This window comes from Pseudomonas sp. NPDC089752, assembly GCF_044748725.1.
Lineage (GTDB): Bacteria > Pseudomonadota > Gammaproteobacteria > Pseudomonadales > Pseudomonadaceae > Aquipseudomonas.
On the sequence record NZ_JBIVGP010000002.1, the window covers coordinates 286,601 to 341,483 of the forward strand.

The 54,883-nt window shown below is 62.5% G+C and carries 57 protein-coding genes (2 of these 57 cut by a window edge); 27 read left to right on the forward strand and 30 right to left on the reverse strand.

Annotation, left to right across the window (positions count from 1 at the left end; all coding sequences use genetic code 11):
* Together ACIPZF_RS04130 and ACIPZF_RS04135 are read left to right on the forward strand one after the other, a co-directional pair.
* On the forward strand, window positions 1-92 hold the final stretch of the coding sequence (locus tag ACIPZF_RS04130) for a crotonase/enoyl-CoA hydratase family protein (protein WP_400795517.1). The gene continues 598 nt to the left of window position 1, outside the view; only the last 92 of its 690 coding nucleotides appear in the window; the start codon falls outside the window, past its left edge; its stop codon occupies window positions 90-92.
* A 101-nt stretch (window positions 93-193) separates the two neighbouring features.
* Window positions 194-1,165 carry a magnesium and cobalt transport protein CorA gene (locus ACIPZF_RS04135; RefSeq protein WP_400795519.1) on the forward strand — a complete coding sequence of 324 codons (972 nt, stop codon included), beginning with the start codon at window positions 194-196 and terminating at the stop codon, window positions 1,163-1,165.
* Window positions 1,166-1,195: 30 nt separating this feature from the next.
* Here the strand turns inward: ACIPZF_RS04135 and ACIPZF_RS04140 are convergent, their stop codons facing one another.
* Window positions 1,196-1,915 (reverse strand): amidotransferase, encoded by a 720-nt coding sequence (locus tag ACIPZF_RS04140; RefSeq protein WP_400795522.1) that lies wholly within the window; start codon window positions 1,913-1,915, stop codon window positions 1,196-1,198.
* A 219-nt stretch (window positions 1,916-2,134) separates the two neighbouring features.
* On the opposite strand from ACIPZF_RS04140, the gene ACIPZF_RS04145 reads away from it, so the two are divergent.
* Entirely contained in the window at window positions 2,135-2,374 is a 240-nt protein-coding gene (locus ACIPZF_RS04145; protein WP_400796115.1) for a hypothetical protein, read from the forward strand.
* A 66-nt stretch (window positions 2,375-2,440) separates the two neighbouring features.
* Window positions 2,441-3,241 carry a c-type cytochrome gene (locus ACIPZF_RS04150; RefSeq protein ID WP_400795524.1) on the forward strand — a complete coding sequence of 267 codons (801 nt, stop codon included), beginning with the start codon at window positions 2,441-2,443 and terminating at the stop codon, window positions 3,239-3,241.
* Between the two features lie 25 nt (window positions 3,242-3,266).
* Here the strand turns inward: ACIPZF_RS04150 and ACIPZF_RS04155 are convergent, their stop codons facing one another.
* The 4 genes from ACIPZF_RS04155 to ACIPZF_RS04170 all read right to left on the reverse strand — a co-directional run bounded on the left by ACIPZF_RS04155 (window position 3,267) and on the right by ACIPZF_RS04170 (window position 6,519).
* Window positions 3,267-3,596 (reverse strand): ribonuclease E inhibitor RraB, encoded by a 330-nt coding sequence (locus ACIPZF_RS04155; RefSeq protein WP_400795527.1) that lies wholly within the window; start codon window positions 3,594-3,596, stop codon window positions 3,267-3,269.
* Window positions 3,597-3,771: 175 nt separating this feature from the next.
* Window positions 3,772-4,011 (reverse strand): hypothetical protein, encoded by a 240-nt coding sequence (locus ACIPZF_RS04160; RefSeq protein WP_400795530.1) that lies wholly within the window; start codon window positions 4,009-4,011, stop codon window positions 3,772-3,774.
* 106 nt (window positions 4,012-4,117) lie between these two features.
* The gene (locus ACIPZF_RS04165; RefSeq protein ID WP_400795532.1) at window positions 4,118-6,175 is read right to left on the reverse strand and encodes an LTA synthase family protein; all 2,058 of its coding nucleotides are present in this window, start codon (window positions 6,173-6,175) and stop codon (window positions 4,118-4,120) included.
* A gap of 149 nt (window positions 6,176-6,324) precedes the next feature.
* Window positions 6,325-6,519: a PLDc N-terminal domain-containing protein gene (locus ACIPZF_RS04170; RefSeq protein WP_400795535.1), complete on the reverse strand. Its 195-nt coding sequence runs from the start codon at window positions 6,517-6,519 to the stop codon at window positions 6,325-6,327.
* 127 nt (window positions 6,520-6,646) lie between these two features.
* On the opposite strand from ACIPZF_RS04170, the gene ACIPZF_RS04175 reads away from it, so the two are divergent.
* A complete protein-coding gene (locus ACIPZF_RS04175; protein WP_400795538.1) occupies window positions 6,647-7,585 on the forward strand; it encodes a ZIP family metal transporter in 939 nt (312 codons plus the stop codon).
* Between the two features lie 104 nt (window positions 7,586-7,689).
* On the opposite strand, the gene ACIPZF_RS04180 is transcribed toward ACIPZF_RS04175, so the two are convergent.
* Together ACIPZF_RS04180 and ACIPZF_RS04185 are read right to left on the reverse strand one after the other, a co-directional pair.
* Complete coding sequence (locus ACIPZF_RS04180) at window positions 7,690-8,220, reverse strand: hypothetical protein (protein ID WP_400795541.1); 531 nt, start codon at window positions 8,218-8,220, stop codon at window positions 7,690-7,692.
* A 60-nt stretch (window positions 8,221-8,280) separates the two neighbouring features.
* Window positions 8,281-8,805, reverse strand: a complete 525-nt coding sequence (locus tag ACIPZF_RS04185) for an ankyrin repeat domain-containing protein (RefSeq protein WP_400795543.1) — start codon at window positions 8,803-8,805, stop codon at window positions 8,281-8,283.
* Between the two features lie 266 nt (window positions 8,806-9,071).
* Here ACIPZF_RS04185 and ACIPZF_RS04190 point away from each other — a divergent pair, with 266 nt between their 5' ends.
* Entirely contained in the window at window positions 9,072-9,344 is a 273-nt protein-coding gene (locus ACIPZF_RS04190; RefSeq protein WP_317659155.1) for a DUF3509 domain-containing protein, read from the forward strand.
* Window positions 9,345-9,434: 90 nt separating this feature from the next.
* On the opposite strand, the gene ACIPZF_RS04195 is transcribed toward ACIPZF_RS04190, so the two are convergent.
* The 3 genes from ACIPZF_RS04195 to aroC form a co-directional block, all read right to left on the reverse strand.
* A complete protein-coding gene (locus ACIPZF_RS04195) occupies window positions 9,435-9,971 on the reverse strand; it encodes an oxidase (protein WP_400795546.1) in 537 nt (178 codons plus the stop codon).
* Window positions 9,971-11,125 carry an MFS transporter gene (locus ACIPZF_RS04200; protein WP_400795548.1) on the reverse strand — a complete coding sequence of 385 codons (1,155 nt, stop codon included), beginning with the start codon at window positions 11,123-11,125 and terminating at the stop codon, window positions 9,971-9,973. The genes ACIPZF_RS04195 and ACIPZF_RS04200 overlap by 1 nt, the downstream gene beginning before the upstream one ends.
* Window positions 11,126-11,212: 87 nt before the next feature.
* Complete coding sequence (aroC, locus tag ACIPZF_RS04205) at window positions 11,213-12,304, reverse strand: chorismate synthase (RefSeq protein ID WP_400795549.1); 1,092 nt, start codon at window positions 12,302-12,304, stop codon at window positions 11,213-11,215.
* Window positions 12,305-12,447: 143 nt separating this feature from the next.
* On the opposite strand from aroC, the gene ACIPZF_RS04210 reads away from it, so the two are divergent.
* Both ACIPZF_RS04210 and ACIPZF_RS04215 read left to right on the forward strand, forming a co-directional pair.
* Entirely contained in the window at window positions 12,448-13,410 is a 963-nt protein-coding gene (locus tag ACIPZF_RS04210) for an alpha/beta hydrolase (RefSeq protein WP_400796097.1), read from the forward strand.
* A gap of 81 nt (window positions 13,411-13,491) precedes the next feature.
* On the forward strand, window positions 13,492-14,280 hold the full coding sequence (locus ACIPZF_RS04215) for a hypothetical protein (protein ID WP_400795551.1): 789 nt from the start codon (window positions 13,492-13,494) through the stop codon (window positions 14,278-14,280).
* Window positions 14,281-14,313: 33 nt separating this feature from the next.
* Here ACIPZF_RS04215 and prmB read toward each other — a convergent pair whose 3' ends face one another.
* The gene (gene prmB / locus ACIPZF_RS04220; protein ID WP_400795554.1) at window positions 14,314-15,222 is read right to left on the reverse strand and encodes a 50S ribosomal protein L3 N(5)-glutamine methyltransferase; all 909 of its coding nucleotides are present in this window, start codon (window positions 15,220-15,222) and stop codon (window positions 14,314-14,316) included.
* Between the two features lie 179 nt (window positions 15,223-15,401).
* Between prmB and ACIPZF_RS04225 the strand changes: the two genes are divergently transcribed.
* The 5 genes from ACIPZF_RS04225 (at window position 15,402) to ACIPZF_RS04245 (ending at window position 18,174) form a co-directional block, all read left to right on the forward strand.
* On the forward strand, window positions 15,402-15,992 hold the full coding sequence (locus ACIPZF_RS04225) for a cysteine hydrolase family protein (protein WP_400795557.1): 591 nt from the start codon (window positions 15,402-15,404) through the stop codon (window positions 15,990-15,992).
* An 89-nt stretch (window positions 15,993-16,081) separates the two neighbouring features.
* On the forward strand, window positions 16,082-16,402 hold the full coding sequence (locus tag ACIPZF_RS04230) for a hypothetical protein (RefSeq protein ID WP_400795560.1): 321 nt from the start codon (window positions 16,082-16,084) through the stop codon (window positions 16,400-16,402).
* A 171-nt stretch (window positions 16,403-16,573) separates the two neighbouring features.
* Window positions 16,574-17,134 carry a Smr/MutS family protein gene (locus ACIPZF_RS04235; protein WP_400795563.1) on the forward strand — a complete coding sequence of 187 codons (561 nt, stop codon included), beginning with the start codon at window positions 16,574-16,576 and terminating at the stop codon, window positions 17,132-17,134.
* Window positions 17,135-17,204: 70 nt separating this feature from the next.
* A complete protein-coding gene (folE, locus tag ACIPZF_RS04240) occupies window positions 17,205-17,750 on the forward strand; it encodes a GTP cyclohydrolase I FolE (protein WP_400795566.1) in 546 nt (181 codons plus the stop codon).
* Between the two features lie 58 nt (window positions 17,751-17,808).
* Window positions 17,809-18,174 carry a glutaredoxin family protein gene (locus ACIPZF_RS04245; protein ID WP_400795569.1) on the forward strand — a complete coding sequence of 122 codons (366 nt, stop codon included), beginning with the start codon at window positions 17,809-17,811 and terminating at the stop codon, window positions 18,172-18,174.
* A 99-nt stretch (window positions 18,175-18,273) separates the two neighbouring features.
* Here the strand turns inward: ACIPZF_RS04245 and ACIPZF_RS04250 are convergent, their stop codons facing one another.
* Complete coding sequence (locus ACIPZF_RS04250) at window positions 18,274-18,876, reverse strand: glutathione S-transferase family protein (RefSeq protein WP_400795571.1); 603 nt, start codon at window positions 18,874-18,876, stop codon at window positions 18,274-18,276.
* Window positions 18,877-19,020: 144 nt separating this feature from the next.
* On the opposite strand from ACIPZF_RS04250, the gene ACIPZF_RS04255 reads away from it, so the two are divergent.
* Window positions 19,021-20,211 carry a benzoate/H(+) symporter BenE family transporter gene (locus ACIPZF_RS04255; protein ID WP_400795574.1) on the forward strand — a complete coding sequence of 397 codons (1,191 nt, stop codon included), beginning with the start codon at window positions 19,021-19,023 and terminating at the stop codon, window positions 20,209-20,211.
* A gap of 8 nt (window positions 20,212-20,219) precedes the next feature.
* Here the strand turns inward: ACIPZF_RS04255 and ACIPZF_RS04260 are convergent, their stop codons facing one another.
* On the reverse strand, window positions 20,220-21,347 hold the full coding sequence (locus ACIPZF_RS04260) for a GNAT family N-acetyltransferase (RefSeq protein ID WP_400795576.1): 1,128 nt from the start codon (window positions 21,345-21,347) through the stop codon (window positions 20,220-20,222).
* Window positions 21,348-21,608: 261 nt separating this feature from the next.
* On the opposite strand from ACIPZF_RS04260, the gene ACIPZF_RS04265 reads away from it, so the two are divergent.
* Window positions 21,609-22,853 carry a putative porin gene (locus ACIPZF_RS04265; protein WP_400795578.1) on the forward strand — a complete coding sequence of 415 codons (1,245 nt, stop codon included), beginning with the start codon at window positions 21,609-21,611 and terminating at the stop codon, window positions 22,851-22,853.
* Window positions 22,854-23,053: 200 nt separating this feature from the next.
* Here ACIPZF_RS04265 and ACIPZF_RS04270 read toward each other — a convergent pair whose 3' ends face one another.
* Window positions 23,054-24,175 (reverse strand): beta-ketoacyl-ACP synthase III, encoded by a 1,122-nt coding sequence (locus ACIPZF_RS04270; RefSeq protein ID WP_400795580.1) that lies wholly within the window; start codon window positions 24,173-24,175, stop codon window positions 23,054-23,056.
* Window positions 24,176-24,381: 206 nt separating this feature from the next.
* Window positions 24,382-28,287 (reverse strand): ATP-dependent RNA helicase HrpA, encoded by a 3,906-nt coding sequence (hrpA, locus tag ACIPZF_RS04275; RefSeq protein ID WP_400795582.1) that lies wholly within the window; start codon window positions 28,285-28,287, stop codon window positions 24,382-24,384.
* A 475-nt stretch (window positions 28,288-28,762) separates the two neighbouring features.
* On the opposite strand from hrpA, the gene ACIPZF_RS04280 reads away from it, so the two are divergent.
* Both ACIPZF_RS04280 and ACIPZF_RS04285 read left to right on the forward strand, forming a co-directional pair.
* The gene (locus ACIPZF_RS04280; RefSeq protein WP_400795584.1) at window positions 28,763-30,127 is read left to right on the forward strand and encodes a glutamine synthetase family protein; all 1,365 of its coding nucleotides are present in this window, start codon (window positions 28,763-28,765) and stop codon (window positions 30,125-30,127) included.
* 29 nt (window positions 30,128-30,156) lie between these two features.
* A complete protein-coding gene (locus ACIPZF_RS04285; protein ID WP_400795586.1) occupies window positions 30,157-31,464 on the forward strand; it encodes an NAD(P)/FAD-dependent oxidoreductase in 1,308 nt (435 codons plus the stop codon).
* Window positions 31,465-31,567: 103 nt separating this feature from the next.
* Here ACIPZF_RS04285 and fadD1 read toward each other — a convergent pair whose 3' ends face one another.
* On the reverse strand, window positions 31,568-33,265 hold the full coding sequence (gene fadD1, locus ACIPZF_RS04290) for a long-chain-fatty-acid--CoA ligase FadD1 (RefSeq protein WP_400795588.1): 1,698 nt from the start codon (window positions 33,263-33,265) through the stop codon (window positions 31,568-31,570).
* A 367-nt stretch (window positions 33,266-33,632) separates the two neighbouring features.
* Window positions 33,633-35,321, reverse strand: a complete 1,689-nt coding sequence (gene fadD2, locus ACIPZF_RS04295; RefSeq protein WP_400795591.1) for a long-chain-fatty-acid--CoA ligase FadD2 — start codon at window positions 35,319-35,321, stop codon at window positions 33,633-33,635.
* A 209-nt stretch (window positions 35,322-35,530) separates the two neighbouring features.
* Here fadD2 and ACIPZF_RS04300 point away from each other — a divergent pair, with 209 nt between their 5' ends.
* Together ACIPZF_RS04300 and ACIPZF_RS04305 are read left to right on the forward strand one after the other, a co-directional pair.
* Window positions 35,531-36,475 (forward strand): lysophospholipase, encoded by a 945-nt coding sequence (locus ACIPZF_RS04300; protein ID WP_400795594.1) that lies wholly within the window; start codon window positions 35,531-35,533, stop codon window positions 36,473-36,475.
* A 33-nt stretch (window positions 36,476-36,508) separates the two neighbouring features.
* Window positions 36,509-36,979 (forward strand): MaoC family dehydratase, encoded by a 471-nt coding sequence (locus ACIPZF_RS04305; RefSeq protein ID WP_213657844.1) that lies wholly within the window; start codon window positions 36,509-36,511, stop codon window positions 36,977-36,979.
* A 99-nt stretch (window positions 36,980-37,078) separates the two neighbouring features.
* Here the strand turns inward: ACIPZF_RS04305 and ACIPZF_RS04310 are convergent, their stop codons facing one another.
* From ACIPZF_RS04310 to ACIPZF_RS04340, 7 genes are all read right to left on the reverse strand, one after another.
* Complete coding sequence (locus ACIPZF_RS04310; RefSeq protein WP_400795597.1) at window positions 37,079-38,317, reverse strand: RNA polymerase sigma factor; 1,239 nt, start codon at window positions 38,315-38,317, stop codon at window positions 37,079-37,081.
* Window positions 38,317-38,802: an SRPBCC family protein gene (locus ACIPZF_RS04315; RefSeq protein WP_400795600.1), complete on the reverse strand. Its 486-nt coding sequence runs from the start codon at window positions 38,800-38,802 to the stop codon at window positions 38,317-38,319. The genes ACIPZF_RS04310 and ACIPZF_RS04315 overlap by 1 nt, the downstream gene beginning before the upstream one ends.
* Before the next feature lie 21 nt (window positions 38,803-38,823).
* Window positions 38,824-39,168, reverse strand: a complete 345-nt coding sequence (locus ACIPZF_RS04320) for a YciI family protein (RefSeq protein ID WP_400795603.1) — start codon at window positions 39,166-39,168, stop codon at window positions 38,824-38,826.
* Between the two features lie 44 nt (window positions 39,169-39,212).
* On the reverse strand, window positions 39,213-39,638 hold the full coding sequence (locus tag ACIPZF_RS04325) for a YybH family protein (RefSeq protein ID WP_400795605.1): 426 nt from the start codon (window positions 39,636-39,638) through the stop codon (window positions 39,213-39,215).
* A 112-nt stretch (window positions 39,639-39,750) separates the two neighbouring features.
* Window positions 39,751-40,398, reverse strand: a complete 648-nt coding sequence (locus ACIPZF_RS04330; RefSeq protein ID WP_400795607.1) for a LysE family translocator — start codon at window positions 40,396-40,398, stop codon at window positions 39,751-39,753.
* A gap of 79 nt (window positions 40,399-40,477) precedes the next feature.
* Entirely contained in the window at window positions 40,478-40,810 is a 333-nt protein-coding gene (locus ACIPZF_RS04335) for a type II toxin-antitoxin system HicB family antitoxin (protein WP_400795609.1), read from the reverse strand.
* A 298-nt stretch (window positions 40,811-41,108) separates the two neighbouring features.
* Window positions 41,109-42,074 (reverse strand): threonine dehydratase, encoded by a 966-nt coding sequence (locus ACIPZF_RS04340; RefSeq protein ID WP_400795612.1) that lies wholly within the window; start codon window positions 42,072-42,074, stop codon window positions 41,109-41,111.
* Between the two features lie 76 nt (window positions 42,075-42,150).
* On the opposite strand from ACIPZF_RS04340, the gene ACIPZF_RS04345 reads away from it, so the two are divergent.
* Window positions 42,151-43,509, forward strand: coding sequence for a PLP-dependent aminotransferase family protein (locus ACIPZF_RS04345; protein WP_400796099.1), 1,359 nt, complete (start codon window positions 42,151-42,153; stop codon window positions 43,507-43,509).
* A 59-nt stretch (window positions 43,510-43,568) separates the two neighbouring features.
* On the opposite strand, the gene ACIPZF_RS04350 is transcribed toward ACIPZF_RS04345, so the two are convergent.
* Entirely contained in the window at window positions 43,569-43,826 is a 258-nt protein-coding gene (locus ACIPZF_RS04350; protein ID WP_400795615.1) for a DUF2790 domain-containing protein, read from the reverse strand.
* A 275-nt stretch (window positions 43,827-44,101) separates the two neighbouring features.
* Between ACIPZF_RS04350 and ACIPZF_RS04355 the strand changes: the two genes are divergently transcribed.
* Window positions 44,102-44,551 carry a GNAT family N-acetyltransferase gene (locus tag ACIPZF_RS04355; RefSeq protein WP_400795618.1) on the forward strand — a complete coding sequence of 150 codons (450 nt, stop codon included), beginning with the start codon at window positions 44,102-44,104 and terminating at the stop codon, window positions 44,549-44,551.
* On the opposite strand, the gene def is transcribed toward ACIPZF_RS04355, so the two are convergent.
* The 3 genes from def to ACIPZF_RS04370 all read right to left on the reverse strand — a co-directional run bounded on the left by def (window position 44,506) and on the right by ACIPZF_RS04370 (window position 46,309).
* Window positions 44,506-45,042: a peptide deformylase gene (gene def / locus ACIPZF_RS04360; RefSeq protein WP_400795620.1), complete on the reverse strand. Its 537-nt coding sequence runs from the start codon at window positions 45,040-45,042 to the stop codon at window positions 44,506-44,508. The genes ACIPZF_RS04355 and def overlap by 46 nt on opposite strands.
* Window positions 45,039-45,992, reverse strand: coding sequence for a YihY/virulence factor BrkB family protein (locus ACIPZF_RS04365; RefSeq protein ID WP_400795623.1), 954 nt, complete (start codon window positions 45,990-45,992; stop codon window positions 45,039-45,041). The genes def and ACIPZF_RS04365 overlap by 4 nt, the downstream gene beginning before the upstream one ends.
* 137 nt (window positions 45,993-46,129) lie before the next feature.
* Complete coding sequence (locus ACIPZF_RS04370) at window positions 46,130-46,309, reverse strand: CsbD family protein (protein WP_016498416.1); 180 nt, start codon at window positions 46,307-46,309, stop codon at window positions 46,130-46,132.
* Between the two features lie 245 nt (window positions 46,310-46,554).
* Between ACIPZF_RS04370 and ACIPZF_RS04375 the strand changes: the two genes are divergently transcribed.
* Together ACIPZF_RS04375 and ACIPZF_RS04380 are read left to right on the forward strand one after the other, a co-directional pair.
* A complete protein-coding gene (locus ACIPZF_RS04375; RefSeq protein WP_400795625.1) occupies window positions 46,555-48,012 on the forward strand; it encodes a nitrous oxide reductase family maturation protein NosD in 1,458 nt (485 codons plus the stop codon).
* A gap of 178 nt (window positions 48,013-48,190) precedes the next feature.
* Entirely contained in the window at window positions 48,191-48,571 is a 381-nt protein-coding gene (locus ACIPZF_RS04380; RefSeq protein ID WP_400795628.1) for a hypothetical protein, read from the forward strand.
* A 2-nt stretch (window positions 48,572-48,573) separates the two neighbouring features.
* Here the strand turns inward: ACIPZF_RS04380 and ACIPZF_RS04385 are convergent, their stop codons facing one another.
* Entirely contained in the window at window positions 48,574-49,410 is an 837-nt protein-coding gene (locus tag ACIPZF_RS04385) for a S1-like domain-containing RNA-binding protein (RefSeq protein ID WP_346611625.1), read from the reverse strand.
* A gap of 132 nt (window positions 49,411-49,542) precedes the next feature.
* Here ACIPZF_RS04385 and ACIPZF_RS04390 point away from each other — a divergent pair, with 132 nt between their 5' ends.
* On the forward strand, window positions 49,543-50,403 hold the full coding sequence (locus ACIPZF_RS04390) for a DUF6279 family lipoprotein (RefSeq protein ID WP_400795631.1): 861 nt from the start codon (window positions 49,543-49,545) through the stop codon (window positions 50,401-50,403).
* A gap of 99 nt (window positions 50,404-50,502) precedes the next feature.
* On the opposite strand, the gene aceK is transcribed toward ACIPZF_RS04390, so the two are convergent.
* Window positions 50,503-52,212 carry a bifunctional isocitrate dehydrogenase kinase/phosphatase gene (aceK, locus tag ACIPZF_RS04395; protein ID WP_400795634.1) on the reverse strand — a complete coding sequence of 570 codons (1,710 nt, stop codon included), beginning with the start codon at window positions 52,210-52,212 and terminating at the stop codon, window positions 50,503-50,505.
* Window positions 52,213-52,454: 242 nt separating this feature from the next.
* On the opposite strand from aceK, the gene ACIPZF_RS04400 reads away from it, so the two are divergent.
* The 3 genes from ACIPZF_RS04400 to ACIPZF_RS04410 form a co-directional block, all read left to right on the forward strand.
* On the forward strand, window positions 52,455-53,345 hold the full coding sequence (locus tag ACIPZF_RS04400; protein ID WP_400795636.1) for a DMT family transporter: 891 nt from the start codon (window positions 52,455-52,457) through the stop codon (window positions 53,343-53,345).
* 358 nt (window positions 53,346-53,703) lie between these two features.
* Window positions 53,704-54,534, forward strand: coding sequence for an ABC transporter ATP-binding protein (locus tag ACIPZF_RS04405; protein WP_400796100.1), 831 nt, complete (start codon window positions 53,704-53,706; stop codon window positions 54,532-54,534).
* Window positions 54,535-54,619: 85 nt separating this feature from the next.
* Window positions 54,620-54,883, forward strand: the start of a protein-coding gene (locus ACIPZF_RS04410; RefSeq protein WP_400796102.1) for an ABC transporter substrate-binding protein. It continues 678 nt past the right edge of the window; the window shows 264 of its 942 coding nt (coding positions 1-264); its start codon is at window positions 54,620-54,622; its stop codon lies beyond the right edge, outside the window.

The following is a 54,883-nucleotide window of genomic DNA, read 5'->3' on the forward strand; positions in this document are numbered from 1 at the left end:
TGGCGCACAAGAACACCAAGTTGAAGGTGCGCAAGGAGCTGCTGGACGCCCTGGATGAAGCCATTGAGCTGGATCAGGGGCATATGGGCTGAATCTTGCGCCCCAGGGACGGTAAGTTGGCACCCGCCAGGTTGCCGTCCTGCTCCAGACAGCCCAAGCTGTCACCCGTGTGCAACCGAACAAGTGGATAACCATGGGTCGAGTCGTGGCATCGGCGGTATACAGCGCCGGCAGAAAGGTCACCAATATCAGCATCGACGAGGGCAGCGAGTGGGCGCGCAAGCCTGGGCATTTCGTCTGGATCGGCCTGGAAGAACCCAACGCCGAGGAGCTGGCCAACCTGCAATGCCAGTTCAACCTGCACGAACTGGCCATCGAAGACGCCCTGGAGAAACACAGCCGGCCCAAGCTTGAAACCTTCGGCGACGCGCTGTTCATCGTCACCTATTCGCCGGTGCGCCATGAAGGCAAGCTGGAGTTCATCGAAACCCACATCTTCGCCGGCAACGGCTACATCATCACCTGCCGCAACGGCCACTCCAAATCCTACGCCCTGGTGCGGCAACGCTGCGAAGCGCGCCCGCTGCTGCTGGAGCATGGCGAGGACTTCGTGCTCTATGCCCTGCTCGACTTCGTCACCGAAAACTACCAGCCGGTCAGCGAAGCCATCCATGGCGAAATCGAAGAGCTGGAGCAGAGTGTGCTCAGTGGCTCATTGCTCGAAGACGACATCCGCCGCCTGCACAGCCTGCGCCGCGATATCCTGCGCCTGCGCCGCTATGTGGCGCCGATGGTGGAAGTCAGCGAGGAACTGCAGCGCCTGAGCTTCCCGTTCATTGACAAGAACATGCGCCCGTACTTTCGCGACGTGCAGATCCATGTGACGCGACAGATGGAAGACCTGGCCGGGATCCGTGACATCGCCAGCCAGACCATCGAGATCGGCATGCTGCTGGAGTCGTCCAGGCAAAGCATCGTGCAGCGCAAGTTCGCGGCGTGGGCGGCGATTTTGGCCTTCCCCACGGCGATTGCCGGGATCTACGGGATGAACTTCCAGAACATGCCGGAGCTGAGTTGGCAGTATGGGTACTTTGGGGTGCTGGGAGTGATAGGGTTGGGCTGTGCGGGACTGTTTGCCAGTTTCAAGAAGTCGGGCTGGCTGTAAATTGTGGGGCTGCTTTGCAGCCCCACATACTCACGCTTTGGTCGGCTGCTGAATGAAGCGCATCATCCACTCGCCGACCAGATCGCCCTGGTGCTCACTGGCCAGGCTGGCGATCGCCTTGTGGTAGACCTCATCGCCCAGGTACTCCTGGCGCGCATCGAGCAGCGCCCGCGAGTAGTCGTGGACGAACTCCGGATGGCCCTGGAAGCACAGTACCTGATCGCGGATGTGATACGCCGCATTCGGGCAGAAATCGCTCGACGCGATCACCGTGGCGCCTTCGGGCAGCGCAGTCACCTGGTCCTGGTGGCTGATCAGCAAGGTCAGCTCGGAAACCTCCGGGTCCATCCACGGCGCATGCGCCGCCAGCGAATAGCGGTGAATGCCCACGCCCCAGCCCTTGTCGGCACGCTCGGCCTTGCCGCCCAGCGTCAACGCCAGCAGCTGGTGACCAAAACACACGCCAAGCAGTTTCTCGCCGCGCTCGTAGAGTTTGAGCAGGTAGGCCTTGAGTTTCTGGATCCAGGCATCTGAACCGAACGAATCGGCCTTGCTGCCGGTCACCAGATAGGCATCGAAACGTTCGTCCTCGGCGGGATAGTCGCCGTTCATCACGTTGTACACAAAAAACTCGGCTGCAATCGGCTGCCGCGAGAAGAGCTGCTCGAACATCCTTCCGTAGCCCTGGTACTGCGCGGTCAACTCCGGTCGCAGGACATCGGTTTCAAGGATGCAGATGCGTAACGACATAGGGATAGTCCTGAACGACATGGGTGGGAATCTGCTGTAGAGACTGCCGCGAAAGGCACGTACAAGCAAGTAGGCTGCACTGACGAACGGTCACATTCTGTCGGGTTGTGACCACGGGATGCGCAACTGTCTAACCAGAGCATGTCAGCCGGATGGCCAATGGCCTCATAGCCAATCGCGATCACAAAGGTATTTCAATAGAAAAAAGGGTTCTGAAACATGCGCAACGTTCGCCCTACTGTTGGTTTATATCGGATCAAAGAGGTAAAGGTGCCAGCGTGGATCCACGCTGCGGTGATCGACCCGAAATGCGACAAGGAAGCCAACGGGTATTCAGGAATAACAACAAGAAGGCGGTCCGCCATGTTCAGACAATCGAAGCTTCGCCAAGCTGGGCTCATTTTATTTGCCACGACTTTACTGCTGATCCTGCCGAACCTCACACGTTTGTTCGGATGATGGTGGCTGTGGCCTTTGCAGGCAATGCACAGGTAACCTGCCGGCCATGACGGTCGGAGATTGCCCATGCGCCATTGCGTTGCCCTGTTAGCCCTATTCTTCAGCCTGCCGCTGTCGGCGGCGCAACTGCAGCTGGAACTTGGCGGCGCCCCGCGTCATTGGGACAGCGCCGAGCTGCTGAGCCTGCCCCAGGCCCGCGAAATCAGTGTTGACCAAGACGTTTCCTACAAGCGCCCCATGCGCTATCGCGCTGTGCCGCTCGCCTCGCTGTTGCAGGGCATCGAAACGGATGACCACCTGCAAGCCGTGGCCCTGGATGGATTCGCCGCCGAAATGCCTGCCGCCCCCCTGTTGCAGGACGGCCCGGCGCGCGCCTGGCTGGCGGTTGAGGACCCTGCCAAACCGTGGCCGGCACTGGGCAAGGGCAAGCCGAGTGCGGGGCCGTTCTACCTGGTGTGGACGAATCCCCAGGCGAGCGGCATCCGCCCCGAGCAATGGCCGTTCCAGATCGCCGCGATCCGTCGCCTGGCAGGGGTAGAACAGCGCTTTCCGGCGCTGCTGCCCGACCCGAAACTGCCGGCCAATGATCCTGTGCGCCAGGGCTTTGCGCTGTTCCAGCAGAACTGCCTGGCCTGTCACCGGCTCAATGGCGCAGGCGATGCGCAATTCGGCCCGGACCTGAATGTGCCGCATAATCCGACCGAGTATTTTCAGCCAACCTTCCTGCGCCAGTACATCCGCGATCCGCAAAGCCTGAGGCAATGGCCGCAGGCGCGGATGCCCGGTTTTGGCGAAAGCGTATTGAATGAGCAGGAGCTGGATGCATTGCTGGCTTATCTGGGCCATATGGCCAAGCGCAAGCCTTAGGGGCGCACTGCGCCCCGAGGATAGTTCAGGCCATCGGCCGTTCTTGCTTGACACCCCACCCCTCGACCTCACCGCCATAGGGGGAGACGACCTGCTCGAACGCTTCTTCGAAGTCTCCGATGCCGCCATGGGTGGCATACATGACCTTGCTCAGCTCCAGGTGCCATGCGCCATCGTCGCGTTCATGCACTTGGGCATTGAGCGACTCGCCGCGAAACTGCCCGGCCGCTCGCCGCGCGCCGGCTTCATCTGGAAATACCGCGTAGAACTCAATGGGGTGGATACGGCTGAAGTCGAAACCGCCAGCTTTCATCTGGCGCAGGACAGTGCTGCTGATATCGTCGTGACTGCTCATGAATCGTCCTCCTGAATAACGCTATGGATAGACTTTCCGTGCACTACGCACCCGCCGGCAGGGCCGGGCGGATCGAGCTGATGCAAGACGCGAATGGAACAGGTGCAGCCCCGCAGAACAGGCCAACACCTCCCACCAGCGTAGTGCCTGCAAGGGCACCACGCCAACCTGCGGGTCAGGAAGCTGCTTCTTGGATACGAGTGATGATCACGCCGTTCTGCTCTTTGAGCCAGCGTGCAGTGGGGGATGAAGCGCGGTCCTGGAAGTCGTTCAGATCAAGCTCATCCATTACCGGGAAAAGATGCGAGCGTATGGCGCGGGCGGCCTCCTCCTCGCTGGGGCATTGCTCACCGTGCAGCAGTAGCGTGGTCGGCTCGCCTTTCTGGTTGGCAAAGATGACTTCCCACTCTTTCATCGAATAGCCCTCTCAAGCAGAGAACATCGGGTGTGATGCCTGTTATTGCTTGACCGTGGGCCGGTGGATTTGTTCAGTCCGATCCGGCCCAGGGCGGGCTGCCGCTTCAGTCCTTCGGTGTGCCGTGGACGACGCCGGCGGTGTTGTCCAGCAGGCTCTTGGTCGCCGTCTGGATGTAGGCCTCGAGCTTTTTGAGCATCTCAGGCTGATCCGGGCTTTCGATCAGCTCGGCCTTGAACTCGCTGCCCAACTGGTAGCGGTACAGGCGCGGGGTCATATCCTTGGACTCGATGAGGATCCGATCACCCTCCACCAGGCCAACGATCTGCTCGCTGCCCGACGGTTTGATCATGCCCACGCCCTGGTCACCCTCAGGCAGGTTGAGCAGGTCGCGGCCCCAGCACTGATGACGCGCCTGGCCACCGAGACGGCCCATGATGGTCGGCACGATGTCGACCTGGGTACCAACGGTGTGGTCGACGGCGCCGAACTTCTCCTGAATGCCCGGTGCGATCAGCAGCAGCGGCACGTTGAAGCGGCCCAGGTCGAGTTCGGTGACTTGCTGGTGGTTGCCGAAGCCGTGGTCGCCGACGATGACGAACAGGGTGTCCTTGAAGTACGGCTCCTTGCGGGCCTTCTCGAAGAACTGGCCCAGCGCCCAGTCGGAGTAGCGCATGGCGGTCAGGTGCTCGTCCAGGCGGCCCTGGCCGGTGACCTTCTCGACCGGCAGATCCTTGGGCAGCGCGTACGGCGTATGGTTGGACAGCGTCTGCAGCAGCGCGTAGATCGGCTTCTTGCCATCGTGCTTGGCCAGCTCTTCGTTACCGCGATCGAACATGTCCTGGTCGGACACGCCCCAGGTGGGGTCGGAGAACACCGGATCGACGAAATCGTTACGGCCAATGAAGGTGGTCATGCCCTGGTTGCCGAAGAAACCCGATTGATTGTCCCAGGCAAAATCGCCGTTGTAGACGTAGACATCGTCGTAGTCGCGGGCGCTGAGCAGCGCAGGCAAGCCGGACAGTTTGTGACCGCCTTCCGGCGTCTGCATCAGGTATTCGAAGCCCGGCAGGTTGGGGAAGCAGGCCATGGTGGCGAACATGCCCTGGTGGGTATGGGTGCCGTTGGAGAAGAAGCGGTCGAACAGCAGCCCTTCTTTTGCCAGCTTGTCGAAGTACGGGGTGATGTTGTTCGGGCTGCCCAGGGCGCCTACCGAGTGGCCGGCGAAGCTCTCCATGAGGATCACCACGACGTTCTTGACCGGCAGGGTACGCTCGGCCGGGGGCACGAAGTCTCGGCGCACGGCAGCCTCGTCGGTGTCCACCAGGGTGTCGTGCGGGGTCAGCAACTGTTCGCGCACGGTCTGGGTAGCCAGGTTCTGCTCAAGTACCGGCTTCCAGATGTTGGCACGGTCTTCGCCGAAACGGCTCTTGGCCGCGTCGATCAGGGTCAGGGTACCGTTCAGGCCCAGCTGGTTGACGAAGTTGGAATCGGTGGTGAAGGCATCACCCCAACGCATCGGCGGGCCCTGGCGCAGGGTGCCACGGGCGGCGACCACGGCCACCAGCAGGATCACCATGAACACCGCCAGGCGGTGGTACCAGGGCGCCACGCGTTGCTGGCCATTGCCGCGGGTCAGGCGGTCGATGCCCTTGAACAGCAGGCTCAGCAGCCAGGTGCCGAACAGCCAGGCCAGCAGGTAGCGAACCACCGGGAAGCCGTACCAGAGCATGCTCATGACGGTCTTCGGGTCTTCCTTGATGTACTGGAAGACCAGGCCATTGAGGCGCTGGTGGAACTCGCGGTAGAAGTCCAGCTCCATCAGGCCGAGGAACATCACGATGCTCGAACTGATGGTCAGCCAGAAGCGGAACAGGCCACGCTGGGCCATGGCCCACGGGCTGAAGATCGCCAGCAGCAGCGGAATGTTCAGGTACACCACCACCCGCAGGTCGAAGCGCAAACCGTTGAGGAAGCCTTCGGCGACCGTCGAATAAGGGGTGTCGCCGATCATGTCGCTGTTGTAGACCAGCAGCGCCAGGCGTACCAGGCTGAGCATCAACATGATCACCAGGCCGCTGAGCAGCGTGTAGGCCAGGTGCGATTTCAAGGTCGGCGTAAAAGCTCGCGCGCCCTGTTGCTTCAAGGCATCCGTGTTAGCCATGAATGGAGAGGTCCTAGGATTGCGTGATTGCGGGGATGGCGCCGGTGCTAGACCAACGCAGCATTGTGCGGGTGCGGATTCTGTTTAAACCAATGTGAAAATTTTGTCACGAGGGTGTTGCTGATTTTGTTTTTGCCAGCAAATTGCCCTTATCCAATGCGCACATTGCCTCTGGGCCCGGCGATCGCCCAGATCACCAGCCCCACCACAGGCAACAAGGCGATCAGCAGAATCCACAGTACTTTGACCCCGACCTCGCTGCCGCTCTTGAGCACATTGAGGATCGCCCAGATATCCAGTGCCAGAATGATCAGGCCAACCAGCCCATTGAATGTGGAACCCATGCCAAAACTCCCGTCGAAGGTGCATGCTGCACAGCATAGCCAGCTATCACGTCGATAGAAGGGAATCCTTGGCCTGCCCTGCAGGTCACTGGATAGACTGCCGGTATTCATCGATTTCGAGGTTCGCATGCCCCCAGCCAACACCCAAAGTGCCGCCCCACCCTCGTTGTTGAGCGCCTGGCGGCAACAGGCAGTGAGCACCCCTTGGCTCAGCGCGGGCTTGGGAGTGAGCCTGCTGGCGGTCATCGTGCTGCTGGCGGCGAGTTTCTGGAACGCCATCAATGGCGACCATGCCGATAACCTGCACCTGGCGCTGCTCGGCGGCCTGTCCGGCTTCGCAGCCACGGCGCTCGGCGCGGTGCTGGCCGTGGTGCTGCGCGATGTCAGCGCGCGCAGCCAGGATGTGATGCTGGGCTTTGCCGCCGGCATGATGCTCGCCGCCAGCTCATTCTCGTTGATTCTGCCGGGGCTGGAGGCGGCCCGCGAGATTACCGGCAATGGCCCGGCCGCCGCTTTCACCGTGGTGCTGGGCATGGGCCTGGGCGTGTTGCTGATGCTAGGCCTCGACCGCTTTACCCCGCACGAACATGAAAGCACCGGGCGCTGCGGGCCCGAAGCCGAGCGCATCAGCCGGGTGTGGCTGTTCGTGCTGGCGATCACTTTGCACAACCTGCCTGAGGGTATGGCCATTGGTGTGAGCTTTGCCAACGGCGACATGAACGTCGGCCTGCCGCTGACCAGCGCGATTGCCATTCAGGATATTCCCGAAGGCCTTGCCGTGGCCCTGGCCTTGCGGGCGACGGGGTTGTCGAACTTCAAGGCGGCGCTGGTGGCGATCGGCTCAGGCCTGATGGAGCCGCTGGGCGCGGTGATCGGCCTGGGGATTTCCACCGGTTTTGCCCTGGCCTATCCGATCAGCATGGGGTTGGCGGCGGGGGCGATGATCTTCGTGGTGTCCCACGAGGTGATTCCCGAGACCCATCGCAATGGCCACCAGACAGCGGCGACATTGGGGTTGATGGGCGGGTTTGCGGTGATGATGTTTCTGGATACCGCGCTGGGTTGAGGTCTTGGTTGCCGGGCTGGCCTCATCGCGGATGAATCCGCTCCTACACACGCCTGTAGGAGCGGATTCATCCGCGATGAGGCCGGCCCTAACAACCCATCAACTCAATTGTGAATCGCGACCTTCAATGCTTCCAAAGCCGGCTCAACCCTGATCCCTACCTCACCCCCCAACTCCAGCACCCGCGCCAGGTCGTTCTGGCCAACCATCACCACCTGTAACTCATCATCGAGCAACTGGCTGAAGTTGAGCAGCACATAGCCACCGCCCTCTTTGTTCAAGGCGCCCATCTGCACCTGAATACGATTCAACGCCGTCAGCGGCTCAGTCCGCGCCAACTGCTTGGGCTTGAGAGTAAACGGCACGCTTTTATCGAACGAGTCGCTGATCTGCTGGAACAGCTCCTGATAGCTGTCTGCCTGGAACACCACCGTATCTGGCAGGCTGCCAAGCACCACCCACTCGCCCAACGGGATGGGGAAGCTGTCGTCGTAGTTGATGTCCGGGTTGGCGGCGAGGAAGGCAGCGGGGTCGGCGTAGGCCTGGGCGGCCTCGTCGGCGATGCGCTCGATGTCTTCATCGCGCATGCAGCCGGCGGCAATGAGGCTGATGAATTCGAGCAACTGGTTTTTCATGTAAGGGGGCCTGCGGCGGGTGAAAAGTCGCCAAGGATAGCCGCAAACGCCCCGCGTGGGTTAGCCGGCCAGCGCCTGCAGGCGTGCTGCGGTATCTGACGCACCCATGGTCTGGGCAGCCATCAGCGCAGTGGCGCCGCGGGCATCCTGGCGGGCCGGATCGGCGCCCTGGGCCAGCAGGTAGTCGAGGATCTCGCTGCGGTTGAACATGGCCGCCAGCATCAGTGCGGTACGCCCGTCCTGGGCTGCGGCATCCACCGGCACACCGTTTTCCAGCAGCAGGCGGATCATCGCAAGGTCCCCCTTGAACGCAGCGCCCGCGATCGGCAGCTGACCGTTGTCGTTGGCTATCAGCGGGTCGGCACCATGGGCCAACAGCACCTGCACGGCTTTGAAGTGGCCGTGATAGCTAGCCAGCATCAACAGCGTGTCACCCTTGTGATTACGCAAGTCAGGAGGAAGGCCGCTGACCAGCAACCGTTCGAGCATCTGCGCATCGCCCTGGCGGGCACGCTCGAAGACCTGCTCGGCGAATGCGGCGGTTTCTTCATCGGTCATGGCGGCGGGTGCTGGTTGATCGGACATCTGGAACCTCCTGGCAGAAAAGATTGCCCAAGTGTTAGTCAGGCATGCTCAGCAGGTCAAAGGTTCAGAATCTATCAGGCCAATAGAACTGCCTGACCCGTGCAAATTGCACTGTGCAAAATGCACGACCATGCAAGCTGCACGAACAAAGCCTCCCAATAACAACTTAAATCACTGAATTTAAAGGGTTTTTTTGAAGGACCAGGATTGGCACGGTCACTGCAATATTCAACTCAAGTCTGCCCAACCAACAGTCAGGAGTTGATATGGACCTCATTCAGGAAAAGTTCGTCTCGGTGTTCTCGGCCTACCAAGTCGCCACCCAGCCTCGCCCCGATGGCGGCATCCTGCTCACCCTGCGCGCAGCTGATGGCAAGGTTACTCGCCGTGTACTGACCTACGGGCAACTGCACAGTGCCGAACAGCTCTCCTGGGCGATCAGCGCCATCCGCCGTGACCTGGCCGAACAGGCCAGTGAACTGCCGGTGATCTCGATGCTGCAGAGCCAGCAGCGCTTCGCGCTGCCGACCTATCGCTGAGTTTTTGTCTGCACCGGTTGCTGCAGGTTTGGTACTGCATTGCCCTTAGGGATGGCGGGGTACCGATACCTGCGGCAGCCGGAGCGGACACTAAAGTTCGTCGAGCCCCGCGTACAGCCGGGCACTGTCATCACCGGTAAATTTCGCCTCCACGCCCTGTTCACTGGCAAATGCGCGCAATGCCAGGCAGAAAGGATTGTCCCCAAGTTCCACCCAGCGTCGGCTGCCTGCCGGTATTACCAGCTGGTCGCCCTTTTCGCATAACACCGTATAGACATGATCCCCCAGGCGCAGTCCAATCTGGGCGCGACCAGCCATTACTGCGAACACTTCTTCAGCATCGTGCACATGCTCGTCGCGCAGATCGATGTGCGCCGGGTCGGCACCGTCGCGATTGAGCAAGGCGAAGGCAGCGCTGCCATGTGCAGTCATCAGTTGATCGAGGTGCTCACGGCATACCTCGAGCACTTGCTCCCAGTTGCTACCAGGACGAATGCGCAGATCGAGCGGCGTGTGCACGAACATGACGCCCTGCTCGGCCAAAGTCGTGGCGATATCGTCGTGGTGGGTCAACACCTTGTTCGGCAAGGCAGGGCTCGACGGGTGGAAAACACAGAGGATGCTCATCAGCGGCGGGTCCTGATCGATTTCGTACGAGTGGTAATGATAACGGCTGCCGCCAGTGCTGCGGCGCTGGCCATACCAAAGGTGAAGGTCGGCCCCAGCAAATTCCAGCTGTAGCCCGAATACAATGCTCCCAGCGCGCCGCCGGTGCCCGACAGTGCCGCATACAGGGCCTGGCCCTGCCCTTGTTGACGCGCGCCGAAGCTGGCCTGGACGAAGGCGATGGACGCGGCGTGGAAGCAGCCGAACGTGGCTGCATGCAGCACTTGGGCGAGGATGAGCACACTCAGCTGATCCGCCAGGTTGCCCAGTAGCAGCCAGCGCAGCGCGGCCAGCAGGAAGCTGGCCAGCAGCACCTGCTGTACGCTGAACCGCGCGAAGATGCGGCTCATGGCCATGAACATCAGCACTTCGGCCACCACCCCCAACGCCCACAGCAGGCCGATGGCACCGCGGCTGTAGCCCAGATGCTCCAGGTGCAAGGTCAGGAAGGTGTAGTACGGCCCGTGGCTGAGCTGCATCAAGGCAACGCAGATATAGAAAGCGACCACACCAGGGGCCATCAATTGATGCAGAAAGCCGCCTGCCTCACGACGTTCGCCCTGCTCCACCGGCTGGGCATTGGGCACCCACAGGCTGGCGGCGACGATGCCGGCCATGATGGTCACCAGCGCTACCGGGTAAATATCCAGGCTCAGCCACTCGAACAATCGCCCCAGGCCCACCACGGTGAGGATGAAACCAATCGAGCCCCATAGCCGCACCTGGCTGTAGCGCGACGTCTGGCCATGCAGATGGGCCAGAGTGATGACCTCGAACTGCGGCAGGACCGCGTGCCAGAAGAAGGCGTGCAATGCCATCACCAGTGCCAGCCAGGCGTAGCTCTTGCCGAAGAAGATCAGCGAAAAGGTGGCCAGGGTCGACAGTGCCCCCAGGCGAACGATCAACAGCCGCTGGCCGCTGCGGTCACCCAGCCAGCCCCACAGGTTGGGGGCGATGCAACGCATCAGCATGGGGATGGCGACCAGCTCGCCGATGCGTGCGGGTGAAAAACCCAGGTGATCGAAATAGAGAGCGAGGAATGGGGCGGTCGAGCCTAGCAGGGCGAAGTAGAAGAGGTAGAAGCTGGACAGGCGCCAGTAGGGGATTGCGGGCATGGGCGGGCCTTTTTGGGTGCCGGAACTGGCCTCTTCGCGGGCGGTCCGACGCCTCGGCAAGCCCGCGAATGGGCCGACACTGTCGGATCAGAGCTGGCCCAGCACCGGGGTCCGGACCTTCACCTCGGCATTCTGCGCCCGATGACGCAGCAGGTGGTCCATCAGCACGATAGCCATCATCGCCTCGGCGATCGGCGTGGCGCGGATGCCCACGCACGGGTCGTGACGGCCCTTGGTGATGACTTCGACCGGGTTGCCATCGACATCGATCGAGCGGCCCGGCACGGTGATGCTGGAGGTCGGTTTCAGCGCCAGGTGGGCGACGATCGGCTGGCCCGAGCTGATGCCGCCCAGAATGCCGCCGGCGTTGTTGCTGAGGAAGCCTTCGGGGGTCAGCTCGTCACGGTGCTCGCTGCCGCGCTGGGCGATGCTGGCGAAACCTGCGCCGATTTCCACACCCTTGACCGCGTTGATGCTCATCAGCGCATGCGCAAGTTCGGCATCCAGACGATCGAAGATCGGCTCACCCAGCCCCGGCATCACGCCTTCAGCGACCACGGTGATCTTCGCCCCGACCGAATCCTGATCACGGCGCAGCTGGTCCATATAGGCCTCCAGCTCCGGAACCTTGGCAGGATCCGGGCTGAAGAATGCGTTGTCTTCTACCGAGTCCCAGGTCTTGAACGGGATCTCGATCGGGCCCAGCTGGCTCATGTAGCCACGCACCTGAATGCCCTGGGTGGCCAGGTACTTCTTGGCGATGGCACCGGCCGCCACGCGCATGGCGGTTTCGCGGGCCGAGCTGCGGCCACCGCCACGGTAGTCACGGATGCCGTATTTGTGGTGGTAGGTGTAGTCGGCATGTGCCGGGCGGAACAGGTCCTTGATCGCCGAGTAGTCCTTGGACTTCTGGTCCGTGTTGCGGATCAGCAGGCCGATCGAGCAACCGGTGGTGCGCCCTTCGAACACGCCGGAGAGGATCTCCACTTCGTCCGGTTCCTGGCGCTGGGTGGTGTGCCGGCTGGTACCGGGCTTGCGCCGGTCGAGGTCATGCTGCAGGTCGGCGAGCGAGATTTCCAGGCCCGGTGGGCAGCCATCGACAATGGCGACCAACGCCGGGCCATGGCTTTCGCCAGCGGTGGTGACAGTGAACAGCTTGCCGTAGGTATTGCCGGACATGGACGCTCCGCGAGTCTGCCTGAGGTGAACGAGGCGGCCAGTATACGGAAAATTTCACGCGGGTTGCTCGCCCGAGCGGGCGTCTTTGCCGAACCTTCCCGTAAACGCTGGGTCAAACCGACATCTTCCCCAAGTAGTACCCCCTGATGTCGCGCCTAGTGGCCCTGTTTTTTCTGCTTTGCACCGGCCTGGCCCAGGCCGCTGCGCCAACCGTGTTGCAACGTCCTATCGACCTGGATACCGGCCAAGGCGTGCTGCACGGCAGCCTGCTGCTCCCGCAACAGGCCACCCCGCCCCCGGTGGTATTGATCATTGCCGGCTCCGGCCCTACCGACCGCGATGGCAACAACCCGGCCTCGGGGCGCGTCGACAACCTCAAGCGCCTGGCCCTGCTGCTGGCCAACGAGCACATCGCCAGCGTGCGCTATGACAAGCGCGGCGTGGCCGCCAGCCTGCCGGCCACACCCGATGAGCGCAACCTCAGCGTCGAGCGCTACGTCGCCGACGTGGTGGCCTGGGGCCGCAAGCTCAAGGCGGACCCGCGCTTCGGCCCGCTGATCCTGGTCGGCCACAGCGAAGGCGCACTGATCGCCAGCTTGGCCGCCGAGCAGGCGGGCGCCAGTGCGGTAATCACCCTGGCTGGCAGCGGCCGGCCCATCGCCGATGTGGTGCGCGAGCAACTGGCGCAACGCCTGTCATCGGCGCAACTGGCACGTGGCAGCGCCCTGCTCGACCGCCTGCAAGCCGGGCAGACCACCCTGGATGTACCCGCCCCGCTGCGCCAGGTATTCCGCCCCAGCGTGCAGCCGTACCTGATCTCGCTGTTCCGCCAGGACCCGGCCCAGGCCTTCGCTCGCCTGCCGATGCCTGCGCTGATCGTCCAGGGTCGCAACGACATTCAGGTGGACGTGGCCGATGCCGAGCGCCTCAAGGCAGCCAAGCCGGACGCTCAACTGGTGCTGATCGATGGCATGAACCATATGTTGCGCATCAGCCCCAAGGCCATGAGCCAACAACGCGAAAGCTACCTCAACCCTGAACTGCCATTGGCACGCGAGCTCGGTCAACGCCTGGTGACGTTCATCCACCAGCTCCCCTCAGCCTGAGGAGATCGCCGCAGATTGACCTCAGGTCCTGGCCAAAACTGCCGATAAGCTCGGTATTGGCCAGTATTTGAGAACGCCTTGATGACCGATGCCCCCGTCGCCGTAGAGCCGGCCGAAGAGCCGCAAGCCCCGGACAGCGTCGCGCTGCCATGGGCCGACCTCGCTGTAGAACATTTCGAGTTGCTGCGCCTGGCGCCGCTGCCCACCGACCGCAACAGCGGAGCTCGACCGCAGCGCTTCGTCGAGTTCGGCCATGCCGAGCGCCACGACAAGGCCCACAGCCTGCTGCGCATGGAAATCCGCCTGCCCGGGCAGAAAGTGCGCAAGGAACAGAACCTGCTGGATGTACGCGTTGATCATGCCGAGCGCCTGGTCAAGCTCGGCAGCGACAGCGGCCTGCAACTGGAGCCCCTGAACCGCGGCCTCGGCCGCTTCATGATGGCCCAGGCCGTGCAATGGCTGCAGCGCAAGTGGTCGCACTACCGGGTCGAAGGCATGGCGCTGCCGAACAAGGATGCGCTGAACGAAGACACGCGTCTGCGCCGTGACCGATTCATCAACGCCATGGGGCTGGAAGTCGAGTATGCCGACCCGCAGCACCTCAAAGGCCGTACGGTCGAGGCCACGGTCGGCCAGCTCAAGGGCGGCTGGAACAGCGAGAAGGTGCAACGCGTGGGCATCCTCGACGCCGCCGGGATGTTGCAGCAGGCCGAGCAGAATCTCCTGGAAAAGGAAGCGCAGCTGCGCGAACGCGATGAGCGGGTGGCCAAGTACCGGCGTGAAGACAGCGGCTTGCGTTTCACCATCACCTGCCTGGTGGCGTTTGCCGTGTTCCAGGCCGGCCTGCTGATCTGGATTGCGACCCGCTAGCAACCCGGGGCTGCTTTGCAGCCCCTAAGCCAGTCAGACCCGCGCCTTGAACAGTTCCTGATGCTGTCGGCACTGCTCCGCCGTCAGCATGAACACGCCGTGCCCGCCGCGCTCGAACTCCAGCCAGGCAAAATCGACCTCGGGGTACAGCGCCTCGACATGCACCTGGCTGTTGCCCACCTCGACGATCAACAGGCCCTTGTCGGTCAGGTGTTCGGCCGCCTCGGCAAGCATGCGCCGAACCAGGTCGAGGCCATCGTTGCCGCAGGCCAGGCCCATCTCCGGCTCGTGGTGATACTCGGCCGGCATGTCGCCGAAGTCTTCGGCATCGACATAGGGCGGGTTGGACAGGATCAGGTCGAAACGCTGCCCCGGCAGGCCGGCGAAACCATCGCCCTGCACGGTGAACACGCGCTCGTCGAGGCCGTGACGCTCGATGTTCTGGTTGGCCACCTCTAACGCGTCGAAGGACAAGTCAGCCAACACCACCTCGGCCTCAGGGAACACTTCGGCGGCGACGATGCCAATGCAGCCGGAACCGGTGCACAAGTCGAGGATGCGCGCCGGCTCATTGGCCAACCAAGGCTCGAAGCGCTTCTCGATCAACTCGCCGATCGGCGAGCGAGGCACCAGCACGCGCTCGTCGACGATGAACGACATGCCACAGAACCACGCCTCGCCCAGCAGATAGGCGGTTGGCACACGGTCTTCGATGCGGCGCTTGAGCAAGTGCTGCAGGCGTACGCGCTCGTCGTCTTCGAGCTGGCAGTCCAGGTAGCTGTCGGCCACCTCCCACGGCAGGTGCACGGCGCCCAGCACCAGCAGGCGGGCTTCGTCCCAGGCATTGTCGGCGCCGTGGCCAAAGAACAGCTCGTGCTCATGGAAGCGGCTGACCGCCCAGCGGATGTGGTCGCGCAACGTGCGCAGACGAGATGTGATCACGGGGTACTCCTAATTCAGACCATCCAAAAGTCTAACAGCCCGAACCGCACATTTGTTGCTGCGAATCGTCCGCCGGGTAGCCACAGGCCAGTAACTACGCTGGATGCGATGTCAACCATTCCCATTGGCGTCAAGGCAAGGGAGAATAGGTATACAAAAGCCCTTCCAAGGAGCCATTGATGTCCGTTCCAACCACGATGTTCCGCCTCACTGGCCGCGACTACCCGCCGGCCAAGCTGAGCCAAGCCAGCCTGATCATCATCGATGCGCAAAAGGAGTACCTCAGTGGTCCGCTCGCGCTGTCGGGCATGGACGAGGCCGTGGCCAACATCGCCAGGTTGCTCGACGCCGCCCGCAAGGCCGGCCGTCCGATCATCCACGTTCGCCACCTCGGCACCGTCGGCGGCCGCTTCGACCCGCAGGGCGCGGCCGGCCAGTTCATTCCGGGCCTTGAGCCGCACGAGGGTGAAATCATCATCGAAAAGCGCATGCCCAATGCTTTCAAGAACACCAAGCTGCATGAAACCCTTCAGGAGCTTGGGCACCTGGACCTGATCGTCTGCGGCTTCATGAGCCATTCCAGCGTCAGCACCACCGTGCGCCGGGCCAAGGACTATGGTTATCGTTGCACCCTGGTGGAAGACGCTTCGGCAACGCGCGACCTGGCGCTCAAGGACCGGGTAATTCCCGCCGCGCAGATCCACGAATGCGAAATGGCCGTGATGGCCGACAACTTCGCCTGCGTTGCCCCGACCGCCAGCCTGATCTGAGCCTGGCGCAGTGACGACCGCCCGGCAGCCGGTCGGAACCCAATGGGGCGCTGCAGGTCGGATTCCGGATATCCACAGAGGAAATCGGAATGAAGCTCAAAGGCAGTTTCGACGCCAATCGCCTGCGCCAGCGCGAACCGCGCAATTGGGGCGCCCGCCTGGCCGCCGGCCTGTCGGCCTTGCTGGCCACCCTTGGCGTGCTACTGGCCATGGCCGGCTTTGCCGGGTTGCTCGGTAATTATTCGGCGTTTGCCGAGCTCAATGCCAACCGTCCCCTGGCCAGCATCCTTGCTGGGGTCGGGTTGCTGATGCTGTATCTGGGCGTGCGTTTCTGGCGGCGCAGCCGTATTCGTTTGCGTCGCGGGCGGGAGCTGAACCTGTCGCCGCACCTGATGAAGAAGCATGACTGAAATTTTGCAGTGCCTGTTCTGGCCTCTTCGCGGGGCAAGCCCGCTCCCACAGGCACACTACAACCATTGAGTCCAGTGGTGTGCCTGTGGGAGCGGGCTTGCCCCGCGGAGAGGCCAGTACTGACGATACAGGATTGATCGCGTAAACTACGCCGCCCACGTGGAGGCACCATGCAAGACGACGATTTTTCCCTCTTCAGCGCCGAAGTGCGCGGCGTAAAGCCGATCAAGCATGACCGTGCCGAAGTCGGCAAACCCAAGGCCGACCGCAAGCAACTGGCCGGCCTGCGCCAGGCAGCGACCATACGCAGTGATCAGACGCTGGTGATAGACGGCCTGTCCGACCAGTTCGTGATCGACGTGGGTGCCGAAGATGATCTGATGTGGCGCCGCGATGGCGTGCAGGAAAGCCAGATCCGCAAGCTCAAGCTCGGCCAGATCGCCTTCGAGGGCAGCCTCGACCTGCACGGCATGAGCGTGGAGAAGGCGCGTGAGACCCTCTGGGCCTTTATCGCCGAAGCCACCAAGCTGGAAGTGCGCTGTGTACGCGTGACCCACGGCAAGGCCGCACGCCTGGACGGCAAGCGCCCAATGATCAAGAGCCACGTCAACACCTGGCTGCGCCAGCACCCGCAGGTGCTCGGTTTCACCTCTTGCCAGGCCCGCCACGGCGGCACCGGCGCGGTGTACGTGATGCTCAAACGGACCATGATGGAAGGCCGCGACGAGTAACGCCGCGCTTGCAGCGCAGGCTTTGCCGCCGTAACCTTCGTTTTTGCGATTTTTTCCCACAGGTAGATACATGTCCCTGGAACAGAACTACACCGAGATCCTCAGCCAGATCGGCGAGGACGTCTCCCGTGAGGGCCTGCTCGACACGCCCAAGCGGGCTGCAAAGGCCATGAAGTACCTTTGCCGCGGTTATGAGCAGACGCTGGAAGAAGTGACCAACGGCGCGCTGTTCACCTCCGACAACAGCGAAATGGTGCTGGTCCGGGACATCGAGCTGTACTCGATGTGTGAACACCACATGCTGCCGTTCATCGGCAAGGCCCACGTCGCCTATCTGCCCAAGGGCAAGGTATTGGGCCTGTCGAAGGTCGCGCGGATCGTCGACATGTACGCCCGCCGCCTGCAGATCCAGGAAAATCTCAGCCGTCAGATCGCCGACGCCGTGCAGCAGGTCACCGGCGCCGCGGGCGTTGCAGTGGTCATTGAAGCCAAGCACATGTGCATGATGATGCGCGGCGTAGAGAAACAGAACTCGACCATGCTTACCTCGGTGATGCTCGGTGAATTCCGTGACAACGCCGCGACCCGCATGGAGTTCCTCAGCCTGATCAAGTGATCGGCGCGTGATCCCGAGCCGGCCCTGAGGGTCGGCTTTTTCTTTTCAGGAGTTGCCCATGATCGTCAAAGCCTTGCGGGTCGGCCTCGGCCAGCTCATCGTGTTCGGCGACTGGATCAGCCGCCCGGCCAAGCGCAAGCGCGATGCCACCGCCCAGGCGCGTGTCGAGCAGGAAGCCAAAGGCCTTGCGCTGTACCAGTTCCATGCTTGCCCGTTCTGCGTGAAAACCCGCCGCACCCTGCACCGCCTGAACGTGCCGGTGGCGCTGCGTGATGCCAAGAACGATGCGATGCATCGCCAGGCGCTGCTTGAAGGGGGTGGCCGGGTGAAGGTGCCGTGCCTGCGCATCGAGGAGGCCGGCGAGGTGATCTGGATGTATGAGTCCAAGGCCATCATTGCTTACCTGGACAAGCGGTTCTCATAAGTCTGATCCGACCTCTTCGCGGGGCAAGCCCGCTCCCACAGAGTCTCCACCAAACTAACTGTGGGAGCGGGCTTGTCCCGCGAAGAGGCCGGTGCAGGCTCAATCCACCATCGGCACATGCCGAGGATGCGCGGCCACTCGATCCAGCCAGGCTCTTACCCCCGGATAGTCGGCCAGATCAAAACCACCCTGATGCGCCACATGGGTGTACGCATACAACGCCACATCGGCAATCGAGTATTGCTCCCCCACCAGATACGGCTTCATCTGCAACTGCCGCTCCATCACCTTCAGCGCCTTGTAGCCGCCCTTGTGCAACTTGCGGTATTCCTCCACACGCTCGTCCGGCAAGCCCAGGTAGAACTGTATGAACCGCGCCACGGCAATGTACGGCTCATGGCTGTACTGCTCGAAAAACTGCCACTGCAGCACTTGAGTTCGCAGGCGTGGCTCACTGGGCAGATACTCGCTGCCGTCGGCGAGGAAATTGAGGATAGCGTTGGATTCCCACAGGCAGGTACCGTCTTCCAGCTTGAGCACCGGCACCTTGCCGTTGGGGTTCATGGCCAGGAACTCGGGCGTTTCGGTCTCGCCCTTGAGGATGTATACCGGGTGCCATTCATACGGCCGGCCCAGCAAGCTCAACATCAGCTTGACCTTGTAGCAGTTGCCCGACTGGTAATCGCCGTAGACCTTGTACATCGCCCCTCCCTCCCATGCAGTTGCGCAATCGTGCCCAATAGTTGGCGACTGTACGGTTAAAAGCAATGCCTGCTGTATGGCAAGGATCAACCTTGCCCGCGTTAGTCTGAAAAAAATGCTTACACATGGACAAGGACCTACCCCATGACCGATGCCACCTCCGCGCGCCTGCGGCCCCTGGCAGACACCTCTGCGTCGGCGATAGTCGCCGGCTTCATCGCCATGCTCACCGGCTACACCAGCTCGCTGGTGCTGATGTTTCAGGCGGGCCAGGCTGCAGGCTTGACCACCGCGCAGATCTCATCGTGGATCTGGGCCCTGTCGATCGGCATGGCAGTCTGCAGCATCGGCTTGTCGCTGCGCTATCGCACCCCGGTCACCGTAGCCTGGTCCACGCCAGGTGCGGCGCTGCTGATCACCAGCCTGGGCGGGGTCAGCTACGGTGAGGCCATCGGTGCCTATGTCACCTGCGCGGTGCTGGTGCTTGTCTGTGGCCTTACCGGCAGCTTCGAGCGCCTGGTCAAACGCATCCCGGCATCCCTGGCCTCGGCCTTGCTGGCCGGCATTCTGTTCAAGATCGGCAGCGAAATCTTCGTCGCCGCCCAGCACCGCACCCTGCTGGTGCTGGGCATGTTCTTCAGCTACCTGCTGGTCAAGCGCCTGTCGCCGCGCTATTGCGTGCTGGCTGCACTGCTGGTGGGCACGGCGCTGTCCGGCGCCCTTGGCCTGTTGGACTTCAGCGGCTTCACTCTGCAGGTAGCCACGCCGGTATGGACCACGCCAAGCTTCTCGCTGGCCGCGACCATCAGTATCGGCATCCCGCTGTTTGTGGTGGCGATGACCTCGCAGAACATGCCGGGCGTTGCCGTGTTGCGCGCCGACGGCTACCAGGTGCCGGCCTCACCGCTGATCTCGGCGACCGGCTTTGCCTCGCTGTTGCTGGCACCGTTCGGCTCCCATGGGGTGAACCTGGCAGCCATCAGCGCGGCGATCTGCACGGGACCTCATGCCCATGAGGACCCGAGCAAGCGTTACACCGCTGCCGTGTGGTGCGGAATCTTCTACGGCATTGCCGGCGTGTTCGGTGCCACCTTGGCGGCGCTGTTCGCCGCGCTGCCGAAGGAGTTGGTGCTGTCGATTGCGGCACTGGCGCTGTTCGGCTCGATCATGAACGGCCTGACCGTGGCCATGGGCGAGGCGCGTGAGCGTGAAGCGGCGTTGATCACCTTCATGGTCACGGCCTCAGGGTTCACGCTGTTTTCAATCGGTTCGGCCTTCTGGGGGATTGTCGCGGGAGTGCTGACCTTACTGATCCTCAACCCGCGCAAAGCCTGAACCCGCCGTCACTCACGACGGTAGGGCAGCATCTCCCGCGCCTGCTCGGCATAACCTTGCACCCCGGCCCGCTCCTGGCGTAGAAAATCCTCTACCGCCCGCCGCAGGCCGGGGTGCAACAGGTAATGCCATGACCGCGTCAGCACCGGTTCGAAACCACGAATCAGTTTGTGCTCACCTTGCGCACCGGCATCGAAACGCTGCAAGCCTTCGGCAATGGCAAAGTCCATGCCCTGGTAGAAGCAGGTCTCGAAGTGCAGCCGGTCGAATTCGTCCAGGCAACCCCAGTAACGGCCGAACAGGCTGTCGCCGCCCACCAGGCTCAGGGCCATGGCGACATCTCGCCCACCCTGACGGGCCATCACCACCCGCAGCGCTTCGGGCATGCGCTCAGCCAGCAGGCTGAAAAATTCGCGGGTGAGGTACGGCGAGCGCCTGCGCACGGCGTAGGTATTGGCGTAACACAGGTAGACGAAATCCCACTGCGTCTCATCCAGCTCATCGCCCCGGTACCAACGGAAGTCGATGCCCTGCCCCGCCACTTGCTCGCGCTCCTTGCGCATCTGCTTGCGCTTGCGCGAGCTCAGGCTGTCGAGAAAGTCCTGGAAGTCCCGATAGCCACGATTGTGCCAGTGGTACTGGCAACCCAGACGCTCCATCCAGCCCGGCAGCCCGGCCAGCTGGCTGTCCAGTTGCGGGTCGGTGAAGTTGATGTGCGCCCCGGAAAGCCCGGCTTTGCTCAGGTATTCGGGCAAGGCCTGGAGCACCAGTAGTCCATCGGCCGGGTCGGCCGTAAGCAGGCGTGGACCGCTGACCGGGCTGAACGGCACGGCGCCCAGCAGCTTGGGGTAATAGGCGATGCCGGCGCGCTCGCAGGCGTCGGCCCAGCCGTGGTCGAACACGTACTCGCCGTAGGAATGCCACTTGCGGTACGCCGGCAACAACGCCCGCACCTGCCCATCGCGCTCCAGCACCAGGTGCTCGGCCGCCCAGCCGGTGGCCGGGGCGACGCTGCCGCTGTCCTCCATGGCGCTGAGAAAGGCATGGCGCAGGAACGGCTGGCCGGCAGGCACCAGGGCGTCCCAGGTCGCCGCAGGCAGATCACGCAGGTGGGCAAGGCTGTAGAGGCTGGTCACGTTTTCGACTCGCTTTTCGAAGGCATCAGTATCAGGCAACAACCGTCGCCCACTCAAATGACGAATGCCTGCCTGATCCTTTTATTCTCAATTACTTAACCGCAGTGCCACTAATTAGACATTATTCTGTCATTCGCCCCCGCAATACTGGCGCCTGTTTTTCGGAACCCCAGAACCTGTCTATTCAGGCCCTTTCCGAAGACATGCCAACATGGGGGCGGGCGCTGAGCCTCCCCAATATTTTTCAGTAGGGAGAACCTTATGCGTCTTGTTTCTACACTTACCGGAGTGAGCCTTACCGGCATGATGCTGGCTCTGAGTACTCCGGCCAGTGCTGCTGTCGACGCCAAGCTGCTCGAAATGCTCCGCGCCAACGGCTCGATCAACCAGGCGCAGTACAACGAACTGCAAGGCGACCTGGCAAAAGAAACCAAGGAAAAGGCCGACCAGAAAGCTCAGTCCGAACGTATGAGCTCCTTCGAACAGAAAGTGGCATGGGCCGCCAAGACCCAGATCAAGGGTGATGTGCGCCTGCGTTACGAAGACGTCAACGTCGACGATCCAAACAGCAGCAGCGGCAACCAGGACCGTCAGCGCGTGCGTGCCCGCGTCGGCTTCTACAGCGAGATCAACCCGCAAGTCGACGCAGGCGTGCGTATCGCCACCGGCAGCAGCGCCGACCGCCGTTCGACCAACCAGAGCTTCGACAACTACTTCGACAAGAAGTCGCTGTGGGTCGACCTGGCCTACCTGGACTGGCACCCGACCGCCATCCCCAACCTGCACCTGATCGGCGGCAAGATGCAGCAGCCTTGGGTGAGCATGGGCGACATCATCTGGGACAGCGACATCAACCCGGAAGGCGTAGCCGCCACCTACAAGGCTGACCTTGGCGGTGCCGAGGTGTTCGCCAGCGCAGGCCAGTACACCCTCAAGGACAACGTGGACGGCGACGGCGTGCAGTACAAGCATGACGCCCAGGTCTACCACGCGCAGTTGGGCACCAAGTTCGCGCCGGTCGACGCGCTCAAGGTCACCGTGGGTGCGAGCATCTACGGCTACGACAACGACAAGGAAGCCGCCATTCTGCAGTCGTTCGGCAACACCACCAACGAGTTCAACCTGGTGGAAGGCTTCGGTCAGCTGGACTTCACCGGCTTTGCCATCCCACTGTCGGCCTACGGCCAATACGTGAAGAACACCGAGAGCACCGACGGCGAAGACCAGGCCTGGCTGGCCGGTCTGAAGACCAAGGTCGGCGCCTGGAGCCTGGACTACAACTACCGCGATGTGCAGCGTAACGCCGTGGTCAGCCTGTTCACCGACTCTGACTTCGGTAACGGCTTCACCGGTTCGCGTGGCCACAAGTTCAAGGTCGGTTACGAAATCGACAAGAACTTCTCGCTGGGTGCTGCCTACCTGATGGCCAAGACCGACCTGTCGCAATTGCCGAACAGCAATGCTGATGTAGACACGCTGCAGGTTGATCTGGAAGCCAAGTTCTAAGCTGTAGCTCCCTTGCGTTATTGAGGCGGGAAGCACCGACCCCATCCGGTGCTTTCCGTTTTTTTTTGCCTGCTGAAAATGCGCTGGCCTCTTCGCGGGGCAAGCCCGCTCCCACAGGTACACCAAAAGTTTCTAGAACTGTGGTGTACCTGTGGGAGCGGGCTTGCCCCGCGAAGAGGCCGGTACAGCCCCTACCAAATTCAGCGCTTACGCAGAATCACGCTACCAATCGAATACCCCGCGCCAAACGAACTCAGCACGCCCAGCGAACCTTTGGCCAGATCATCCTGGTACAGGTGGAACGCGATCACCGACCCTGCCGAACTGGTGTTGGCATAACGGTCGAGAATCACCGGTGCATCTTCCTCGGCCACTTCACGCCCCAGCAACTTCTTGACGATCAGTTGGTTCATGCTCAGGTTGGCCTGGTGCAGCCAGAAGCGCTTGACGTCGGACGGCTGCAGGTCGTTCTCGGCCAAGTGTTTGCCGATCAGCTCGGCGACCATCGGGCAGACTTCCTTGAACACCTTGCGCCCTTCCTGCACGAACAGTTTGTCGCGCGCCCCTTCACCCTCTTCAGCCGTGCGGTTGAGGAAGCCGAAGTTGTTGCGGATGTTGTTGGAGAACGCGGTCTGCAGCTTGGTGCCGAGGATGTCGAACTGGTGCGCCGAAGTAGCCAGGTCGGCACGCTCGACCAGCACGGCAGTGGCCGCGTCACCGAAGATGAAGTGGCTGTCGCGATCGCGGAAGTTCAGGTGCCCGGTGCAGATTTCCGGGCTGACCACCAGCAGTGCGCGGGCCTGGCCCAGTTGCACGCTGTTGGCGGCGGTCTGGATGCCGAAGGTGGCCGACGAGCAGGCCACGTTCATGTCGAAGGCAAAACCCTGGATGCCCAGCGCGTTCTGTACTTCGATGGCAATCGCCGGGTAGGGGCGCTGCAGGTTCGAGCAGGCGACGATCACCCCATCGACATCGGCTGGCGTGCGGCCCGCGCGTTCCAGCGCTTGGCGCGCCGCGGCAACGCCCATTTCGCAGAGGATCGATTGTTCGTCGTTGGAGCGCTCCGGCAAGCGCGGTTTCATGCGCTGCGGGTCGAGAATGCCGGCCTTGTCCATGACGAAGCGGCTCTTGATGCCCGAGGCCTTTTCGATGAACGCCACGGAGGACTCGGGCGCCGCCTCGACTTCACCGCGCTCGATGGCGTCGGCGTTGTCGAGGTTGAACTGCTTCGACCAGGTATTGAAGGATGCCACCAGTTCTTCGTTGGAAATGCTCTGGGCCGGGGTGTACAGGCCGGTGCCGCTGATTACGACGTTATGCACGGTCGTTCCTCTGGTCAAAGGCCATCGCCACGGGGCGCTGGCTGGAAACATGACAGGATAATTGCACTTTAGTGCCAGTTTACGGGCGAGGGCTGCGCCCTCGATCGCGGATGAATCCGCTCCTACAGGACAGTAGGAGCGGATTCATCCGCGATGGGCCGCGAGGCGGCCCCAAATTCCATCAATATTGCCACATCTTCTGGGGCTTAGGCTTCCACCTGCGACCACTGTTTGTTGAGACGTTTGTCAGAAATCGGCACTTTGGTGCCCAACTGCTGGGCAAACAACGACACTCGGTATTCTTCCAGCAACCAGCGGTACAGTGTCAGCTGCTCGTCACGCTTGCCCTCCTGGGCATGCTTGTCGGCTCGGGCCTTGTACTGCGCCCAGAGATTGCTCAGTTCACCGCTCCATACCCGGTCCTTCTGCACCTGGCTGCCGAGCTTCTCGAGGCGTAACTCGATGGCCTTGAGGTAGCGCGGCAATTCCTTGAACCAGGCCGCTGGCGTCTCGCGCACGAAGCCGGGATAAACCAGGTTGGCCAGCTGTTGCTTGATGTCGTTCAGTGCGACCGCCTGGCTCAGGTCGATCTTGCCCTTGAAGCGCTTCTGCAGGCCGTGCCAAAGCTTCAGCACTTCCAAGGTTTGGCGGGCTAAGCGCTCGGCATGCTCGGCCCAGCTGCCACGCTTGCGCTCGGCCAGCCCGGCCAAAGCGGCACCATCACGCGGCAGCGTGGCCTCGCCTTCAAGAATGCAACTGTCCAGGCTGGCCAGCAGGATGTCCTCGACCAGCGCCTCGACCCGGCCCAGTTCGCGGTACAGCAAGCCCAGTTCGGTCAGCCCCGGCAGCTTGCCACGGAGGAACTTGGCCGGTTCCGCCAACTGCTGCAGCAACAAGCGCTGCAAGGCGCGGCGATGCTGGAATTCGGCTTCAGCTTGAGTCGAAAAACGCCCTTCGCGCACGCTGCCGCTCTCTTCCACAAGCGCCGGGTACACCGTCATCGAAAGTCCAGCGATCTTCTGCTGAGCGGTCTGCTTCACTTCGCTGAAGGCCTTGGCCTGTACCGGCTGCTCGCTTTTGTCGCTGCGCGGCACCGCCAGCGCCGCCTGGCTGGCGGCGGCGAAACGTGCGGTCAACTCGGCCAGGTCACGGCCCTCGCCAAGGAACTTGCCCTGCCCATCGACCACTTCGATGTTCATGCGCAGATGGCCTTCGACCTGGCTGATCGACTCGGCCCAGGCTTCGTCGGACACCCGCGCCCCAGTCATGCGCAGCAGCTCCTGGCCCAAGGCCTGGGGCAATGCGCCTTGGCCGAAGGTCATGCGTGAAAGCGAAGCTTTGACGAAATCCGGCACCGGCACGAAGTTCTTGCGCAGCGCCTTGGGCAAGTTGCGCACCAGGGCTACGCACTTGGCTTCGATCAGGCCCGGCACCAGCCACTCCAGGCGCTCGCCCGGCAGGCTCGGCAACAGCGGCGCAGGCACCCGCACGGTGACGCCGTCACGCGGGTGGCCCGGCTCGAAGTGATAGCTCAGCGGCAGGCGCAGCTCGCCCACCTGCAGGCTGTCCGGGTATTGTGCGGCGGTGACTTCACTGGCCTCACGGGCCAGCACGTCTTCCTCGCGCATGATCAGCAGGCTGGCGTCCTTCTGGCTGCCCATGCGGTACCAGCTGTCGAAGGTTGCGGTCTGATGGATCTCCGCCGGCAGGCGGGCTTCATAGAAGGCGTACAGGGTTTCCTCATCGGCGAGGATGTCGCGCCGGCGGGCCTTGGCTTCCAGTTCGTCGAGCTCTTCGAGCAGACGCTTGTTGGCCGCCAGGCACTTGGCCCGCGACTGGATTTCGCCACCGACCAGCCCCTCGCGGATGAACAATTCACGCGAGGTGACCGGGTCTATCGGGCCGTAATGCACCGGGCGGCGGCCGACCAGGATCAGGCCGTACAGGGTGATCTGCTCGTAGGCAACCACCTGCCCGCGCTTCTTCTCCCAGTGCGGTTCAAAGTGGTTCTTCTTGATCAGGTGGGTCGCCAGCGGCTCGATCCAGTCAGGCTCGATCTTGGCGACCATGCGCGCATACAGCTTGGTGGTCTCGACCAGTTCGGCGGCCATCACCCACTGCGGGCGCTTGCGGCCAAGGCCCGAAGACGGATGGACCCAGAATCGCCGCTGGCGGGCACCTTGGTAATCGCCCTCCTCGGTCTTGTGGCCGATCTGGCTGAGCAGGCCGCTGAGGATGGCCTTGTGCATCTTCTGGTAGTCGGACGGTTCCTTGTTCACCGTCAGCTGCAGGTCACGGCAGATCAGCGCCAGCTGGCGATGGGCATCGCGCCATTCGCGCAGGCGCAAGTAATTCAGGAAGTTCTTGCGGCACCAGTTGCGCAGCGGGTTGGCGGTCAGCGCCTGGCGCTGCTCCTCGAAGCCGCGCCAGAGGTTGACCAGGGCAGCGAAGTCGGAATCGACGTCCTTCCACTGGGCATGCGCCTGGTCCGCAGCCTGCTGACGCTCCGGCGGGCGCTCGCGCGGGTCCTGCACCGACAGCGCACTGGTGACGATCAGCACCTCTTGCAAGCTGCCCTGACGGGCGCCTTCGAGCAGCATGCGGCCCAGCCGCGGGTCGATCGGCAAGCGCGCCAGTTGGCGGCCCAACGGCGTCAGCTGGTTCTCGCGGTTGACCGCCGACAGCTCCTGCAACAGGTTGAAGCCATCGCTGATGGCCTTGCCATCCGGCGGCTCGATGAACGGGAAGGCATCGATGGCACCCAGGCGCAGGTGCAGCATCTGCAGGATCACCGCCGCCAGGTTGGTGCGCAGAATCTCGGGGTCGGTGAATGCCGGCCGACCATTGAAATCCTCTTCGCTGTACAAGCGAATGCAGATGCCCGGTTCGACCCGCCCGCAACGGCCTTTACGCTGGTTGGCGCTGGCCTGGGAGACGGCTTCGATCGGCAGGCGCTGGACCTTGGCGCGGTAGCTGTAGCGGCTGATGCGCGCAGTGCCGGTATCGATCACATAACGGATGCCGGGCACAGTCAGCGAGGTTTCCGCGACGTTGGTCGCCAGCACCACGCGGCGCCCGCTGTGCGACTGGAAGATGCGCTGCTGCTCGGCCGGTGACAGCCGCGCGTACAACGGCAAGATCTCGGTATGGCGCAATTGCGCCTTGCGCAGGATCTCGGCGGCATCGCGAATCTCCCGCTCCCCAGGCAGGAACACCAGCACGTCGCCGGGGCCCTTGCCCTCGCTGCGCTCGTGGTGGGCGATCTCGTCGAGGGTGGCAAGAATGGCCTGGTCGACGGTGAGGTCTTCCTCGACCTGATTCCCCTCTTCGTCCTGCTCGCTGGTCAGCGGGCGGTACCAGGTGTCCACCGGGTAGGTGCGCCCGGACACCTCGATGATCGGCGCGCCATCGAAGTGCTGGGAGAAGCGCTCGAGGTCGATGGTCGCCGAGGTGATGATCAGCTTCAGGTCCGGGCGACGGTGCAGCAGGGTCTTGAGGTAGCCGAGCAGGAAATCGATGTTCAGGCTGCGCTCGTGGGCTTCGTCGACGATGATCGTGTCGTAGCGCTCGAGAAACCGGTCATGCTGGGTTTCGGCCAGCAGGATGCCGTCGGTCATCAGCTTGACCAAGGTATTGCTGTCGCTCTGGTCCTCGAAGCGCACCTGATATCCGACCAGAGCGCCCAGCGGCGTGCCCAGCTCTTCGGCGACCCGCGCCGCAACGCTGCGGGCGGCGATACGACGCGGTTGGGTGTGGGCGATCAGGCCGTGGCTGCCGCGCCCCAGTTCCAGGCAGATCTTCGGCAGCTGGGTGGTCTTGCCCGAGCCGGTTTCGCCGGCGATGACCAGGACCTGGTTTTCTGCCAGGGCCTTCTTGATCTCGTCGCGCTTGGCGGCAATCGGCAGGCTGTCGTCGTAGCGAACAAGCGGCACGCTCTGCTGGCGTGCGGTGACCTGGGCGCAGGACGCCTGGACCTTCTCCACCCACTGCGCCAGCTTGGCCTCGTCGGGGCGTTTGCGCAGCTCATGCAGTTGCCGCCGCAGGCGATGGCGGTCGGCGATCATGGCGTGGTCGAGGTTTTGCAGCAGTTTGTCGATGGCGTGGTCAGTCATGGGGCTTTTTAGTGATGCAGGTGAGCCTGCTTTTTCATGATCGGCATTCGAAGGATGCGCGATTGTCGCAGATTCGAGGGTTCTTTGCTGTCTGAACTGGCCTCTGTGGGAGCGGGCTTGCCCCGCGAAGAGGCCGAAGGAGACCCCGAGAATGTTTAGTCACACCCGATGTAAAGGTTGCCATTCACTGCTTTAATCAACCTTAATCGGCATGTGAGTATCAAAGGCATGACCCCCGCCCAGCCCATCGCCCCGCCGCTGCCCCGCCCTTCGCTAGCGAAGGCCAGGACCTGCGCTGGCGAAAATCCGCTGGTGCATGTGATCCTCGCCTTCTGGGCGTTGTGGCACTGCCGCCATGCGCGCCCACCGGATACGTCGCTCACGCATCTCTGACCAGACCCGGCCGCCTCCGGCCGATTGACTCAGCTGGACCGCCCTTGCGCGGTGGTCCTGTGCGCCCACGAGCGAATCCATCATGCACTTTGCACCTGTAGAGCACGCCAGCCGTTTTCTCGCTGAAAATCCCGATATCGAGCTGTTTGAACTGTTCATCCTCGACGCCAACGGCGTGCCGCGCGGCAAGCTGCTGCACCGCGACGAACTGCTGGCGGTGTACCAGAGCGGCCGCCCGCTGCCGAGCACCATTCTTGGCCTGACCCTCAATGGCGATGACGTGGAAAACTCCGGCCTGGTGTGGGACGTCGGCGACATCGACTGCCGTGCCTACCCCCTGGAAGGCAGCCTGGTGCGCCTGCCCTGGCGGCGAGTGCCGACCGCCGCCGTGCAGGTCAGCATGCACCCCAGCGAAGGCCTGCCGGCCAGCGTCGCCGACCCACGCCATGTCCTGCTGCGCACCATCGAGGCGCTCAAGGCCGACGGCTATCACCCGGTGATGGCCTGTGAGCTGGAGTTCTACCTGTTGGATCAGCAGCGAGACGCCCAGGGCCGACCGCAACCGGCACTGGACAACGACGGCGGCCGCCCGCGCAGCACTCAGGTGTACGGCCTGCGCGAACTGGAGCAGATCGAACCGTTCCTCGCCGACCTGTATGCCGCCTGCAAAGCGCAGGGTATCCCGGCGCGCACGGCGATCTCCGAGTACGCCCCCGGCCAGGTAGAGATCACCCTGGAACATGGCGATGCTCTGCAAGCCATGGACCAGGCCGTGCGCTACAAGCGCCTGGTCAAAGGCGTGGCGCATGCCCACGGCATGCAGGCGTGCTTCATGGCCAAGCCCTTCGCGCAACTGGCCGGCACCGGCATGCACATGCACCTGAGCCTGGCCGACAGCGCCGGTAACAACCTGTTCGCCAGTGAAGACAAGGCCGGCACCCCACTGCTGCGCCAGGCGGTGGCAGGCATGCTGCGCCACCTGCGCGACTCGCTGCTGCTGTTCTGCCCCAACGCCAACTCGTTCCGCCGCTTCCAGGCCAACAGCTATGCACCGCTGGCCCCGACCTGGGGCGTCGACAACCGCACTGTCAGCCTGCGCGTACCGGGTGGGCCGGCCAATAGCCGGCATGTCGAGCACCGTATCTGCGGCGCCGACGCCAACCCTTATCTGGCCGCAGCCGCCATTCTCGCCGCAAGCCACCGCGGTATCCGCGAGCAGCTCGACCCCGGTGCACCGGTCGAAGGCAATGGCTACGCCCAGGCCACCGAACACCTGCCGACCGACTGGCTGACCGCCCTCGACGCCCTGGAGCGTTCGCAGTGGGCGCGCGAAGCGCTCGGCGCTGACTTCCTCGGGGTGTACCTGAAGGTCAAGCGCGCCGAGTACCGCCAGTTCATGGCCGAAGTCAGCGAACAGGACTGGCGCTGGTACCTGCACCAGGCCTGAGCCTCACCCATTCAGAACAAGGAACACCCATGAACGCAGCAGTGAACAACGGCCCGGCCCAGCGTGCGCCGTCCTACTACAGCGCCACCCTCAACGACCCCACGCAGTACCCGCAGCTCAAGGGCACCGTGCAGGTCGACGTGGCGATCATCGGCGGCGGCTTCACCGGCGTGGCTACGGCCGTGGAGTTGGCCGAGCGTGGGCTCAAGGTGGCAATCGTCGAAACCAACCGCATCGGCTGGGGCGCCAGTGGCCGCAATGGCGGCCAGGTCACCGGCAGCCTGTCGGGCGACGAAGCCATGCGCACGCAGATGCGCGACCGCCTGGGCAGCGAGGTCGACGACTTCATCTGGCACCTGCGCTGGCGCGGGCACCAGATCATCGAGCAGCGGGTCGCGCGTTACGGCATCGACTGCGACCTCAAGCGCGGCCATTTGCATGCGGCGATGAAACCGTCGCACCTGGATGAGTTGCGCGGCTTCGAGGCTGAAGCGCAACGTCGCGGCATGGGCGAGCAGGTGCAAATGCTCGATCGCACTGCCGTTGCCGAGCACCTGCAGAGCCCGCTGTATCTCGGCGCGCTGAAGAACCTGCGCAACCTGCACCTGCACCCGCTGAACCTGTGCCTGGGCGAGGCGCGTGCCGCCCAAGCGCTAGGGGCTTTGATCTTCGAGAACTCAGAGGTACTGGATATCGTCCACGGCCCGCGCCCAGCCGTGGTGACGGCCCATGGCCGTGTCGAGGCACGCCAGGTCATGCTGGCCGGCGACGTCTACCACAAGCTGGAAAAGCGTCAGCTCAAGGGCAAGATCTTCCCCGCCATGGGCGGCATCGTTACCACCGCGCCGCTGGGGGAACTGGCTGATCAGATCAACCCTCAAGACCTGGCGGTTTACGACTGCCGCTTCGTCCTCGACTATTACCGCCTCACCGCCGACAAGCGTTTGCTGTTCGGTGGCGGCGCCAACTATTCAGGCAAGGATTCGCGAGATATCGCTGGCGAATTGCGCCCCTGCATCGAGCGCACCTTCCCGGCGCTCAAGGGCGTGCCGATCGAGTTCCAGTGGAGCTGTGCCATGGGCATCGTGGTCAACCGCATTCCGCAGCTGGGCAAACTGTCGGATAACGTCTGGTACTGCCAGGGCTATTCGGGGCATGGCATCGCCACCAGCCATATCATGGGCGAGATCATGGCCGAGGCGCTGACCGGGACGCTGGAGAAGTTCGATACCTTTGCGGGGTGCAAGCACATCAAGGTGCCGATGGGGGACTTGCTGGGGAATCCGCTGTTGGCGGCGGGGATGTGGTACTACCAGATGCTGGAAAAACTTCGCTGAATTCACTGGCCCTTTCGCGGGGCAAGCCCGCTCCCACAAGTGGTTCACCCCATACTTGTGGGAGCGGGCTTGCCCCGCGAAGAGGCCAGCAAAGCCAATAAGATCAAGCGATCTTCTTCAGCCCCTGCTTCTTCAGCTCTTCATCACGCAACTCACGACGCAGGATCTTGCCCACATTGGTCGTCGGCAACGCATCGCGGAACTCGATGTAGCGCGGCACCTTGTAGCCGGTGACGTTGGCACGCATGTGCTCCATCACCTGCTCCTTGGTCAGGGTCATGCCCGGCTTGACCACGATGAACACCTTGATCAGCTCACCCGACTTCTCGTCCGGCACGCCAATCGCCGCGCATTGCAGCACGCCTGGCAGAGCCGCCAGCACATCTTCCAGCTCGTTGGGGTACACGTTGAAGCCCGAGACCAGGATCATGTCCTTCTTGCGGTCGACGATGCGCATGTAGCCGTCCGGCTGAATCAGGGCGATGTCACCGGTCTTCAGCCAGCCTTCGCTGTCGAGGATCTCATGGGTGGCGTCTTCGCGCTGCCAGTAGCCCTTCATCACCTGCGGGCCCTTGACGCACAACTCGCCCACTTCGCCCAGCGGCAGCTCGTTGCCGCTGTCGTCGATGATTTTGCACAGGGTCGATGGCACCGGAATGCCGATGGTGCCGACCTGGTTGGCTTCGGCCGGGTTGACCGCCGCCACCGGGCTGGTCTCGGTCATGCCGTAGCCTTCGCAGATGGCGCAACCGGTCACGGTCTTCCAGCGCTCGGCCACGCTCAGTTGCAGGGCCATGCCACCGGACAGGGTTATTTTCAGCGCCGAGAAGTCCAGGGCACGGAACGCCTCGTTGTTGCACAGGGCAACGAACAGGGTGTTGAGGCCGACGAAGCCGCTGAACTTCCACTTGCCCAGTTCCTTGACCATCGCCGGCAAGTCGCGCGGGTTGCTGATCAGCACGTTGTGGTTGCCGATAAGCATCATCGCCATGCAATGGAAGGTAAAGGCATAGATGTGGTACAGCGGCAGCGGGGTGATGAGGATCTCGCAGCCTTCCTGCAGGTTGGCGCCCATCAGTGCGCGGCACTGCAGCATGTTGGCCACCAGGTTGCGGTGGGTCAGCATCGCGCCCTTGGCCACGCCGGTGGTGCCGCCGGTGTATTGCAGCACGGCCACATCATTGGCTTGCGGGTTGGCTTCGGTGACCGGCTGGCCCTTGCCCTGTGCCAGCGCATCGTTGAAGCGCACGGCGTTCGGCAGGCTGTAGGCCGGCACCATCTTCTTCACGTACTTGATCACACTGTTGATCAACAGGCGCTTGAGCGGTGGCAGCAGGTCGGCCACTTCGGTGACGATGACATGCTTGACCTGGGTCTTGGGCACCACCTTCTCGGCCAGGTGCGCCATGTTGGCCAGGCACACCAGGGCTTTGGCGCCGGAGTCGTTGAACTGGTGCTCCATCTCCCGTGCGGTGTACAGCGGGTTGGTGTTGACCACGATCAGGCCGGCGCGCATGGCGCCGAACACGGCTACCGGGTACTGCAGGACATTCGGCAGCTGGACGGCAATGCGATCACCCGGCTTGAGGTCGGTATGCTGCTGCAGCCAGGCCGCGAAGGCGCCCGACAGGGCATACAACTCGCCATAGGTGATGGTCTTACCCAGGTTGCTAAAGGCCGGTTTATCGGCAAAGCGTTGGCAGGATTGCTTGAGTACCGCCTGGATATTTGGGAATTCGTCAGGATTGATTTCCGCCGTAATCCCGGCTGGGTATTTATCCTTCCAAAAATGGTCGATCATGGAAGCCCACTCCTTCAGCAACAGCGAAGTTCGATTCACGCGTCTATGCGTTTATTATTGATATGAGATGGCGGTTCGTTGCAAACCGTATCATCTGAAAGCGGGCCGAGCGTAACAGCTTTGTAGAGGGTCGCCTAGAGGCCAAATTAGGCCTCATGGTCATAAAAATGACTCAATGAAATATACAAGTCATTTTTAGAGTATTTATCCAAAATGTCGCAAGTTGGGACAGAAACATTGCCCCAGAGCGACCGGATATACATGTGGGAGCGGGCTTGCCCCGCGAAGAGGCCATATCAGGCGATAGGGATATCCTGCCTGGCCTCTTCGCGGGGCAAGCCCGCTCCCACAAGTTAGTACGATGCAATCAAGCGATATCGCGCAGTTCACGCCGCAAAATCTTGCCCACGGGGGTCATCGGCAACGACTCACGCACCACGATGTGCTTGGGCACCTTGTAGCCAGTGAAATTGGCCTTGCAGTAGGCCTTCAGCTCATCGACATCAAGCCCGCCTTCACGCGCCACCACGAACAACTTCACCGCCTCGCCCGAACGCTCGTCCGGCACGCCGATGGCGGCGCAGTTGGCCACCTGCGGGTGGCCCATGATCACGTCCTCGATTTCGTTGGGGTACACGTTGAAACCCGAAACGATGATCATGTCCTTCTTGCGATCGACAATGCGGGTGAAGCCGTCCGGGTCGATCACCGCGATGTCGCCCGTCTTGAACCAGCCCTCGGCATCCAGCGCCTGCGCGGTGGCCTCGGGTTGCTGCCAGTAGCCCTTCATCACCTGCGGGCCCTTGATGCACAGCTCGCCCCGCTCGCCCAGCGGCTGTTCATTGCCCTCATCGTCGATTACCTTGAAGGCGGTGTCCGCCACCGGTATGCCCACCGTTCCGAGGCGGGCCAGCTGACCGTAGGGATTGGTGCTGGCGACCGGCGAAGTTTCGGTCAGCCCGTAGCCTTCGACGATGCGACAGCCCGTGAGGCTTTCCCAGCGTTCGGCGGTAGCCTTGACCAGCGCCGTGCCGCCCGAGTTGGTGACCTTGAGCGCGGAGAAGTCCAGCTGGCGGAAACCGGGGTGATCCATCAGCGCCACGAACAGCGTGTTCAGTCCCAGCAATGCCGAGAACCGCCACTTGCCCAGCTCCTTGATGAAGCCTGGGATGTCGCGTGGGTTGGTGATCAGCACGTTGTGATTGCCGGTGACCATCATGCACATGCAGTTCGCGGTGAATGCATAGATGTGGTAGAGCGGCAGCGGCGCGATCATCACCTCCTGGCCTTCCTTGATCAGCTTCTGCCCGTCCGGGCCATGCTGCGAGAAGCACGCCAGCACCTGCAGCATGTTGGCGACCAGGTTGCCGTGGGTGAGCATCGCGCCCTTGGCCAGCCCGGTGGTGCCGCCGGTGTATTGCAGCACGGCGATGTCGTCGAGGCTGAGTGGCACCGGTTTGTGGCTCAGTGACCTGCCCTCGCGCAGCACCTGCTTGAACGATATGGCCTGCGGCAACTGGTAGGCCGGGACCATCTTCTTCACCTTGTCGACCACGGTGTTGATCAGCCAGCCCTTGGCCGCGGGCAGCAGGTCGCCCATCCTGGCCTCGATCAGGTACTCGATGCCGGTATCCGGCAGCACCTCCTGCACCCGTTTGCCGAACATGTTCAAGTACACCAGGGCCCGGGCGCCGGCGTCCTTGAACTGGTGGCGCATTTCGCGCTCGGTGTACAACGGGTTGGTGTTGACCACGATCAGCCCGGCGCGCAGGGCGCCGAACACCGCGATGGGGTACTGCAGCACGTTGGGCATCTGCACGGCGATGCGGTCGCCCGGCACCAGGTCGGTGTGCTGCTGCAGCCAGGCGGCAAAGGCCGCCGAAAAGCGATCGAGTTCGGCGTAGGTCAGGGTCTTGCCAAGGTTGCTGAACGCCGGGCGGTCGGCGAAGCGCTTGCAGGAGCGCTCGAACACCTCGACGACCGAGCTGTACGCATGAATATCGATGGAGGAAGGGACGCCCGCCGGGCGCTTGTCATTCCAGAAGTCGGCTTGCATTTATTATTGTTCCTCTGCCTGAACCCGCTCTGAGCCTGTAATCCCTTTGCCTGACGGCAAAAAGGCGTTCAACCGACGTTAGCAGGTAAGCCCGAGGTGGCATATACGCCAAGTGCCGCCATTAACATTGTGAATCTTATTTGTGCCCTTCCTGCAATTCAGCCGCTTGTGCATACACTGTGCTCGTACCCTAGCGCAAAGGACCCGCCATGCCCCACGACGCCTTCTGGCTGCCCGCCAGCGAGCATTGCAGCCTGTACGTGCACCAATGGCTGCCAGCCACGCCGGTCAAGGCCGTGGTGCTGCTGGCGCATGGCATGGCCGAACATGCCGGGCGCTACCAGCACCTGGGCCATGCCCTGAACGCTGCCGGCTTCGCGCTGCTGGCCCCCGACCTGCGCGGCCACGGGCGCACCGCCGAACTTGGCAGCCTCGGCCTGTTCGCCCGACAACATGGCTGGAATGCCGTGGTCAACGACCTCGGCCTGCTGGCCCAGCACATCGGCCAGCAATTCCCAGGCACGCCGTTGTTCCTGTTTGGCCACAGCATGGGCAGCTACATCGCCCAGGCCTACCTGATGCACCACAGTGGCAGCGTGCAAGGCGCCATCCTCAGCGGCTCCAACTTCCAGCCCGCTGCGCTGTACCGCACAGCGCGCCTGATCGCGCGCCTGGAAGCCTGGCGCCAGGGCCCGCAAGGCAAGAGCGCACTGATCGAATGGCTGTCGTTCGGCTCGTTCAACAAGTCCTTCAAGCCCAATCGAACGGCCTTCGACTGGCTCAGCCGCAGCCCCGAGGAAGTCGACAAGTACGTCAACGACCCGCTGTGCGGCTTTCGTTGCAGCAATCAATTGTGGCTCGATTTGCTGCAGGGTCTTGCGCAGATCAGCCAGAAACGCAACCTCGCGCAGATCGACCCGAACTTGCCGTTGCTGATAATTGGCGGAGAATGTGATCCGGTGAGTGCTGGCAAGCGTCTCACCCATCTGGCCGACGCCCTGCGCGCGACCGGCAATCGACATGTACAGCTGCGCGTCTATCCTGAGGCGCGGCACGAAGTGCTCAACGAACTCAATCGGGACGAGGTCAGCGCCGATATCCTCGCGTGGCTGGAGCAGGCGCTGGCCCTTGGCCGCCCTGTCCGCAGTGAATGATAGCGGCCTCGTCCGTCCATCAAGGAAGCGCCAATGACCCAGGTCACCAACACGCCTTACGAAGCTCTAGAAGTCGGCCAGAAGGCCGAGTACAAGAAGTCTGTGGAAGAACGCGACATCCAGCTGTTCGCCGCGATGTCCGGTGACCACAACCCGGTGCACCTGGATGCCGAATTCGCGGCCAAGAGCATGTTCCGCGAACGCATTGCCCACGGCATGTTCAGCGGTGCGCTGATCAGCGCTGCGGTCGCCTGCACCCTGCCTGGCCCCGGCACCATCTATCTGGGCCAGCAGATGAGCTTTCAGAAGCCGGTGAAGATCGGCGACACCTTGACCGTGCGCCTGGAAATTCTCGAGAAGCTGCCCAAGTTCAAGGTGCGCATCGCCACCAATGTTTACAACCAGAACGATGAGCTGGTGGTCGAGGGTGAGGCCGAGATTCTGGCGCCGCGCAAGCAGCAGACCGTCGAGCTGGTATCGCCGCCGAATTTTGTCGCCAGTTAAGCATCGTGCTGGATTCTTCGCGGGCAAGCCCGCTCCCACAGGGTCAGTGGTGAAACTCTGTGGGAGCGGGCTTGCCCCGCGAAGAGGCCAGCTGGACCACTACATCAGCTCAAGCAAGCGCCGTTCGATATGCCTACGCTCCGGCTCCTGCCGAGTCAGCTCCAGCGCCTGCAGCCAGGACGCACGCGCCTCTTCTATATTCCCTAGCTGAAAATGCAGCTCCGCGCGCGCCGCATGCGCCAGGTGATAATCGCGCAAGTCGCCGGCCGCCAGAATCGCCTCCACCTCCAGCAACCCTGCCTGCGGCCCATCCCGCTTGGCCAGCGCCACCGCCCGATTGAGCGCCACTACCGCTGAAGGCCAATGCCTCAGCAGCACATCATATAGCCCGACAATCTCCGCCCAGTCCGTCTCCTCGGCACTTGCCGCCTCGGCATGCAGCGCCGCAATCGCTGCCTGCACGGTATAAACACCAATCGCCCGACTGCTCAGCGCCAATCGCACCAGCTCGCAACCTTCATCGATCTGCGCGCGGTCCCACAGGCTGCGATCCTGCTGGTCGAGCAACACCAGATTGCCCTCGGCATCACTGCGCGCGCGTTGGCGTGACGCCTGCAACAGCATCAGCGCCAGCAGGCCCACCGCCTCCGCATCCGGCAGCAGCTGCACCAGCAAGCGGCCAAGGCGAATGGCTTCGTCGCTCAGATCCTGCTGCAACAGAGCCTCGCCCGAGGACGCCGAATACCCTTCGTTGAACACCAGGTAGATCACCCGCAACACGCTTTCCAGGCGTTCGGGCAATTCATGCAGTTCCGGCACCTGGTAGGGGATGCGCGCATCGCGGATCTTGGCCTTGGCGCGGACGATGCGCTGGGCGATGGTCGCCGGGCTCTGGAGAAAAGCGCGGGCAATCTGCTCGGTGGTCAGGTCGCAGACTTCGCGCAGGGTCAGCGGCACCTGCGCATCTGCCGCCAACGCCGGGTGGCAGCAGGTGAAGATCAGCCGAAGACGATCGTCCACCAGCAGTTCCTCCTCGCTCGGGTCTTGCCCCTGGCCCTCGATGAGCATGATCAGGTCCGACTGCGAACGGTCGAATCGTGCACGCCGGCGCAGCGCGTCGATGGCCTTGAAGCGGCCGGTTGAAACCAGCCACGCCCGCGGGTTGTGCGGAATGCCGTCACGTTGCCAGCGCTCGACGGCGATGAAGAAAGCATCGTGCATGGCCTCTTCAGCCAGATCGAAGTCCCCCAGCAGCCGGATGAGCGTCGCCAGAATGCGCCGAGAGTCACGCCGGTAGACCGCCTCGACCTCAGCGCGCACCTGCGCCAACGCTGTCATCAGTCCGGCATCCGCTGGGTGACGACCTCCACCAGACGGTCCAGGCTTTCTCCCCAGCCCTGGTGAAAGCCCATTTCTTCATGGGCCCGGCTGTCCTCGGCGTTCCAGTGCCAGGCGCGCGCTGTGTAGCGAGTCTTGCCCTGCTCCTCGTCAAAGGTCACCACGGCGGTCATGAAGGCCTTGGCCGAAGGCACCCAGCCGGGCCCAAAGGCGTCGGTGAACACCAAGCGGCGTGGCGCGGCGATCTCCAGGAACACACCCTGGGTCGGGTACTCGGTGCCATCGGGCGCGCGCATCAGGGTACGAAACAGGCCGCCGACCCATAGCTGCATTTCGCACTCCGGGGTGGTCATGCCGTGCGGCCCCCACCATTGCATCAGCCACTCGGGCTCGGTCCAGGCGCGAAATACCTTGGCGGGTGGGGCGTCGATCAGGCGGCTGATGGACAACTCGTGCTGCGCTTGCGCAGGTTGGGCAAGGCTCATTCTTGTTGTTCTCCGTTGCTGTCAGGGTTGCAGTTCGCGCACTGGCCTTACTTCAACGCTGCCGACTCGCGCGGCGGGGATGCCTTTGGCGATGTTCAAGGCCTCGTTGAGGTCACGGGCATCGACCAGGTAAAAGCCCGCCAGCTGTTCCTTGGTTTCGGCGAACGGGCCATCGGTCAGGCTCATCTGCCCACCCCGCATGCGCACCGTGGTGGCGGTTTGCACCGGTTTCAACGCCTCGGCCGCGAGCATGCGCCCGGAGCCTTGCAGCGACTCGGCGTAGGCCATGCACTCGGCGTCTTCCGGGCTGTCAGGCAAGCTGTGCAGCAGCCCCTCGTCACAATAGACCAGGCACAGGTATTTCATGGTCGTCTCCACGGCATTGGCAAGGTGCGTTTGGCGATAGCGGCTCAGGGTTTGAGATCGAACAGTGCTTTCTGGGTTTCCATGTCGAACGGCGCCGACCAGTGTTCGTGGATAACCTGCCACTTGCCGCCGACCTTGCGATAGCCGACGGTGGCGCGCATGAAGCCGCACTGGCTTTCGTCATCTCCCGGGCCGCAACGGTTGAGCCAGTGGGCCAGTGCCAGGTCGCCGTCGGCTTGCACGGTGAGTTGGGCGAGCTCAAACACCATGGGCCCAGTACACATATTCATGCACATTTCCCAATGCGCCTGGTAAGCGGCCTTGCCCTTGAATTGCAGCTCCTTAATGGCATCGAAGGCAACGATGTCGTCGGCATAAGGGGCGGTGATTTTTGGGATGTCGCGGTCGCGCACGGCCTGCATCCAGCCGTCGATCAGCTGGCGAATTTCGTTTTCGGCGGCGGTGTTCATCGGCTGTTCCTCCGATCGTTCATGAGCATTCGAGTACAGAACGGCCTGTACCCTTCAGCTCTTTGTCGAACGGTAGCTGCAGGAATCGACAGCACGTTGAAAAAATGTTGCCTCAGCCAAGCCCAGGGCTGGCAAGAATGAATTCACGGTAACCCGAAACGATCACATACACCGCGAAATAACAGAAAATCGCCGCCGACAGCAGGTAGGACCAGGTCAGCAGACGATCGCCAAGCAAGCGCCCGCCATGGCTGGCAATGCCACACAGGCTCAGGCACCAGACCAGCCCGGCGGCGAAAAAACCGCCCAGGAATAAGCCCGCATCAAGCAAGCTGCCACCGCCCGAGCGGGAAATCAGCACGCCGCCCACGGCGGCGAACCACAAAATGGCGGTAGGTGACGACATGGCCAGGAAGATGCCGCGCAAGAACTCGCGCCAGGCCGACTCCACGACCACCTCGCTGCGCGCTTCCATATGCCCGCCGCGCCAGGCCGCCAGCAGCATCTTCAGCGCGAACCACACGAGCAAGGCCGAGCCGCCAAGCCATAGCGCCCAGCGCACGCTTTCAAACTGCAACAACACGGTCATGCCGGCCAGCGCCGCGATGGCATAGACCAGGTCACCTACGCACGTCCCCAGGCCAAGCCAGAAGCCCTGCAGAAAACCACGCTGCATGGCCAGGGTGATCATGGCGATATTGGCAATACCGATATCGAGGCACAGGGACAGGCTGAGGAGAAAACCGTTGGAAAAAGGCATTGTGTACTCGATGACCGGCCAATTAAGCGCGGTAGAGCCTGCCACGAGTGATCAGAAGATTGAAAGAAGAAGTGTTCGATCAAGCGAAAGCCGCCTGCTCGAACACTTCATCCGCCCACTGATTCAAGCTTTTGCCTGCCGCGCGGGCAGCAATACTGGCAGCGGCGTGAACTTCCGGCCGGATACGCAACATGACCTTGCCCGATGCCGGCTTTTCCGGCGTGATGCCCTGCTCCGCGCAGTCGGCGAGGTAGTCTTCGAGCGCTTCACTGAAGGCCTCATGCAGCTCGGGGACCGAACTCGCATGAAAACTGATGATGTCGCGCATGCCAAGCACGCGACCGACGAAAATATCATCGCGATCATCGTATTCGATTCGGGCAGCATAGCCTTTGTAACGCATGCAACTCATAAGCTGACTCCTGCCCGCAGCAAGAATTCGCGGGCCTCTTCAATCTGATACCGCCTGGCTTCCTTGCCTGGGTGGGGGCGATGGCATCTCCAGCACTGGTCACCAAGCACCAGCTTGACTCTGGAGCCTTGCCGCTCCAGAACCTGCCCGCCAAGATGAAGCACCAGCGCTTCGATCTCGGAAAAGGCCAAAGCCGAGGTGGTGGGCGTCCTTGAGATAGCGTCGAGTATTTTTCGGTATCGAGTGTTCATCGAAAAATGCTATCAAAATAAGATAGCACTTATTCCCCGATATTCATTCAGGATTTTTCATCGCCCGCCAGAATCTGAGCGTAACGCGCTCGATCCACGTTCGCCCCACTCAGCACCACGGCCACCCGCTTGCCCGCTTGCCGCCCACGCTCCTGCATCAACGCCGCCAACGCAGCCGCGCCCGCACCTTCGGCGGTATTGTGCGTGGCCTCGTGGTAAACCCGCATGGCCTCGGCGACTTCGCTGTCGGTCACCCGCACGATCCGCGCCGCGTGTTCGCGCACCAGTGCAAACGCCTGCGGGTGCGGCACCCGGCAGGCCATGCCATCGGCGAAGGTCTCGGCGGTGGCAGTGGTGATAATGCGGCCCTGCTCAAAGCTTTGCGCATAGGCATCGGCGGCGCTGGACACCACACCGACAATCTCGGTATTCAGCCCCAGCAGGTTGCGAGCCTGAATCAGCCCGCAGATGCCCGAGCCCATGCCGATCGGCACATACACGCATTCCAGATCACGCACGGCCTCGAACAGTTCCAGCGCGTAAGTGGCCACCCCACGCACAAGCTCCGGGTGGAACGATGGCACCATCTCATAGCCCAACTCGCCCGCCAGGCGAGCGGCCTCTTCGCGGGCGACGTCAAAATCGACACCGTGCTCCACCAGTTCGGCACCGAGTGCGCGCATGGCGGCGTTCTTTTCCTTCGAGTTGCCTTCAGGCACGACGATCACCAAGGGAATACCAGCCTGACGAGCCGCCAATGCCATGCTCTGCCCATGATTGCCGCGCGTGGCGGTCACCAACCCTCGGGGCGGTTCGCCGCTCGCCAGCAGCGAACGCACGTAGACCAACCCGCCACGCACCTTGAAGGCACCCGTGGGCGCGTGGTTTTCGTGCTTCACCCATACCTGGCAACCCAACCGTTCGGCCAGCAGGGGCCAGACGTGCTGCGGAGTCGGGGGCACATGCTGGTGCACGAAATCGGCAGCTTCACGCAGGGCGGCAAGGTTGAACATGGCGAACATCCTTCTTCGATAGTGGGTTGATCCGATCCTACGCGCGGGGCATTGTATGGGTACATTCCTATATTGCATGGGTAGCAATTTCGTGTGGATCCCGCAGCTCAGCGACGATGATCAACCCCGCTACCTGGCACTGGTCGATGCCATTGCCAGTGCCATCGAAGGCGGCGAGCTCAAGGTCGGTGACCGTCTGCCACCCCAACGGCGCCTGGCGTGGAAGCTCGGCCTGAACCCTAGCACCACCCAGCAGGCCTACCGCGAAGCGGCCGCTCGCCATCTGGTGGCCGGTGAGGTGGGCCGCGGCACCTACGTGCTTGCGGGCAGCAAGGAAGCGACCCTGTTTCGCCTCAAGCAGTCTGACGCACAGGCACCGCTGATCGACCTTTCGACCAACGTGCCGGTGGCCGATCCGTACAATCAGGATCTGCGCGACAGCCTGCAGCGCTTGCTGGAACGCGATAACGGGCTGCTCGACCATTACCTGGGGCCAGACCAGCTATTGATGGGCAGGATCCACGGCGCACATTGGCTGGCCAATCGCGGCCTGGCGCTCGCACCGGACGAGCTGCTGCTGTGCGGCGGAGCACAGCAGGCACTGACGCTGGCATTACAGTCGTTCTGCCAGGACGGTGCTGCGGTGATGCTCGAAGCCGTGACCGCACCGGGCATCAAGGCGGCTTGCCGCCAGTTGCGCCTGCCTGTACATGGCGTGGCGCTGGACAGCCAAGGCTTGCGGCCAGATGACCTCGACCGCGTCGCCCGCGCCAGCGGTGCCCGCGTACTGGTGACCACACCGACCCTGCACAACCCTACTGGCGCGTGCACGGATGAGGCGCGCCGCGAGGCGCTGGCGGGGGTAGTCAAACGCATGGGGTTGCTGGTGATCGAAGACGACGTGTATGGCGCGCTCAGCGATTGCCCGCCGCTCTATCCGCTTTTGGGCGATCAAGGCATTCTCATCAGCAGCTTGTCCAAGACGGTGGCGGCGGGGTTGCGATTGGGGTGGATCGTGGCCCACCCGACGCTACTGGCGCAGGTCGATCCACACGCCCAGGCCAGTCATTGGTCGGTATCGCCGCTAAACCTGCAGGTCGCCTGCCAGTGGATCGAGGAAGGTACTGCGGCACGACGGCTGGCCTGGCAGCGCAATGAGATCCAAGAGCGCTGGCGCCTGGCCCGAACACTGTTGGGGGATGGCTTGCAAAACAGCGTCCACCCCTCCCCCCACGCATGGTTGGCCACGCCTCAAGGCGCAGATAGGGTGGTTAGTGCGTGTCGTGCTCAAGGGGTGGAAATCGTCCCCGCCAGTGTCTTCGCCATCGGCGCGAGCGAGGTCCAGGCCGTGCGCATCAGCCTGTCGGCGGCGGGCAGTCGGGCTGAGCTGAAACGCGGGCTTGAGGTGGTGCGAGGGATACTTTCAAATCATTAGCAAATGACAGCAGCCCCTTCATCGCCGCTCGGTTTGAAGAGGCCACTGACATGACGCGATCACCCCTGCTGGCAACCTTCGCCCATGGCGCGGTACTGAATGGTGTGCACCTGGCCCTGATGGTCTTCATAGGTCATGGTCGCAGGCACCACTTCGCAGACATTGGGGATGGTCGAGAGGCTGATCACCCGCTTGATGTCCAGGTTCATGGAGTAGTCGTACTGCTGGGCCACAGGCTCGCTGGAGACGGGTCTGGCTTCATCGGCAAGGGCGAACGAGGACATACCGACCAATGCAAGAATCAGTAATGGTTTCATGAATGTTTGGCCTTCAAAGCAATCAAGCTGATCGATTGACTTCATATGCCGTCAATGGCGCGGAGAAGTTGTCATCGACTGCAAAGATGACACGAAGTACCGGTCCCGCTTCGTCGTACTGCCAGGGGGGATAGGTGAAATTCTACTCCCGGTCTGTAATAGTTGAACCCCGAAGTCGGACAATCACCCTTGCAGCTTTTGCAACAATCTGCGACAAAGCGAAGCGGCTTTCAGGCCTGTAACGGCTGAGCCAGAGCCGTTGCTGATGGAAACCCATGGCCGCCCTACTCTGTACCCCATTGAACCCCGTTGAACGCAAACTGCTCGATCATTTCTACAAGCAGCACGGCTCACGCATGCGTGCGGCCAGCGAGGGTGAGCTCTGGGTGGCGCGCAGCGGCGCGATCATTGCTGGCTTGAGCCTGAGTGCGGTTGCCGACGGGCACTGGCTGACCGGCCTGCTGGTTGCGCCGCATTGGCGCAAGCAGGGAATCGCGACGCGGCTGGTGGAAGCGGCATTGGCGGGGCGCGACGGCCCCACCTGGTTGTTCTGTCACCCCGACCTGGAACCCTATTACCAGCGCCTGGGCTTCAGCTCGGCAATTAACCTGCCAGAGGCCCTGGCCTCACGCCTGGCACGTTACCAGCGCAGCAAGCGCCTGATAGCCATGGCGCGCGGTCAATCGTCGGCAGCATCCAAGCCCGGGAACAGCACATCGGTGTAACCGAACTTGGCAAAATCCTGGATGCGCGATGGATACAGCCGCCCGATCAAGTGATCGCATTCGTGCTGCACCACACGCGCATGGAAGCCCTCCGCAAAGCGGTTCACCGGATTGCCTTGGGGGTCGATCCCTTCATAACTGATGTGCTTGAAGCGCGGCACCACCCCACGCAGGCCTGGTACAGACAGGCAGCCTTCCCAGCCATCCTCGACCTCGGTGGTCAACGCCGTGATCACCGGGTTGAGCAAGATGGTCTGCGGCACCGCCTCGGCATCCGGGTAGCGCTCACTGCGCTCGAAACCGAAGATGACCAGCTGCAGGTCGATGCCGATCTGCGGGGCAGCCAAGCCGACACCACCAACATGACGCATGGTTTCGAACATATCGTCGATCAACTGCTGCAGTTCGGCGCTGCCAATCAGGTGCTCGGGCACTGGCGGGGCGATGCGTAGCAAGCGCTCATCGCCCATCTTGAGAATGTCACGGATCATCGCGGGTTCGGCTCGGAGGCGTGCGGCTCGACCGGATGTTCATGGCCGAGCACGGTGAGGGTTTCCTTGGGTTTATCGCCCTCGAAGTCCTTTTCGCCTGGGTTCTTGCCCTCGCTCGACATGTGCTCGATCACCGCATTCATTTCCGCGCCGAGCAACAACACGGCGGCGGAGATGTAGAAGTACAGCAATAGCACGATGATCGCACCGATGCTGCCATACATGGCGTTGTAGTCGGCAAAGGTCTTCACGTAGTAAGCAAAGCCCAGGGAGGCGATGATCCATACTACAACCGCCAGCACCGACCCTGGGGTGATGAAGCGAAATTTCTGTTTCACATCCGGCATCACGTAGTAAATCAGTGCCACCGCCACCATCAACAGGATGATGATTGCCGGCCAGCGCAGGATGGTCCACACGGTGACGATGAATTCCTGCATGCCGAATTGCGCGGCAATCCATTCCATCACCTGCGGCCCCAGCACCATCAGCGCTGCGGCGGCCAGCAGCATGCCGGCGATACCCACTGTGTAGAAGATCGACAGCGGAATACGCTTCCACACCGGGCGGCCTTCCGGGACGTCATAGGCGGCGTTCATGGCACTCATCATCAAGCGCACGCCGGCCGATGCGGTCCACAGCGCAATGACGATACCCACCGACAACAGCCCACCCTTGGACTGTTGCAGTTGGTCAATTACCGGGTTGACCTGCTCCAGAGCCTGGGGCGGCAGCACCAGTTCGGACTGCAGGCGCAGCCAGGAGAAAAAGTCGGGAAGGTGCAGGAAACCGATCAAGGCGATCAGAAACAGCAGGAACGGGAACAGCGAGAACAGCATCTGGTACGCCATCGCGGACGCGTAGGTCGACATCTCATCGTCAAGGAATTCCTTGACGGTGCGCACCAGTACGCGGTGCAGGGGCAGGCCGCCGAGGTCGGGAAAAATCATAGCGTCTCCTTTCGCCGCTTGATCAGTAAAACAGGAAGTCTAATAGACCACGCGACTGATGTGCTTCTCCCTGCCGTATATTCAGAATTCGGCTACACAGAAGTCGCAGGCCAGCCGCCGCTGGCCTGCGAAACGCATCAAGGCTTCTTCACCGCATCCTTGACGTCACCCTTCACCTGCTGTGCCTCACCCTTGAGCTCCTGGGCCTTGCCTTCGGCACGCAACTTGTCGTTGTCAGTGACTTTACCGACGCCCTGTTTGACGTTACCAATCGCTTCGTTGGCCAAGCCTTTCGCTTTGTCTTTAGTGCCGCTCATGGCAATTCTCCTGCAAGTGGAGACACGTGAACCGTGTCGACAAAAGGTGGACCGGCCACCTGCGTCAGGAGTTTCAAAGAATTTTCCCCTCTCAAGCCGAACGGTAAATCTGCGGGCGAATACCGCACCGATTCGGCCAAGCACCGCTGCGCAACGGCTGCTGGCTGCCCTAGAATCATCGGCAAACAGCAACCCGATGCAGGTTGCAAACCTATAAAAACAAAAGCTTACGGAAAACCCGCACCATGCGTCTGATGCCTCTGCTCGCAGCCTTGCTGCCGCTGCTGCCGCTGCCTGCCCTGGCCAGCGAAACCCTTACGGTCGACCGCTACAGCGACGACGGCCAGCCCGGCACCCTGCGCTGGGCAATCGAAACCAGCAACCACAACCCCGGCCACTATCGCATCGACATCGCCGCCGTCGGCCAAGCCCCGTACGTCATACGCCCGAGCCGCGCTCTGCCGGAAATCAAGGGCCCGGTGCGCATCACCGGCCTGCCCTGGGCGCGCGATGGGCAGTACATCGCCATCGACGGTTCCGGCTATATCAAGGATCAGGGCGTGCGCACCTGCCCCGGCGCCCTCCCCGGCCAGTACGGCACCAACGTGCGCACCACCACCAACCCAGGGTTGGTACTGCGCGACACTCAGGGCGTGCACCTGAGCGGCTTGGAAGTGCGCAACTTCTGCATCGGCATCCTGGTCAATCGCGCTGGCAACAACGTCATCGAAGACAACCGCATCGTTGCCAACAAAGGCGGTGCCGGCATCATGCTCACTGGCGATGATGGCGCCGGCAACCCGACCGCCACCACTACCAATAACAACAAGGTGCTGCGCAACCAGCTGATCGACAACGGCGATGGCCTGGAGCTGACCCGTGGCGCCGCGTTCAACCTGGTGGCCGACAACCTGTTCCGCTCCACGGCCGCCAACCCTGAGCCGTCCCAGGGCATCGAGATTCTCCTGGGCAACGACAACAGCGTGGTGCGCAACCGCTTCGAAAACTACTCCGACGGCCTGCAGATCAACTGGGGCAAGCGCAATTACCTGGGCGCCAACACCTTCAGCGGCAATTCGATCGGCGTCAGCGTCACCGGCGAGGGCAACATCCTCGACGGCAACCTGATCCACGGCAACCGCATCGGTGTGGCCCTGCGCCCGGAGCCGGAGGTCACCAGCACGCGCCTGACCGGCAACCGCATTTGGGGCAATAGCCAGGATATCCGCCGCTGTGAAGCTGGGGGCTCGTGTGTGGCGGACCAACGCACCGGGGCCATCGTATTTGGCGTGCCGGCCCAGGCTCATGCGTTGTATGTCGGCTCGCGCGGGGTCGGCGCGGATCTGCCGAAGCAGGACCAGGCGATCATCTGTGATGCCAAGGGCGAGCCCAAGCCGTGCCAGCCGCTACCCAACCACAACCAGCAGGCGCCACGGCTGCTTGAGTTCAGTGGCAATGTTCTGCGGGGTGAGGTGCAAGGGCCGGCGTCGAGCCTGTTGCGGATCGAGGTGTTCGGCAATGCTGAGGCTGAGGGCACTGAGGCTGAGCAGTATCTGGGAGAAGTGCTGGTGAACAGCGATGCCAAGGGGCAGGCGCGGTTTGCGCAGGTGCTGGAAAATGCGGGTGGGATACGCAGCTTCACGGCCACGGTGACCACCGCAGATGGCGCCACTTCGGAGTTGAGTCAGCCCATTCGCCGCTGAGTCAACCGGCCTCTTCGCGGGGCAAGCCCGCTCCCACAACTGGGGGTGCACTTTACCTGTGGGAGCGGGCTTGCCCCGCGAAGAGGCCAGTCGGGTCGATGCAGATGGGAAACCTTGCCCCGCATCGTGCCACCCCTCACAATGCAGGCCTTTATAGCGTCAAACCGCAGGAACCTGCATGAAACTCGACAAACCCGCCGCCATCGCCCGGCGTAATCAGGCACTGGCCAAGCCAGTGCTCACCAGCGCCAACACCCTGTTCGCCATCCTCGACCGCAAACGCAACCTGTGGTGGTTCGAGGTGCCGGTGGCGCTGCTGCGCAAAGGGCAGCCCGACTGGGTCAACCTGCTGCTGCACACCCCTGAAAGCGATGAGCTGCAACACCTCAAGGTGCCGACCAACTTCATCAAGGCTCATCAGGAGCAGATGGAAGTGCGCAACCCCGGCAAGCGCCGCTCGACCATCAGCCTGGCGCTGAGTGCCGACCGCGACTCGCTGCTGCGCGACACCCGCCCGGGTGGCGAGCAGCTGGACTTCAGCACTTTCGTACAGGCCTGACCTCAGGCCCGCTCGATGCGGTCGTCATGGATGACGATGCGGCCCTGTTTGAATAACGCGCCAATCGCCTTCTTGAAGTTGCCTTTGCTGACGTTGAACATGCGGCTGATCACTTCCGGATCGCTCTTGTCGCACACCGGCAACACGCCGCCTTCGGCTTCCAGGCGTTGCATGATCTGCTCGTGCAGCCCCTCGGCCAGCGCCTGGCCTACCGGCTGCAGGCTCAGCGCGATCTTGCCGTCATGGCGCACTTCCTTGATGTAGCCTTTCTCGTGCATGCCCGAGCGCATGAACTTGAAGATTTCGTTCTTGTGGATCAGGCCCCAGTGGCGGTTGTTGATGATCGCCTTGAAACCCATCGGTGTTTCGCCCGCCACCAGCAGTTCGACCGGTTGGCCAACCTGGTAATCGGCCGGCGTGCGGTCCAGGTAGCGGTCCAGACGCGACGTGGCGGTGATGCGCCGGGTGCGCTTGTCGAGGTAGACGTGCACCACGCAGTAATCACCGATCTTCAGCGGCCGCGCCTCTTCCGAGTACGGCATCAGCAAATCTTTCGACAGCCCCCAGTCGAGGAAGATGCCCGCACCGTTGATGTCTTTGACCTTGAGGCTGGCGAATTCGCCCACCTGCACCTTGGGTTTCTCGGTGGTGGCGATCAGCTGGTCTTCGCTGTCCAGGTAGATGAACACGTTCAGCCAGTCGTCGACTTCGGTTTCGGCGTTTTTCGGGATGTAACGCCCGGGCAGCAGGATCTCGCCGTCGGGGCCGCCGTCCAGGTAAAGGCCGAACTCCACGTGTTTCACGATTTGCAAACTGTTGTAACGCCCAAGCAGAGCCATTTCCGATGTTCCTCAAGACAAGGCGGCTATTCTACACCTGAAGCCAGCGCGCCGCCCGACCGCTGATTCGGCGGAACCGTCGCGATCCCCTTGCGTCTACCGTGTGGCCAGCCAACTTGCAAGGAACAGCACATGCCTACACGCCTGTTCAAAGCCCTGCTCATCGCCACGGCGTGCGCCTTGGCACTGGTGGCCTGCAACCGCATGGACCTGGCCTACCGCAACCTCGACCGGCTGGTGCCCTGGTCACTCAGCGACTATCTGGACATGAACCGGGAGCAGAAAGCCCTGCTCGACGAACGGCTCAAGCAGCAGTTGGCCTGGCATTGCAAGACGCAACTGCCCGGCTACCTCGACTGGCTCGACCGCGTGCGCGACATGGTCGCTGCCGACCAGGTTACCGACCAGGCCCTGCAACAGCGCACGGTCGAGGCTCGTCAGGCGATTGGCCGCGTGGCCGCAGCGATCACTCCCTCGGCGAGCGAACTGCTGCGCGGCATGAGCGATGCCCAGGTCGCAGAGATGCGCGATGCATTTCGTGACGACATCGACAAACGGCAGAAGAAATATGTCGATACCCCGCTGGCCAAGCAGATCGAGCGGCGCGCCGAGCGCATGGAGAAACGGCTTGAACCGTGGTTTGGCGAGTTGACCGAGAGCCAACGCCTGCGTGTGCAAGCCTGGTCACAGGCACTGGGCGACCAGAACCGCCAGGCGATCGCCAACCGCGCACACTGGCAGCAACAGCTGGTGCTGGCGATGAACCAGCGTGGCGATGCCAACTTCGAGCCGCGCCTGGCGCAACTGCTGCAGCGCAAGGAAAGCCTGTGGACGCCGGAGTACCGCGCCGCTTTTCAGAACAGCGAGCAGCAGACCCGCAGCCTGTTGATCGACCTGTTGCAGCAGAGCAGCCCGGCGCAGCGGCAATTCTTGCAGGGGCGGCTGGCCAAGGTGCGGACCGATTTCAGTGAGCTGAAGTGCATGAAGGGGTGAATCAGTACCGGCCTCATCGCGGCTGAAGCCGCTCCTACAGGTATCGCCGCAGCCCCTGGAGCGGCTTCAGCCGCGAAGAGGCCGGTACTGGCAACAAGATCACCGCCCCTTGCGCCGATAGGGAAACACATCAATCACCTTGCCCTCGCGAATCGATGCCTGCAGCCCTTTCCAATAATCCGCGTCATACAACTCCCCATGCAGCCGGCTGAACAACCGGCGCTGGCCAATATCGGCAAACAGAAACGGCGGAAATTCCTCGGGGAACACATCATGTGGGCCAATCGAATACCACGGCTCGCCCGACATCTCATCCTCCGGATAACGCGGCGGCGGAATATGGCGGAAGTTCACCTCGGTCAGGTAGCTGATCTCGTCATAGTCGTAGAACACCACCCGGCCATGGCGGGTCACCCCGAAGTTCTTCAGCAGCATGTCGCCTGGGAAGATATTCGCCGCGGCCAATTGTTTGATGGCCAGACCATAGTCCTCCAACGCTTCGAGCACCTGGGCTTCGCTGGCCTGCTCCAGGTAAAGATTGAGCGGGATCATCCGGCGTTCCGTCCAGCAATGTCGGATCAACACCGTATCGCCCTCCAGAGCCACGGTGGATGGCGCCACCTCCAGTAACTCGTCCAAGCACTCAGGCTCGAACTTGTCCACAGGGAAGCGAAAATCGGCGAACTCCTGGGTATCGGCCATGCGCCCGACCCGGTCGACGCTCTTCACCAGGCGGTACTTGTCGATCACCGTGGCGCGGTCCACCGTTTTCGACGGCGCAAAACGGTCCTTGATGATCTTGAACACGGTATTGAACCCCGGCAGGGTAAACACGCTCATGACCATCCCGCGTACACCAGGGGCCATGACGAAGCGGTCATCGCTGTTGGCCAAGTGGTTGATCAGGGCGCGGTAGAACTCCGACTTGCCGTGCTTGTAGAAACCGATCGAGGTGTACAGTTCGGCGATGTGCTTGCCCGGCAGAATCCGTTTGAGGAAGTTGACGAACTCCGCCGGCACCGGCACATCGACCATGAAATACGAGCGTGTGAAGGAGAAGATGATCGACACCTCGGCTTCGTCGGTGATCAGCGCATCGGCCTCGATGCCATGGCCTTCGCGGTGCAGCAGCGGGATCACCAGCGGCCATTGCTCGTCTGTGTTGTACAACCGGCCGACCAGGTAAGCGCCCTTGTTGCGGTACAGCACGGGTACGAACAGCTCCACGGCCAGGGCCGGGTCCCTGCATACCCAGTCCGGCAGGCATTCCTTCAGTTGCTGCTCCAGGCGCGAGACGTCGCCGTCGAGGTCGCCATAGGCGAAACCATAGTCATCGAAAATCGCCCGTAGCAGGCTCTTTAGGCTGCCCTCGGGGGAATAAGTGCGGGTCTGCGTGGCACGCTGATGGCTGCGTATCGACGGCCGGGTGGTGTGGATGAACATGCAACCGTCGCTGATCTGGTCGTGGCTGAACAGGCTGCAGAACAGTGAGTTGTACCAGGTTTCCGACAGCTCATCGTCCAGGCGCGGGTCGATCAGGCGGATATAGGCACTTTTGACCAGCGGCCACTGCTCGACCTCCAGCAGCACCTCGTCATCGAACGCATCACGCAGCCAGCCGTTGACCTCGCCGACCTTCTGTTCATACAGGTTGATCCGCGCCGCCGCCGAGCGCTGGATAGCTTGCCAGCGCGCTTGCTCGAAGCGCTCGCGGGCGCCGAGGGTGATGCGGCGAAAATGCTCGCGGTAGTCGTCGAAGCCATCGAGGATCATCCGGGCGATCTCGCCGGCCGGCCAGTGCTGGGTCATGCGCGATACCTCGGGGTGGGCTGAGATAGACAGCTTAGTCGGACTCTTACCGATGTGGAGCCTGTGCCGGCCCTTTCGCGGGGCAAGCCCGCTCCCACAGAAATCTTGAGTTGTGTGGTGAATCTGTGGGAGCGGGCTTGCCCCGCGAAGAGGCCGGCACTGATTCACACCGCAAGAATGAACAAGAACCGCCCGTCCACCATCAAGTACACTCGCGCCCTGCCCTGTACCCGGAGACCGCCGTGAGCCCCATCGCCCTAGCCCGCCTGCTGACCCTTGCCGCCGTCTGGGGGGCGAGCTTTCTGTTCATGCGCATCATCGCCCCGGAACTCGGCACCGTGCCCACCGCCTTCTTCCGCGTCTCGATCGCCTGCCTGGGCCTGATCGCCATCCTCGCCGCAGCGCGGGTGCCCTGGAACTTCGAGGGCAAGCTCGGCGCCTGCCTGGTGCTGGGCATGATCAACTCGGGCATCCCGGCCACCTTCTATTCGGTGGCGGCGCAAGTGTTGCCAGCCGGCTACTCGGCGATCTTCAACGCCACCACCCCGCTGATGGGCGTGCTGATCGGCGCGCTGTTCTTCCACGAGGCGATGACCCTGCCCAAACTGTGCGGCATCTTCCTTGGCCTGTTCGGTGTCGGCATCCTCAGCGGTGCCGGCCCTGTGGCGCTGGACCTTAACCTATTGCAAGGCGCGCTGGCCTGCCTGGCGGCGACCACCTGTTACGGTTTTGCCGGCTTTCTCGCGCGGCGCTGGATCAGCGGCCTGGACAGTCGCCTTTCAGCACTCGGCAGCATGCTCGGTGCCACGCTGCTGCTGACCCCGCTGTTCGCCTGGAGTGCGCTCACCCAGCCACCCGCCAGCTGGGGTGGCTGGCAAGTGTGGCTGTCGCTGCTGGGCCTGGGGCTTGTGTGCACGGCATTCGCCTACATTCTGTACTTCCGCCTGCTGTCCGAGATCGGGCCGGTCAAGGCCAGCACCGTGACCTTCCTGATCCCGGTGTTCGGTGTGCTGTGGGGTGCCTGGCTGCTGGATGAGTCGCTGTCGATGGGGCACCTATATGGTGGACTGCTGATTGCCGCTGCACTGTGGCTTGTTCTGAAGCCGCAGAGAAGACCAGTGGGAGCGGCTTGAGCCGCGAAGCAGGCGACGCGGTGGATGGCACCGGCTTCGCCGGTGTTCGCGGCTGAAGCCGCTCCCACTGTGGTGTTGCCGTTTCACCTGTAAAACCAAACTTTGCCGCGTTACCCAAAATGCCCAACTCCCTCGCACGATCACAAATTCATGCGCGGTTGCTGGGCATTTTCGTGCCATATAGAAAACCTTGTTTTATATATAAAACATCAACTAAACCACCTTCATTCTGCAACTCTCTAATAAATAAGCAATTTCTTAATATTTAAACGAAATTTCTCAGCTGGCATTGTTCATGCACTAAACCGCGTATCACCTATAAAACAGACCAGAGAACATTCCCATGGCTGTGAAAGAGATGTACGCAATCGCCCCGCAATGGCATGAACAACCGCGCCACGCAGCAGCAACGGAAATCGAATTTCGCAACGTCGGCAAAGCGTTCCCGGCCAAAGGCCAAGCGGAGGCCCCGTTCGCCATCCGTGGGGTGAACTTCCAGATCCGTCGCGGCGAGGTGGTGTCCATCATCGGCCCGTCCGGCTGTGGCAAGAGCACCATTCTCAACATGGGTTCCGGCCTCTACCGCCCCACCGAAGGCGAGGTGCTGGTCAGCGGCGAAGCGGTCAACGGCCCAGTGCCCAAAGTCGCCTTCATGTTGCAGAAAGACCTGCTGATGCCGTGGCGCAGCATCCGCCGCAACGTCGAGCTGGGCCTGGAGATCCAGGGCATGCCCGCCGCCCAGCGCAAGGTCATCGCCGAAGATCTGCTCAAGCGCTGCAACCTGCAAGGCTTCGCCGACCACTACCCGTTCCAGCTGTCCGGCGGCATGCGCCAGCGCGCCGCCCTCGCCCGCACCCTGGCGATCGACCCGCAGGTGCTGTTTCTCGACGAACCGTTCTCGGCCCTCGATGCGCAAACCAAGATGATCCTGCAACAGGACCTGGCGCAGATGCTGTTCGAGGAAAAGAAGACCGCCCTGTTCATCACTCACGACCTGGTCGAAGCCATCGCTTTGTCCGACCGCCTGCTGGTGATGAGCGCCCGCCCCGGCACGATCATCGAGGAAATCGAGATCGACCTGCCCCACCGCAACAACCCGCTGGAGCGCCGCAAGCTGCCGGAAATCGGCCCGCTCGCCGGCCGCTTGATGGATCTGCTGAAGGTCGGCGAAGACCTCGACCTGCACTGACCGACGCCCCACTCATCATTCGGGAGTTAGCATGCTCACCACACACCTCAAGCGCGTGGCGCTCACCGCCGTGGCTACCCTGGCCATGAGCCTCACGGCCCAGGCCGAACCGACCAAGGTCACCTACCTGCTGCCGGCACCGCCCAGCCTGCCGGCGTTCGCGCCGTGGATCATCGCCAAGGAAAAGGGCTACTACCAGGCCCAGGACCTGGACCTGACCTTCATCGCCGCCAAAGGCGGGGTCGACGTGGCCAAGCAGATCGGCGCCGGCAATGCCCTGGTCGGCGGCGCCATCGGCGACACGCCGATCATCGTCCGCCCCAACGGCATCCCGGTGCGCGCGGTGGCC

Coding starts and splice junctions, on each gene's coding strand:
- ACIPZF_RS04165 (WP_400795532.1), bottom strand. CDS start 6,175: ATGGCTAACACGGATGCCTTGAAGCAACAGGGCGCGCGAGCTTTTACG.
- ACIPZF_RS04155 (WP_400795527.1), bottom strand. CDS start 3,596: ATGAGCAGTCACGACGATATCAGCAGCACTGTCCTGCGCCAGATGAAA.
- ACIPZF_RS04315 (WP_400795600.1), bottom strand. CDS start 38,802: ATGAGCCTTGCCCAACCTGCGCAAGCGCAGCACGAGTTGTCCATCAGC.
- ACIPZF_RS04310 (WP_400795597.1), bottom strand. CDS start 38,317: ATGACAGCGTTGGCGCAGGTGCGCGCTGAGGTCGAGGCGGTCTACCGG.
- ACIPZF_RS04340 (WP_400795612.1), bottom strand. CDS start 42,074: ATGTTCAACCTTGCCGCCCTGCGTGAAGCTGCCGATTTCGTGCACCAG.
- folE (WP_400795566.1), top strand. CDS start 17,205: ATGTCCCTGGAACAGAACTACACCGAGATCCTCAGCCAGATCGGCGAG.
- ACIPZF_RS04265 (WP_400795578.1), top strand. CDS start 21,609: ATGCGTCTTGTTTCTACACTTACCGGAGTGAGCCTTACCGGCATGATG.
- aceK (WP_400795634.1), bottom strand. CDS start 52,212: ATGACCCAGCACTGGCCGGCCGGCGAGATCGCCCGGATGATCCTCGAT.
- ACIPZF_RS04405 (WP_400796100.1), top strand. CDS start 53,704: ATGTACGCAATCGCCCCGCAATGGCATGAACAACCGCGCCACGCAGCA.
- ACIPZF_RS04170 (WP_400795535.1), bottom strand. CDS start 6,519: ATGGGTTCCACATTCAATGGGCTGGTTGGCCTGATCATTCTGGCACTG.
- ACIPZF_RS04190 (WP_317659155.1), top strand. CDS start 9,072: ATGGACCTCATTCAGGAAAAGTTCGTCTCGGTGTTCTCGGCCTACCAA.
- ACIPZF_RS04250 (WP_400795571.1), bottom strand. CDS start 18,876: ATGTACAAGGTCTACGGCGATTACCAGTCGGGCAACTGCTACAAGGTC.
- ACIPZF_RS04335 (WP_400795609.1), bottom strand. CDS start 40,810: ATGAGTTGCATGCGTTACAAAGGCTATGCTGCCCGAATCGAATACGAT.
- ACIPZF_RS04380 (WP_400795628.1), top strand. CDS start 48,191: ATGAAACTCGACAAACCCGCCGCCATCGCCCGGCGTAATCAGGCACTG.
- ACIPZF_RS04215 (WP_400795551.1), top strand. CDS start 13,492: ATGACCGATGCCCCCGTCGCCGTAGAGCCGGCCGAAGAGCCGCAAGCC.
- ACIPZF_RS04300 (WP_400795594.1), top strand. CDS start 35,531: ATGCCCCACGACGCCTTCTGGCTGCCCGCCAGCGAGCATTGCAGCCTG.
- ACIPZF_RS04320 (WP_400795603.1), bottom strand. CDS start 39,168: ATGAAATACCTGTGCCTGGTCTATTGTGACGAGGGGCTGCTGCACAGC.
- ACIPZF_RS04325 (WP_400795605.1), bottom strand. CDS start 39,638: ATGAACACCGCCGCCGAAAACGAAATTCGCCAGCTGATCGACGGCTGG.
- ACIPZF_RS04200 (WP_400795548.1), bottom strand. CDS start 11,125: ATGCCCGCAATCCCCTACTGGCGCCTGTCCAGCTTCTACCTCTTCTAC.
- ACIPZF_RS04235 (WP_400795563.1), top strand. CDS start 16,574: ATGCAAGACGACGATTTTTCCCTCTTCAGCGCCGAAGTGCGCGGCGTA.
- ACIPZF_RS04145 (WP_400796115.1), top strand. CDS start 2,135: ATGCGCAACGTTCGCCCTACTGTTGGTTTATATCGGATCAAAGAGGTA.
- ACIPZF_RS04230 (WP_400795560.1), top strand. CDS start 16,082: ATGAAGCTCAAAGGCAGTTTCGACGCCAATCGCCTGCGCCAGCGCGAA.
- fadD1 (WP_400795588.1), bottom strand. CDS start 33,265: ATGATCGACCATTTTTGGAAGGATAAATACCCAGCCGGGATTACGGCG.
- ACIPZF_RS04140 (WP_400795522.1), bottom strand. CDS start 1,915: ATGTCGTTACGCATCTGCATCCTTGAAACCGATGTCCTGCGACCGGAG.
- ACIPZF_RS04255 (WP_400795574.1), top strand. CDS start 19,021: ATGACCGATGCCACCTCCGCGCGCCTGCGGCCCCTGGCAGACACCTCT.
- ACIPZF_RS04175 (WP_400795538.1), top strand. CDS start 6,647: ATGCCCCCAGCCAACACCCAAAGTGCCGCCCCACCCTCGTTGTTGAGC.
- ACIPZF_RS04305 (WP_213657844.1), top strand. CDS start 36,509: ATGACCCAGGTCACCAACACGCCTTACGAAGCTCTAGAAGTCGGCCAG.
- ACIPZF_RS04355 (WP_400795618.1), top strand. CDS start 44,102: ATGGCCGCCCTACTCTGTACCCCATTGAACCCCGTTGAACGCAAACTG.
- ACIPZF_RS04160 (WP_400795530.1), bottom strand. CDS start 4,011: ATGAAAGAGTGGGAAGTCATCTTTGCCAACCAGAAAGGCGAGCCGACC.
- def (WP_400795620.1), bottom strand. CDS start 45,042: ATGATCCGTGACATTCTCAAGATGGGCGATGAGCGCTTGCTACGCATC.
- ACIPZF_RS04390 (WP_400795631.1), top strand. CDS start 49,543: ATGCCTACACGCCTGTTCAAAGCCCTGCTCATCGCCACGGCGTGCGCC.
- ACIPZF_RS04280 (WP_400795584.1), top strand. CDS start 28,763: ATGCACTTTGCACCTGTAGAGCACGCCAGCCGTTTTCTCGCTGAAAAT.
- ACIPZF_RS04180 (WP_400795541.1), bottom strand. CDS start 8,220: ATGAAAAACCAGTTGCTCGAATTCATCAGCCTCATTGCCGCCGGCTGC.
- ACIPZF_RS04365 (WP_400795623.1), bottom strand. CDS start 45,992: ATGATTTTTCCCGACCTCGGCGGCCTGCCCCTGCACCGCGTACTGGTG.
- ACIPZF_RS04150 (WP_400795524.1), top strand. CDS start 2,441: ATGCGCCATTGCGTTGCCCTGTTAGCCCTATTCTTCAGCCTGCCGCTG.
- ACIPZF_RS04185 (WP_400795543.1), bottom strand. CDS start 8,805: ATGTCCGATCAACCAGCACCCGCCGCCATGACCGATGAAGAAACCGCC.
- ACIPZF_RS04330 (WP_400795607.1), bottom strand. CDS start 40,398: ATGCCTTTTTCCAACGGTTTTCTCCTCAGCCTGTCCCTGTGCCTCGAT.
- ACIPZF_RS04370 (WP_016498416.1), bottom strand. CDS start 46,309: ATGAGCGGCACTAAAGACAAAGCGAAAGGCTTGGCCAACGAAGCGATT.
- fadD2 (WP_400795591.1), bottom strand. CDS start 35,321: ATGCAAGCCGACTTCTGGAATGACAAGCGCCCGGCGGGCGTCCCTTCC.
- ACIPZF_RS04350 (WP_400795615.1), bottom strand. CDS start 43,826: ATGAAACCATTACTGATTCTTGCATTGGTCGGTATGTCCTCGTTCGCC.
- aroC (WP_400795549.1), bottom strand. CDS start 12,304: ATGTCCGGCAATACCTACGGCAAGCTGTTCACTGTCACCACCGCTGGC.
- ACIPZF_RS04135 (WP_400795519.1), top strand. CDS start 194: ATGGGTCGAGTCGTGGCATCGGCGGTATACAGCGCCGGCAGAAAGGTC.
- ACIPZF_RS04245 (WP_400795569.1), top strand. CDS start 17,809: ATGATCGTCAAAGCCTTGCGGGTCGGCCTCGGCCAGCTCATCGTGTTC.
- ACIPZF_RS04375 (WP_400795625.1), top strand. CDS start 46,555: ATGCGTCTGATGCCTCTGCTCGCAGCCTTGCTGCCGCTGCTGCCGCTG.
- ACIPZF_RS04225 (WP_400795557.1), top strand. CDS start 15,402: ATGTCCGTTCCAACCACGATGTTCCGCCTCACTGGCCGCGACTACCCG.
- ACIPZF_RS04195 (WP_400795546.1), bottom strand. CDS start 9,971: ATGAGCATCCTCTGTGTTTTCCACCCGTCGAGCCCTGCCTTGCCGAAC.
- ACIPZF_RS04345 (WP_400796099.1), top strand. CDS start 42,151: ATGGGTAGCAATTTCGTGTGGATCCCGCAGCTCAGCGACGATGATCAA.
- ACIPZF_RS04285 (WP_400795586.1), top strand. CDS start 30,157: ATGAACGCAGCAGTGAACAACGGCCCGGCCCAGCGTGCGCCGTCCTAC.
- hrpA (WP_400795582.1), bottom strand. CDS start 28,287: ATGACTGACCACGCCATCGACAAACTGCTGCAAAACCTCGACCACGCC.
- ACIPZF_RS04385 (WP_346611625.1), bottom strand. CDS start 49,410: ATGGCTCTGCTTGGGCGTTACAACAGTTTGCAAATCGTGAAACACGTG.